Here is a 50,305-nt window from a genome sequence, read left to right as displayed (position 1 = left end):
ATTGAAGCTACTTCATATCCAGAAAACTCTAGTTTGAAGATATATGTAACTTGTAAACCGTTCAACAAATCCAGTAAAATCAAGGCTTTTGTTGAACATGCACTAAAAAGAATAGAGAGTTAATATTGACAGGTATTTTATTAACCAAAAGTAATGCATTCATTATCGGACCTGTATCTCAGTTACTTGGTTATTTAATGAATGGAATTTTTACCGTTTTAGAAAAGATCGGTATTCCAAGTATCGGTCTTGCCATCATAATTTTTACGCTTGTTATTTATTTATGTATGATGCCTCTTACGATCAAGCAGCAGAAGTTTTCAAAGCTTTCTGCCAAAATGAACCCGGAGCTTCAGGCAATCCAGAGCAAGTATAAAAATAAAAGAGATAATGATTCCATGATGAAAATGAATGAGGAAACAAAAGCCGTTTATAAGAAATACGGTGTTTCTCCATCCGGAAGTTGTCTGCAACTTGTAATCCAGCTTCCTATTTTATGGGCTCTTTATCGTGTTATTTATAATTTCCCGGCTTATGTACCGAATGTAAAGGCAGTTTTTTCTACATTGGTAGACAAGCTTGTTACAGCAGATGGTGCTTCTGCATTTTTACAGACTTTCAAAAATGCAAGTCAGTATGCAAAGCAGTTTTCAAGCAGTTCCTTCGTTGCAGGCAGCGATTATATGAAGAATACCTTTATTGATGTTCTGAATAAGGCTTCTTCTGCAGAATGGATGTCCCTGAAAACGGAGTTTCCGTCTCTGGCAACAGATGTACAAAACACATATGATACGCTGAGCAGATTTAATAATTTCCTTGGTCTGAATATTGCAAATTCACCTTCTTATATTATTAAAGATGCTTTCCAGGCAGGTTCTTATCTGCTTGTGGTTGGTGCTCTGATGATTCCTATTTTGGCAGCACTGACACAGTTTTTAAATGTAAAATTAATGCCGCAGCCTACTAATAACGGAAGTACAGGCAATGAGCAGGCAGATGCAATGGCAGCCAGCATGAAATCCATGAATATGATGATGCCTATCATGTCAGCTATTTTCTGTTTCACACTTCCAACCGGTTTAGGTATTTACTGGATCGCAGGTGCGGTGATCCGTAGTATTCAGCAGATCGTCATCAACAGACATATTGATAAGATTGACTTCGATGAAGTAATCCAGAAAAATATGGAAAAAGAAGAAGAAAAGCGCAGAAAGAGTAAAGACACTGTTGCTAAAACCACAGTGAATCAATCTGCACGTATGAATACAAAGTATTTAAGCTCTACTTCCGGTCTCAGCCAGAAGGAAAAAGATGCGATCATTGAAAAAGCAAAAGCTGCTCCGAAAAAAGAGGGTAGTATCGCTGCAAAAGCAAATATGGTGCATGATTATATGGAGCAGAACAGTAAATAGGAGGTTTGTCTGATGGAATATACAAAATTTTCTGGTAAAACAGTGAACGATGCAATCATTGATGCATGTCAGAAGTTAGAGGTTACCAGTGATAAGCTTGAGTATGAAGTTGTAGAAGAAGGCTCTTCCGGTTTTCTGGGATTTAATGCAAAACCTGCTATTATCAATGCCAGAGTAAAAGAAGAAGAAGTAAAGCCGGACCAGAAAGCAAAAGATTTCTTAAATGATGTATTTGCATCTATGAAATTAACTGTTGTGATCACAGCAGATTTCAATGAAGAAGATAACAGTCTTTCCATTGATCTTGCCGGCGATGATATGGGTATCCTGATTGGTAAGAGAGGACAGACACTTGATTCCCTGCAGTACCTGGTATCTCTTGTTGTAAACAAAGGACAGGAAGAATATATCAGAGTAAAGGTTGATACAGAAAACTACAGACAGAGAAGAAAAGAAACACTTGAAAACCTTGCAAAGAATATTGCATTTAAGGTAAAGAGAACAAAGAGACCTGTATCACTTGAGCCAATGAATCCTTACGAAAGAAGGATCATTCATTCAGCACTGCAGAATGACAAGTATGTTACAACACACAGCGAGGGAGAAGAACCTTTCAGACGAGTTGTTGTTACATTAAAGAAATAGTTTAAATAAGATGTTTTATAACAAGGACCACAAGTATTGTGGTCTTTGTTTGTTTTGGATATAATACTAGTGTTATATCTAAATTTATATATTCCATGGTAGACGCGCTCTCGCTCGGAAAAAAACGTAGCGGTACATAAGGGCATAAAATACATGCCCTAAGTACCGACGTTTTTCAACGGTCTACCATGAAACATATAAATCTAGATATGTAAGTCTTCCAATTATTATAGTTTGAGTTAAATAATAATTGTGAGAGTGCGAAGCACGGAGCAATCCGTATGACATCAAGTAAGATAATATATAAATATATATAAAAGGAAAAACAAACATGACAGATACAATAGCGGCGATCGCGACTGCAGTTTCAAATGCAGGAATCAGTATAATAAGAGTGAGCGGTAGTGATGCAGTTCAAATAGTGGATGAAATCTTTGTGACAAAAGGTGGAAAGCATATTTTGAATCATGTGGCATCCCATACGATCCATTATGGTTTCATTCAGGAACAGGATGAAATGATCGATGAAGTTATGGTTTCTGTCATGAAAGCACCAAAGAGTTATACTGCGGAAGATGTTGTGGAGATTAACTGTCATGGTGGTGTCCTTGTAACCAATAAGATTTTAAAAACTGTTCTTGCTCATGGAGCCAGAATTGCAGAGCCCGGTGAATTTACAAAGAGAGCATTTTTGAATGGAAGAATCGATCTGACAAAAGCAGAAGCTATTATGGATCTGATCGAGGCAAAAAGTGATTATGCATTGAAGGCTTCCGAAAATCAGTTGCAGGGAAAGATTTATGATGAAGTTGTAAAATTAAGAAAGAAGGTAATTTATGAAATAGCATTTATTGAATCTGCTATCGATGATCCGGAACATATCAGCCTGGATGGATATACAGAAAGACTGATGCAGGTTGTAGATGCTGTTTTACTTGAAATAGAAGAACTGATCAAAAATGCAGAAAACGGTAAACTCATAAAAGAAGGCATTGATACAGTTATCGTCGGCAAACCAAATGCCGGAAAATCTTCTCTGCTCAATCGCATGCTTGGAGAAGAAAAAGCTATTGTAACAGATATCGCCGGTACAACAAGAGATATCATACAGGAATCCATGAAGCTTGGTGGTATTTCATTAAATCTGATCGATACTGCGGGAATTCATGAAACAGATGATGTGGTAGAAAAGATTGGTGTCGGAAAAGCAAAGGAATGTATTGAAAAAGCAGATCTTGTTGTATATGTGGTTGATGCTTCCGTACCACTGGATGAATCGGATCAGTCTATTATAGAAATGCTTTCCGGTAAAAAAGTTATTGTGCTGTTAAATAAATCAGATATGGAAACAGTTGTCTATGAGCAACTTATGAGAGATAGGATAGCAGAATGTATTGGAAGCGATATGGATCAGTGCAGGATTGTATCTACTTCAACAAAAGAAAAAACAGGTTTGAAAGAATTTGAAGAACAGATCAGAGATATGTTCTTTACAGGAGAGATTTCTTTTAATGATGAAGTTCTTATTACAAATGCACGACAGGAGAGAGCACTGGTAGATGCGAAGGAAGCACTCTGTCTGGTAAAGCAAAGTCTGGAAGATGAAATGCCGGAAGATTTTTACAGCATTGATCTGATGAATGCATATGCTTCTCTTGGCAGTATTATCGGAGAAGAAGTAGAAGATGATCTGGTACAGGAAATCTTTTCAAAGTTCTGTATGGGCAAATAAAAATAGAACAAAAGAAAAACATTATTAAAATGATACTATTCGTAAAAAAAGTTAGCATAAGGTAACTTTATAAATATCACTATAAATATAAACTGTATTAAAATGTATATATATTTGCTACTATAGAAATTATAATTTTTTTTCAAATATATATGATGTAACAAAGAAGGAAATGAAAATGACAGAAGATATCAGAGACGAAGTAGATGTATGTGTGGTTGGTGCAGGTCATGCAGGTTGTGAAGCTGCCCTTGCCTGTGCAAGGCTTGGACTGGAAACGGTGATCTTTACAGTCAGTGTAGACAGTATTGCACTTATGCCCTGCAATCCGAATGTTGGTGGTTCCAGTAAAGGACATCTTGTCAGAGAGTTGGATGCACTTGGCGGAGAGATGGGCAAAAATATTGATAAGACATTTATTCAGTCAAAAATGTTGAATGTGTCAAAAGGTCCTGCAGTACATTCTTTACGTGCACAGGCAGATAAACAGAATTATTCCAGAGAGATGAGAAAGACACTGGAAAATACAGATCACCTTACGATCAAGCAGGCAGAGGTTTGTGAAATTTTAGCAGATTATGATGAAGCTTCCGGTCAGCAGATCATGAAAGGTGTGAAGATTTATAACGGTGGTATTTATAAATGTAAGGCAGTTGTACTTTGTACCGGTACTTACTTAAATGCCAGATGTCTTTGCGGTGAGTCGATTACTTATACAGGTCCAAATGGTTTGCAGGCAGCAACTCATTTAACGGACAGTTTAAAAGCACTCGGTATTGAGATGCAGAGATTTAAAACAGGAACACCTGCCAGAATGGATAAACGTTCCATTGATTTTTCCAAGATGGAAGAACAGTTTGGTGATGAGAGAGTAGTACCTTTTTCATTTTCAACAGATCCGGAATCTGTACAGATCGATCAGGTTTCCTGCTGGCTGACTTATACAAATGAAAAGACACATGAAATCATCAGAAATAATCTGGATCGTTCTCCTATCTATGCAGGAATTATAGAAGGAACAGGTCCACGTTATTGTCCGTCCATTGAGGATAAGGTTGTTAAGTTCGCGGATAAGAACAGACACCAGGTATTTATTGAACCGGAAGGTCTTTATACAAATGAAATGTATGTTGGAGGTATGTCTTCTTCTTTACCGGAAGATGTGCAGATCCAAATGTACCGGACGGTTCCGGGGCTGGAACATTGTAAGATTGTCAGAAATGCATATGCGATCGAATATGATTGTATCAAACCGGATCAGTTATATCCTTCTCTTGCTTTTAAAAAGTTTGCCGGTTTATATTCCGGTGGACAGTTTAACGGAAGCAGTGGATATGAAGAAGCAGCAGTGCAGGGATTTGTAGCCGGTGTGAATGCAGCAAGATATGTACAGAAGAAAGAGCCGGTTGTGATCGACAGAAGCCAGGGATATATTGGTGTTCTGATTGATGATCTTGTAACAAAAGAAAACAGAGAGCCATATCGTATGATGACATCGCGTTCTGAATATCGATTGTTGTTAAGACAGGATAATGCAGATCTTCGGCTGAGAAAGATTGGATATGAAATTGGACTGATCACACAAGAGCAGTATGACTATGTTGTGAAAAAGGAAGAACTTATCCAGAAGGAAGTCACCAGATTACAAAATTTAAAGATTGGTGCAAATAAGAAAACACAGGAGTTTTTGGAAAAACATAACAGTGCATCTTTGAAAACAGGTACTTATATGTCTGAACTTATGTGTAGACCGGAATTGTCTTATGAGATACTTGCTGAGCTGGATGAAGATAGACCGGTATTACCTGCAGATGTGATCGAACAGGTAAACATCAATATCAAATATGATGGCTATATCAAGAGACAGCAGAAGCAGGTAGAACAGTTTAAGAAAATTGAAAATAAGAAGATACCTTCTGATATCGATTATGATGATATTGGAAGCCTGCGTCTGGAAGCAAGGCAGAAACTTACAAAATACAAACCTATTTCTGTTGGACAGGCTTCCAGAATATCCGGTGTATCGCCGGCAGATATTTCAGTCTTGTTGATCTATCTGGAAACGTATTACAAGAACAAACAATAATATGAAATGGAACATAGAATATGGCACATGATTTTAGTACCTTAATAGATAACTGTAAAAAATGGAATATTACTTTAACCGAAGAACAGATCAAACAATTTGACCAATATTATGAACTTCTGGTAGAGTGGAACTCCTTTATGAATCTGACAGCAATTACAGAGTTTGATGAAGTATGTCAGAAACATTTTTTAGATAGCCTTTCCATTGTCAAGGCTTATCCAGATCATTATTTTGAAAAAAATACTTTTCAATTTATTGATATTGGGACAGGAGCAGGTTTTCCATCTATTCCAATTAAGATTGTATTTCCAAATTTGAAGTTTACTTTAGTGGATTCTTTAAACAAAAGAATTAAGTTTTTAAATGAAGTGATTGATCATTTACAATTATCAGAATGTATTGCTGTACATGGCAGAGCAGAAGATCTTGCAAAAAATAGTTCATACAGAGAACAATATGATTTTTGTGTTTCACGTGCAGTTGCAAATCTTTCTACTTTGTGTGAATATTGTATGCCATATGTAAAAGTCGGAGGCAAATTTGTTTCTTATAAGTCTGAAAAAATTACAGAAGAAGCAGTAAATGCAGAACATGCGATATCTGTTTTAGGTGGTAAATTTGAAAGACAGGTTGAGTTTACACTTCCTGATTCTGATATATATAGAAATATTTATATTATCAGCAAAGATAAAGTAACACCTAAAAAGTATCCAAGAAAAGCAGGACTTCCAAGTAAGGAACCATTATAAAATATATAAATACTAGATATAGGAAGAGTGTAAATTTGTTTCACGTGAAACATTTTTACATTCTTCTTTTTATATAATCAAGATAATGTTTCACGTGAAACATAGAAATACTAAATATAGTGATAAAGCCGTGAAACATTTCATCATATACTAAATGTGAAACATTTTATAGAAAAAAAGAAAATACAAGATATAGTTGATACCTTATTTTTATTGAAAACAGGCTGTATTTTTGGACAAACTTGTTATAGATAAAACAGCTATTTAGTGATATAATCATTTAATGTGTGAGAAGATTGATAAAGATGAAAATCCTATAGGAGGAAAATATGGGAAGAGTAATAGCAATAGCAAATCAAAAAGGGGGAGTTGGTAAGACAACGACTTCAATTAACTTATCTGCTTGTCTTGCAGAAAAAGGTAAGAAGGTTTTGGTTATTGATACAGATCCACAGGGCAATACAACAAGTGGACTTGGAATTGATAAGAATGATCTGGATAATACCGTATATGAACTGATATTAGGTGAATGTTCGATTTATGACTGTATTGTGAAAGATGCTATTCCAAATGTATCTGTTTTACCATCTAATGTAAATCTCGCCGCAGCAGAAATCGAACTGATCGGTGTAGATAAAAAGGAATTTATATTAAAGAATGAAGTAGACTTCGTGAAGGACGATTATGATTTTATTATCATTGACTGTCCACCTTCTTTGAATCTGCTGACAATCAATGCAATGACAACGGCTGATTCTGTATTAGTTCCTATCCAGTGTGAGTTCTATGCATTGGAAGGTTTGAGTCAGTTGATACATACAGTAAATCTGATCAAAGAAAGATTGAACCCGGATCTGGAAATGGAAGGTGTTGTATTTACCATGTATGATTCCAGAACAAATCTTTCCATGCAGGTTGTAGAAAATGTAAAAGCAAATCTGCAGGAAAATATTTGTGACACTGTGATTCCGAGAAATATCAGACTTGCTGAAGCACCAAGTTATGGTATGCCAATTACCATGTATGATCCAAAATCATCAGGTGCTGATAGTTATAGAAAATTAGCAGATGAATTAATCAACAGAAAGGGTGCATAAGATGGCGGTAAATAAAAGGGGACTCGGAAAAGGTTTGGACACAATGATTCCTCCGGTCAAAACAGAAAAGAAAAGTGATAAAGGTGATCCTGCGAAAGGACCTGAAACACTTGTTAATATTACAAAGGTAGAACCAAACAGAGAACAGCCTAGAAAAAATTTTGATGAAGATGCGCTGTTGGAATTGTCGGAATCCATTAAACAATATGGTTTATTACAGCCTATTTTAGTACAGGATCGAAAAGATTATTATGAGATCATAGCAGGTGAAAGAAGATGGAGAGCTGCAAAGCTCGCAGGTCTGAAACAGGTTCCTGTTATTATCAAAAATCTGACAGATCAGGAAATCGTAGAAATTTCCCTGATCGAGAATATCCAGCGTGAAAATTTAAATCCAATCGAAGAAGCGCAGGCATATAAGAGATTATTAAATGAATTCCATTTGAAACAGGATGAAGTTGCAGAGCGTGTATCAAAGAGCAGAACAGCAGTTACTAACTCAATGCGACTTTTGAAGTTGTCGGATGATGTACAGAGAATGGTCATTGATGAAATGATTACAACCGGACATGCCAGAGCACTTCTTGGTGTAGAAGATCCGGCAGAACAATATAATCTTGCACAGAGGATTTTTGATGAAAAGCTGAGTGTAAGAGAAGTTGAAAAGATTGTAAAGAATATGGGTAAGCCTGCAAAGCCGAAAAAAGAAAAAACGATTGATAAAAGTATGCAGGTTATCTATGATGATATCAGTGAAAAACTGAAAACGCAGCTTGGTACAAAAGTAAATATTGTTCCAAAGGAAGATGGAAGCGGTAAGATAGAAATTGAGTTTTACTCGCATGATGAACTTGACCGGATACTTGATCTGATGAAATAAGAATAGAAACCAAGGAGGAACATATGAAGAGCCAGTTATTAGAAAGCATAGGACTTGGAAATATAGACATTGCTTATATTCTGATTGGATTACTTGTACTGATCTTGATTTTATTTATCTTGCTGATCGTCAGCATGGTAAAACAATCAAAATTAAAAAAACGATATGAAGCATTTATGCAGGGCAGTGATGCACAGAGTATGGAAAGTCAGATAGCAGGTTTATTTCAGGACATCGATACTCTGAAAAAAGATACAAAAGACAATGGAAAAGAAATTCGTCATATTTACAAGAGATTGGAAACGGTTTTCCAGAAAATCGGTATTGTAAAATATGACGCATTTAAGCAGATGGGCGGACAGCTCAGTTATTCTCTGGCACTTTTGGATGAAGGTAATAATGGTTTTATTATCAATTCTGTACACAGTACAGATGGCTGTTATTCTTATACAAAGGAAATTAAAAAAGGAGAATGTGAAATTTCTCTTGGAGAAGAAGAACAGAAAGCACTCAGTATTGCAATGCATGAATAAAATTTATGAAAAAATAGAAAAGAGGAAAAGAGTATGTTAGACATTAAATTTTTAAGAGAGAATCCGGATGTTGTAAAGAAAAACATCGAGAACAAATTCCAGAACGAAAAGCTTCCGCTTGTAGATGAAGTAATTGAACTGGATCAGAAGAAGAGAGATGCACAGCAGGAAGCAGACAGCCTTCGTGCTAACAGAAATAAGATTTCAAAAGAAATCGGAGCACTCATGGGACAGGGCAAGAAAGAAGAAGCAGAAGAAGCAAAGAAGAAAGTTGCTGAATTTGCAAGCCGTCTTTCTGAGCTGGAAGTTCTTGAAAAGGAATATGATGAGAAAATCTTAAAAGATATGATGGTAATTCCGAATATCATTGATCCTTCTGTACCGATCGGTAAAGATGATTCTGAAAATGTAGAGATTACAAGATATGGTGAACCGGTTGTTCCTGATTTTGAAATTCCTTATCATACAGAGATCATGGAAAGCTTTGATGGTATTGATCTGGATGCAGCAGGCAGAGTAGCAGGAAATGGTTTCTACTATTTAATGGGCGATATTGCAAGATTACATTCTGCAGTACTTGCTTATGCAAGAGATTTCATGATCAACCGTGGATTTACTTATTGTGTACCACCTTTCATGATCCGTTCCAATGTTGTAACAGGTGTTATGAGCTTTGCTGAAATGGATGCCATGATGTATAAGATTGAAGGCGAAGATCTTTATCTGATCGGAACAAGTGAACATTCCATGATCGGTAAATTCATTGATACAATTGTACCGGAAGAACAGCTTCCAAAAACACTGACAAGCTATTCTCCATGCTTCCGTAAAGAAAAAGGTGCGCATGGTATTGAGGAGCGTGGCGTATATCGTATCCATCAGTTTGAGAAGCAGGAAATGATCGTTGTATGTAAGCCTGAAGAATCTAAGATGTGGTTTGATAAATTATGGCAGAATACAGTTGATCTGTTCCGTTCTATGGATATTCCGGTTCGTACAATTGAGTGCTGCTCCGGTGATCTGGCAGATCTGAAGGTAAAATCTTATGATGTAGAAGCATGGTCTCCAAGACAGAAGAAGTACTTTGAAGTAGGTAGCTGCTCTAACCTTGGTGATGCACAGGCAAGAAGATTAAAGATCAGAGTGAAAGGAAAAGACGGTAACAAATATTTTGCACATACATTAAATAATACTGTAGTTGCACCACCACGTATGCTGATCGCATTTCTGGAGAACAACTTAAGAGAAGATGGCTCTGTTGCAATCCCGGAAGTACTGCAGCCATATATGGGTGGTATGACAGAGATCAGAAAGAAATAAGATACTGATTTATTATTATGTAAACCAGTTAATATTAGATCAGAAAAAACAATGAAATGAGAAAGGAGGCGAGATCCATGCATCGATATTTACGTGCGATCGGATTCAGCAATTTAAAATCAAGATTACAGGTAAATAATCTGCTGGCATATGTCATTCAGAATGCAGATGAAAAGAAATATACATCCACAAATGATATGGATATCATGTTTGCGGAATACAGCATGGATTTCGCTGAAAATCTTGGTATTACGGTACGTGGGGAATTTAATGAAGAAAATCAGTTTGTATTTGATTATTATTTTCCTTACAGTCGGGGAACACAGATCAGTTCCTACGAAGATATTTCCATTGAGCGTCATGCGGAAAAAGAATCTTACGCCGGAATCTGTGATGATGTAAAAGTTGGTGTTTCTCTTATTTTTTATTTGCAAAATGTGATATCATACCTTAAAATAAAGAATGCGAACAGACTTCCCATCAAAGGAACTTCTTTGATCTTAAGTGCTTTGTCTGTAGATGGTACGATCCTTCTTCCTCTCGAAAAAAGAGAGTCTGATCTGAAAAAGACGAAAAAGGAAAGCATCAATAGAAGTAAATTGATCGCCGCAGCAAGAAACGGTGATGAAGATGCCATGGAAAGTCTGACACTGGAAGATATCGATACTTACACGAATATCTCCAGAAAAATCCTGAAACAGGATGTATTTACACTGGTAGATACTTATTTTATGCCATACGGTGTAGAATGTGACCAGTATTCTGTGTTAGGTGAAATTGTAGATTATCAGTTCGTGGAAAATAAAATGACCAAAGAAGAAATTTGTCAGATGACAATCTGCTGTAATGATCTTTATTTTGATGTCAGCATCAATAAAAAGGATCTTTTGGGCGAGCCAAAAACCGGCAGAAGATTCAAAGGGATCATCTGGATGCAGGGTCATATCAATTTCCCGGAATGATCAGTTTATCATTGTTCTCTTAGTTAAATGGATATAACAATAGCCTCCTAAGCTGTAGTTGTGGGTTCGATTCCCGCAGGGAACATTTTTGAGCGGTAATAAAGTATAAAAATCTAATTACTTGCAGAATTGGTATGTTTATGATAAAATTTACATAGAATAAAGGCTGTAGCTAGTTACAGTTTTGGTCTGGGCGAAAGCTCTTTGGACCACCGTAGGCGGGAAGAATTTCCCGCCATTTCTAATATATAGGGGAAATACGAATGAAGAAATTAAGTATTTTTATTGATGAATCGGGTGATTTTGGGGAAATTAAGGAGCGTCCAGCTTATTATTTGGTTACTTTTGTTTTTCATGACCAAAATAATAATATAGATCAACAAGTTTCAAAATTGGAAAAAAGTGTCCGTATATCAGGATTTGATGTGGAGTATATACATACTGGACCATTAATTCGACGAGAAGAAGTGTTTGCCAAATATTCAATTGATGAGAGAAGAAAGTTAATATATAAGATGTTAAATTTTGTTACTAGGTGTCCGATTTCTTATCTAACAGTTGTTGTAAATAGGAAAGAAGCTATAGATAAAATTACATTATCGGGAAAACTTAAATATTATAAAATTGAAAATTCAATTGATGGGTTGATAAAATAATTCTATTTATAGGGTGAAACAATGAAAATATACATAGATTTCGATGATGTCATATGTGAAACAGCAAAGTACTTCACGAAAATTGCAAAAGAACTGTTTGGAATTGATGTACCTTACAGGGAGGTTCAGTTTTTTAATCTTCAGAAATCATTTGATTTGAGTGATACACAGTATGAGGAATTGATGGAAGCAGGACATCTTCCGGAAAATCTGCTAAATTATGAGGAAACCTTCGGAGCTTCAGACACGATCAATAAGTGGGTTGATGAAGGACATGAGGTTTTTATTATTACCGGAAGACCTTTCAATTCCTATGAGCCATCCAGAAAATGGCTTGATGAGCACCATCTGGAAAGAGTTCCTCTGTTTTGTGTAGATAAATATGGTCGAGAATCATTTGATCAGGATTATCAATATAATATGACGCTAGAACAGCTTTACAGTATGACATTTGATTTTGCAGTAGAGGACTCACCTGCTGCTTTTGAACATGTTCTGCATTTTAATCATTGTAAGGTGGCTGTGTTTAACCGTCCTTGGAACAGACAGTCAGAACTTCCAAATGATAACTTTGTGAGATGTGAAAGCTGGCAGGAAATAGATAGTGTCATTACAGAAAACATTATTTTTTAGCGATAATGAAGATACCTTTGTTATCGCTTTTTTAATGCAAATATACAAAAAAACCTTTTTATAATCATATAATAACGTATATAGACTTGCCAAAATTTATAAAATCTTATAAAGTATAAAAATAAAAGGCGAGTAGACCTGTTTGTGTAAAAAAATTGGAAAGGAGAAAGTGGGAACGATTCATATGAAAAAGAAAAATACAAGAGTGGGGAGAACTCTGGGAAAGCAACTGTTTGTAATAGGGCTGATTGTTGCATTGATGGGGAATGCAATAGATTTTTCTGCACTATCAGTTTTGGCAAAAACAGAGACTGCTGAAACAGAAACTGACAGGACGGGTGTAGTAAGTTCTAATATGATCCAAAGTTCCGGAGTTTCCGGCAATGCATATGTGGCACTGTTAAATGACGATACGACAGAAACAAATGAGACGAATGTTGATGCAGAGGATGCAACTGTCAGAATTGAAGTAACAAAGGAGGATGGTATAGTTGCTTCTACTTATTATTCATCCTGGAAGTCAGCGACAGATTATCTGAGTGATAATAGCTCTGCAAAAGATGAATTTAAAGATTGGGCGTCTGTAAAGATTGTATTATTAAAAGATACAACTATAGACGAAGATGTAGCGGAATGGGGAGATGTTTTACTTCGAATTCCTATTACTATATGCTCGGAAAATGGTACGTATACCCTGACAGGCAGCGGCTATACCACTGTTATTGATTGCTTTTATAAAAACATTACCCTGCAGAATATTAAGATTGAGGGTGGATTCATTGAAATATCAGATGCAAATCTTACACTGAAAGACGGTGTAGAGGTAAGCGGTGCACCTTATGAAGGTTCGAGAAAGGGTCAGTCCACAATCATGTTAAGTAAGGGTGAACTTGAATTAGATAATGCGGCGGTAACCTCCACTACACAGGCAGAAGGATTTTATGCCGTGGATTTATTTGATGCCATACTTCGTATAAACGGAGCAAATACGCAGCTAGAATCAGCGTATATTGCAGAAAAAACAGTTACTGCGGTAATAGATGAATTTTCAGCAGATGATATCCCTGCATTTTATGGAAATGCTGACAGTCAACTGGAGATTTTTTACACCGGAACATCATCAGTAAAGTTTGGTGATGCTTTGGCAGGTTATACCGGAGAATCTGAGGTGTGGTATAAGGTACTTCCTGAGGATGGCATTACTCTGCCAGAGGACAAAAATACTGAAACTGTCACATCCTTTGAGGATGAGACCTACGGGCTTTACAGTAAGAATAAGCAAGAGGCGGAATCTGTAATTTATGTAGATGATAATGCCTGTAATTATATAGATTCTACAGGATCTCATCCACTTCTTACAAATAATAAGTATTTTATTATGCCTGAATCATATGTAACAATTACAGCACATAACTGGGGAGAGGATGGTCAATGTAAAGATACGTCCTGCAATAAAGTAAATATTGAAAAAGCCTATGCAAATAAGGCACTTACCATCGAAGGACTGGATGGACGTACTTATGACAGCTATCCACAGATATTGTCAAAAATCACATGGAAATCTGTAGGTGGAGACGAAAAAGAGCTTACTGCTCCAATATATAATGGTTATGGTATGCTTGGCTCCGGTGGCGATAAAACCGTAAACACCCCGGATTATACAGTAGTCTATAAAAATAATGCAGAGGCGTATTCTCTGAAAGAGGGCGAGGAAAACTTTGATGCCACAAAGGCACCGCAGGTAACGATTACCGGTAAAGGAGACTATGTTGGTTCTTTTACGATCTACTTTACAATTGGTAAGGGTGAAATGCGTCTGGGTGACTTTGATGTATGTGGTGCAAAAAATGCTGAAATTATCTATGACGGAAAGGAACATAAGGCATGGAATGCGTATGCAGTTGAGTTTAAACCTGATGAAGGTGATAAACTGCAGTTCCCACAGTTAGAAGATGGAGAGTATATTCAGACCTGCAATACATCAGAAGCAATATGGTGGTATGGACAGGACTGGTCTGATCCAAACCAGGTTGAGTACAGCACGGATGATCAGAAGACATGGATTGTCGAGAAGGAATTTGGTTCAGCAAAAGAAAAAATGTATATGATCACCGATGCTGGAGACTATCCTTTTTATATTAAGGTAACAAATAAAAGCTGTGGCGAATTGATCACAGATCAGCTTATAGCAAAGATTACGCCAAAAGATTTGACTGTAAACGGGATAACGTTTGATGATTCCGAAAATGTCATAGCATATTATACAGGTAAATCTATTATTCCGACAGCCTGGGATGATAAGCTTGTGGATACAGAAATTAAGGATGAAAAAGAAAATGCCGGAGCTGCTTATACACTTGTTAAAGATAAGGACTTTATTGTAACTGCTGAGGATAATACAGATATATCTGATCATGCAAAAGTTACGATTACCGGTACAGGCAACTATAAGGGCAAACTATCTGCAAATTTCCAGATCAAGCCTGCCTTTACACTGAAGCAGACTTCTATGTCTACAACCAGATGGTATACGAATGATCCTTATTATTGGAAAAATGACGGTGTTTCAGTAGGTTTTTCTGAACATAATGTTACAGATAATGGCGGTTTGGTATCAACACGAATGAAAAATATTATATACAGAGACAGCAAGGAAGATGCTGCAGGCTTAAGCGGACAGGTAGAGTTTTATACAAGTCTTGAGGATGCGATTAAAGGCATAAATCCGGGCTATACTTTTACGCAGGAAAGCATGCATACCCAGACACTTTATGGAAAAGACCCGGTAACAGGTTATATTTCAGAACCTGTGGACGTAACGCTTATGATTGATACAACTGCACCGATATGGGAAGATGAAAATGGAAATACAGAAGGTTATGGTATCCGGATTCAGGAAAACTGGTGGAGAAAGCTCTTAAATACTGTCAGTTTCGGACATCTTTATAATGATAATACGCTTGAGATTAAGATCAAGGCGAATGATAAAAAACAGGGTGTAAATGGGGTCAGTGATGTTACTGCATTGATTTGTGCAGAGTACTACTGTTATGTTCAGGAAATTGACGATGCTGCTGCAGATGGTGAAGCAGCAGTAAAGACAAAGGAAGAATTAGATGCATTGCAAAAAGGAGCATGGGATATAAAGAAAGGATTTATACGAGTAAGTAGTGGAGCCGGAAATGTAGGCACAGTAAGAGATGCATTAAAGAATGATGGCAATTATATTGTCTATGCCTATGCTATGGATAATGCCGGAAATCTGAGTGATTATATTTGCACTGAGGGTATCGTGGTGGATGCGAATGCTCCTGTCGTGACAGTATCTGAGCCGAAAAAAGAAGACGGTACACTGAAGGATACCAAGGCGATACTCAACGTTAATTTAAGCGAGGATGCAACGCTGATGTGGTTTTTTGTATCGGAAGGGGAGTTTAAAGAGGGAGCCAGTTATACATATGATAACTGCAAAACAGATGTAAAGAATTATATGAACAGTGATCCGAAGTATCAGCCGTTTGCTACGCAGAAGGATGGAAAATGGGATGCAGGCACTGATTGGGATTTGAATGCACCGACTAGGCTTTATTATACCGCAAGATGGATTCGGGAAAATAAGAATAGTGAGCTTCAATCCGGTCCTGATACATTTCCCGCAATCTTTAAAACAGAAGGAACAAAGGGTGATAATACAATTGAATTAAGTGACTTTGGGCAGCCTTTATTTTTCTATCCGCTGCATCCGAACAAAAAAACTGCAGTCTGGATAGCGGCTATTGATAAGGCGGGCAATATAACAGTACCAATAGAGCCGGTTGAATTTACTACGACAAATCCAATACCGAAGGTTACCAAAGATCCGGTATTGACTGGCACATATGGAGACACGGTGCAGGATCTGATCGTTATAGCCGGAGAAGCTGAGTATGACGGTAAAAAGATAACCGGTACATGGAAAATTACCGATACAAGTACAGATGTGTTTGAAGTTGGCGATACCAGACTGGTTCAGGTAACCTTTACGCCGGATGCAACAATCTATGGTGATACTTATGAAACTACAGTTGCATACGTTACGCCTACGATTGCACCACATCCGATCATCATAAAGGTTGCAGATATGCACAAAACCTATGGTGAACCCTGTCCGGGAATTGATGATCTTGATTTTGCGATAGATGAAAGTACACCATTGGTAATTGGCGATACGCAGGATACGATTAAAGAGAATTTAGTCATTGAAATACCGGAAGATGCAGCAAAACCGGATTCTAACTATGGAAATTACAGAATCAGTTTTAAACTGGAAAATAAAAATTATAATGTGACTGCGTGGAAATGTTATGCAGATCTGGCAGATGTAGACACTGTGGAGTATTGCCAGCTTGTGATCGCAAAGGCAGCAGGTAAGATCAACACATTACCGGAATTTAATGCCACACAGAATGTGCAGTACCAATATGAAGGAGAATTTGCGGCCTTTGATCTTGGTGTAGAGGCAGGTCATAAAGAAGCTGCGCTTCAATATACAATAACCGATGCAAAGAAAGCAAGTGGTGATGTAATAACCGATGCAGCGGAGATTGCCAATAAACTTCTTTCGGTTTCAGCGGACGGAAGAGTAACACTTAAGGGTGCAGGAAGTGCAAAAATTACTATTTCGCTTCCGGAATCTACAAATTACACAGCAGCAACACCGTTGACAGTAGACGTTAATATCAAAAAGGCTGATATTACCATACCGGTATTTACAAGTACTTCCATTTATGCAAACGTTGCTATGCCTGCGTATGACATGATTTCCAAAAATGGATTGCAGGCAGATCGTCTTGGTACAGTTATTTATGGAGATGGCAGTGAAGATAACAAAGCTGCTGTCGTTGGAATGACAATTGAGATAAATGGAACGGTAGTAGATAATGTTACGGCAAAAGAGGCATTTTTCGATCAACTTCCATATGTTGCAGAGAATGGAAAAATTCTTTGTGTCATAAATAAATCTGACACTTATGTGCCTAAGACGGCAATAGTTACCATTCCGGTAACGACGGAAAACTGTACGATCAATGGTGGTGCGGGAATAGTCTTTCAGTTTGAAAAAACAGATAAATTCACAGTGCAGCCAGATGCAGAAGTGAAAGCGGAACGCGCACTGACCTATGGAGAGTCACTTTCAGAGATTGGTTTTCAGGATGTTAGTTTTGTGGATACGGCTGATAGCAGCATAACTGTATCCGGAACACTCGAATGGGAAACACCGGATGCTGTACTGACAGTAGGTACGCATCAGGTAAACTATATTTTCAAGCCTTCGGATATGAACTACAAGCAGTATGAAGATACTGTTACTGTTACGGTAAATAAGGCAAAGGCAAAACTGACGAAAACACCTGTAATGGATTCATATATTTATAATCCTTTGGCGGTGCTCAGTGAAGACCTTTTAAATGAAAAGGCAAAGGAGCAGGGATATGTAGCAGGTATAGATGGTGGAAAAATTTCCGGAACATGGCATTTTGTAGATCCTGCGGTTATAAATAAGCCTTTGAAGGCAGGAAACAGTTCCTATGAGATTTATTTTACACCGGATGATGTAGCATATGAAGCATATTATGACTTTGATGCTGTAAAAACAACTGTTACCATATCAGTAAAGAAAGCGACACCGTATATCAGCACGCGGCCACAGCCTGCAAATGCTTATACACATGGCGAGTATCTGAACACGCAGGTACTGATCGGTACAGTGATTTATGGCAATGGTATGGGAAGTGCAGGTACTGGTATAGATGCAAATACATCCGTAGCCGGAACCTTTACATGGAAGACGCCTTCAACAAAACTTATCTACCTTGGAAATAAGACGTTTGACTATATCTTTACGCCGGAAGATACCGATTCCTATGAAGAAGTGACAGGAAGTGTCGCAATAACGGTTAATCAGGCACAGAATGCACCGTTTATGCCTGGTAGTACAATGAATGTGGCATATTCTTGCGAAACGGTTGGCAGTGTAGAGCTGCCACAGGACTGGAAATGGTCCGATACGGATATGGAGACAGTATTGACGGAGAATATAGCAGTTTCTGCAACAGCAATATATGAAGGAGCTGATAAGGGCAGCTATGTAAATGAATCCGTTATGATCCAAATTACCCGTGCAGCCTGTGAGCATGCAAAGACGGAAGTAAAGGGAGCAGTGAAAGCAACCTGTGCTGCAGAAGGAACTACAGGCGAGATCTGGTGTCTGATCTGTGGTAAAAAGATAAGCGATGGCGTTTCAATACCGAAGGATGCATCGAATCATACGTCGCTTGTAAGTAAAGAGCTCAGACCTGCAACAACCAAGCAGGAAGGCATCATGTCCTATTCGTGCAGCGGCTGCGGCTATTATGAGGAGAAACGAATTGCGAAGATCGAAACTGGCAATGATCCTTCCGATGCTCCATCACCGACACCGACGCCAGAGCCAACAGTGACACCGATGCCATCACAGCAGTCGACGAAAGAACCGGAAGCAGGTACGATTCTGCAGGATGATAAAAAAGCAGGCACTTATCAGGTGACATCTGCCGAGAAGAAAGAAGTTACCTATATGGGGGCAGTGAATAAAAAGGCGAAAAATGTCACAATTCCTGCCACGATAAAGATTGATGGTGTGACATACAAAGTCACAAAGATCGCGAAGAAGGCATTCAAAGGAAATAAGAAGGTCCAAAAGATTGTGATCGGAAAGAATGTGAAGCAGATCGGTGCAGATGCATTCAGAAATTGTAAGAATTTAAAGAAGATCGTGATCCAGACGACAAAGCTGAATGATAAGAATGTGCATAAGAAAGCATTTAGAGGGGTAAAAAAGAAAACGGTTATTACAGTACCGTCTAAAAAACTGAAGGCTTATAAAACTTTATTGAGAAAGAAAAGCCTGCCCAAAAGTGTTACCATTAAAAAAGCATAATCGACAAGAAAAGTAACGAATGATGGGCAATTTCACAGTGGATTTATTAAAATGAAAAAGGAACGTTGACATTCTGTGACACATATGATATACATATCATAACTCTTTGCACTGCATAAGACTACAGTACAAACTGAGCAGACCGTGATTTATCATGGAGTCGGGTCACAGAGGTGACAGTGGAATTTCTTCATCCACGGGACAGTAGTTGCTTTATACTGGTTCGTGGGTGTTTTTTTATACTTTTCTGGAAAACACATCATTGTAAAACCCCACATATCGTTAGTGCCATAGAGCTATCTTACTTATTTCAGGAGGTAACTGGTATGGAAAAAAATGAATTTCAAAAAGTTGCAAACAAAGTGTCTCTCGTGACGATCATTGGGAATGTTGTATTATCTGTCATGAAACTTTTAGCAGGTGTGATTGCGCATTCCAATGCCATGATCAGTGATGCGATCCATTCCGCATCCGATGTATTCAGTACATTTATTGTTATGATCGGGATCAAACTGTCATCCAAAAGTGCTGACAAGGAGCATCCGTATGGACATGAGCGTCTGGAATGTGTGGCGGCAATCGTCTTATCCATCGTTTTGTTTATCACAGGGCTTGGGATCGGTTCGAACGCATTAAAGGCCATTACGCAGGGAGATTATAATCATCTGCAGGTTCCTGGTATTCTGGCACTGATCGCAGCAATCGTGTCGATCGCCAGTAAAGAGGCAATGTACTGGTATACCAGACATTATGCAAAAAAGATTGATTCAAGCGCGCTTATGGCAGATGCGTGGCATCACCGTTCCGATGCATTTTCTTCAATAGGAGCATTGGTCGGAATCGCAGGTGCAAGAATGGGATTTCCGGTAATGGATTCTATAGCCAGTCTGGTGATATTTGTATTTATCATAAAAGCAGCTTATGATATTTTCAAAGACGCCATGGATAAAATGGTAGATCATTCCTGTGATGAAGAAACGGAAAACCAGATCCGTAATTGTGTCAGAAAAAATAAATGTGTAGAAGGAATTGATCTGCTTCAGACAAGAATCTTTGGAAATAAGATTTATGTTGATATGGAAATTGCACTGGATGGTTCCATGTCTCTTCAGGAAGCACATAAAATTGCGGAATCGGTTCATGACAGCATAGAACAGAATTTTCCTAAGGTAAAACATATTATGGTACATGTAAATCCAAGTAAATAACTCTTGACATATGTCCGAAACCGTACTATATTAGCAAATGTACGATTTCGGACATTTTTTTCAGGAGGAGTTTATGCATATAGAATTATCAGAACATTTCACATACAAAAAGCTGTTAAAATTCACGTTTCCATCGATCATCATGATGGTTTTTACTTCTATTTATGGCGTGGTGGATGGTTTTTTCATATCAAATTTTGCAGGTGCAGAGCCATTTGCGGCGATCAATATTGTAATGCCGTTTTTGATGATCTTCGGAGCGGTCGGTTTTATGTTTGGAACCGGAGGCAGCGCACTGGTAGCTTATCTGCTTGGTGTGGGCGATCAAAAAAAGGCAAATGAGACTTTTTCCCTGCTGGTTTATCTGCTGATCGGAATCGGTGTGGTCTTAATGGTGATAGGACTGCTCTTTTTGGAGCCGATCTGTAAATTGCTTGGTGCAAGTGCGGAAATGATGCCTTATTGCCTGCAGTATGGCAGGATCATTCTCTGGTCGCTGGTACCGTTTATGCTGCAATATATCTTCCAGAGCTTTCTGGTCACAGCAGAAAGACCGAATCTCGGTCTGTATGTGACGATCATAGCCGGTGTTGTCAATATGATCTTGGATGCGCTGCTTGTCGGCGTGTTAAAGCTCGGTGTTGCCGGTGCAGCGGAAGCGACTGCTGCCAGCCAGTGCGTGGGAGGACTTATTCCGCTGATTTATTTCTCTGTGCGTAATAAAAGCAAGCTGCGCCTCGGAAAAACGCATATGGATCTTTCTTCGGTAGTAAAAGCATGTACAAACGGAGCTTCCGAATTTATGACCAATATCTCCATGTCGGTCGTTAATATGCTGTATAACTGGCAGTTGATCCGGCTTTTGGGAACAAACGGTGTTGCAGCATATGGTGTTATCATGTATGTCAACTTTATTTTCCTGTCGATCTTTATCGGATATTCCATGGGAAGTGCACCTATTGTCGGATTTCACTATGGAGCGGGTAACAAGGATGAACTGAAAGGGCTTTTGCGGAAGAGTCTGCGGATCATAACAGTTATGGAGATCGTGCTTACACTGGCAGCCGTTTTACTGGCGAAACCGCTTTCTCTTGTTTTCGTCAGCTATGATAAGGAGCTGCTTGCCATGACGATCATGGCATTTACGGTCTATGCATTTTCGTTTCTGGGAGCAGGCTATAATATTTATATTTCCTCGTTCTTTACAGCACTGAACAACGGTGTCGTATCCGCAGGTGTTTCATTTGGCAGAACACTGATCTTCCAGGTGATCTCAGTTCTGCTCCTGCCGGCTGTTTTCGGGCCTTCCGGTATCTGGTATGCGGTCATCATGGCAGAAGCAATGGCACTGGTATTGTCCTTCGGATGTCTGTTCTACAATAAGAAAAAATACGGTTATATGTAAAAAGGGGAGAATGATCACATGAAAGAAGCATTTAAAGAATATTTTGAGATCGAGAGACGAATCAAAAATGCCTATCATGAAGCTGCAGTAAAAATGCAGATGTCAGACAGTGAGATGGATATTTTATATATCATGTATTCCTATCCGGAAGGGTGTAACCAGAGTATTCTGTATAAACAATCCTGTCTGACCAGATCAACGGTAAATACGGCTCTGAAAAAAATGGAACGAAACGGGGTTCTCTCCATTTTACCGGGAGAAGGGCGCAATACAAGAGTCGTTGCAACAGAAACCGGCAAAAAGCTGATCGAAAACACGGTATGCAGAGTGATCGCGATCGAAAATGAGATCTATGATTCCTGGTCGCGGGAAGAGCAGGAGATGTTTATGCGGATCAACCGCGATTATGCGGAAAAGATCAGTGAAAAGGTGAAGGGGCTGTAAAAGGGGCACTTTTTTGGCATAAAAGGAGCATGTTACAGGAAAAAGCGTTTTGATAAAATAGTAAAAATAGCTATCTGTTTTGATTTGTGTGCATAAGATAGAGTATGTGGGGGAAAATAGATGAAAAAACGCTTTGGAAAACAATTCCTGTGTTATCTGCTGAGTGTAACACTTTTTGCATCTGTATTACAGGTTCCGGCAGGAGCCTCACAGGTCAGTCCGCAGGGTGGGACAAAATCGTCTGTTATTTCACGGCAATCTGCAGAAAATAATACAGATTCTTCAAAAATCTCAAATGACACAGTATCTGCAAGGAAAGAAGAAAAAACGCTGGATTTCGCCCTGAACGGTGGTTCCTTTATAGAGGGCTATCAGGCACCTTCTTCTTATCCAGTAAATAAGCTGCCTGATGCATCGGTCATCAATAAGCCGGGATATGCATTTGCAGGCTGGTATGATAATAAAGAATGCAGCGGAGAGGCTGTTACAAAGATAGATGCATCTTACACAGGCTCTCTGGTTCTTTATGCAAAATGGACGGATCCTTATTATTATGTGGATATCCCGACGAATGTAAAGGCAGACGGTTCCGAGCTGAAATTCAGCGGCGCAGCAGACGGTCTGTATGAGCAGGAAGTCGTAAAGGTTTCGGTCAATTCGGAAAATAACTGGCATCTCAAAAATCACGACGCGCTGCTTTCTTATCAGCTCAAGGAAAAAGATACAAAGCTGATACCGGAAAATGATGTACCCATCATCAATCTGACATCCACGAAAAAGAGTGATGAAAAGGTCTATGTCTGTGAGGTAACAGGAGATCCGCAGGCAGCGGGAGAATATGAAGATACGCTGACCTTTGAGATCGGTCATGAAAGCCCCAGCTATACGATAAATTATGAAGCAAACGGTGGTTTTAAGGATGATCCGAATAATCCTGGCAGCCTCATTTCCTTTGAAGAAGAGACTCTTGCGCCGGGCACTTCTCTTAGCAATCTGCCGATCGCCATCAAGTCCGGTTATACATTTCTCGGCTGGTGCTATGATGAGGGCTGCACCAGATATGTCGCAACAACAGACCGCCTGCTGGGCGATACAACATTATATGCAGCTTATACCGAAGATCAGGCGTTCCAGTCACATGCGATCGCTGCTTTTGCGCGCGCGATCGATGTAGACGGTGCTTCTCTTGTCATTCAGGTAACGGATCAGAGCGGAGCCATGAGCGCGGATGAGATCTTAGCTGCCTGTACCTTAAAAAATATCAGTGATTTTGCGGAAGAGATCACACTGCATTTATCAGCCGCAGGAAACAATACCTATACGATCAGCAAGGAAAACGGCTGGAAAGAGGGTTCCAATTACAGGCTGCTATTAGATAGTAAAGATCTTTACTTTACCGGCTTTGATACTTCGATCCGTGAATACGAGATTTCCATCCATAAGGATGAAGTAAAAAATGTTTCCTTAAATCCAAACCTGAAATATATCCAAATAAAAGAATTATCCAACCTGACTGTGAACGGACAAAGTGTACAGTCTGTTTCTGTTGCAACGATGACGCTTGGGCCGGACGGATCGGTCAGAAGTGAAGGAAGTACGACGACCGGCAGCTTCACCTATACGGATAAAAAGCTGAAAATAGGCGATCAGATCGCAGTTTATGCGGGAGATGTCATTCCGACAATGGATGAGGTAGCATCGTCTGCGGATGGAAGCGATATTTCGTTCTTTGAGATCACGGGCGTGAACGGAAACCAGTATACTTACCGGGGTTCTAAGACAGAGGATGTGCTTTTTATGCCGGATGTCCTGCCACTGGATCTTACGAAGGATCAGGACGGCGATCCGGGAAACAACAGTGTAACGGTTGATCTGTCTGAACTGACATTTGCTGACAGTGTCAGCCAGAATTCCATGCTTTCTGCCGATACGACAGTGGATGAGGGAGATTTTCTGGCTCTGTATACAGACCCAAATGATCAGGGTACGCTTTCCTACGGAAAGATCACAAGTGTCCTTATGTCAAATGGACAGTATATCATTGCCTATCAGCCGCAGACATGGGAAGATGTCAAAGCTGCCATGGACGTTTACACGACCGAGTCCGTGAAAGGAAAAGATCTGCTGGACGGTACAGATGTGCAGGCACTGGAAAGCAATCTGGAAGCGCAGGCAGTGGAAAGCGGATTTGCCGGAGACGTAGCACAGCAGATCGGTGAAATGACGCTGCGCACAGATTCTTTTGCCGCGCTGGAAAAAGAGCTTGGAAAAGAACTGAAAGCAGATGTGAAAATTGCGGGAACAGATGAGATAGAGGGGCTGACAGCCCCGGGTTCTGCGAAAAAGCGTGTGGAAGTGGGAACACCGCAGGTCAAGGCGGATCTTGATACAAAGCTGCACCATTTTGACGGCAATGAAAGTGGCGTCCATCTGGGGCTGGAGATTACAGTTCCGATCACGTTCCATGTAGCGCGTTATGCGGATTTTACGATCACCGTCACAGCAACATTTGAACAGGAAGTGCGTGTCGCAGTTCATGTAGATGGGGAAGCGGTATGGAAGGTATGGGGCATTTTCCCTTATATTGCGGATTACCGCGTGACAGCTTCTCTGGATCTGTATGAATATACGGGGATCGGACTGGATATCAACTTTAAAACGGAGCAGGCGAACAATTACCTGCTTTATCCGACAGCGGGCGGCGTTCCGGTATCTCAATTTAAAAAGAAGCAGAAACTGGCAAATGATGTAGAAAATATCATTTCCGAGCTTGAAGATATGATGGAGAACGGAAATGAGTATATATCCGATAAAGCTCCTTTCCTGGCAAATCTGGGCGGATCGGATGACGATGTGGATGCCAATACCGGAGGCAGCAATCAGATCTCCGTGGCAAAATCTCTGGCAGAACGTTATGCAGATCTGTTAGAGGATGATGGTGACTGGGTCGAGATTTACACCAAACGGATCACAGAGCAGCATTTCCGTGTGCTTCTGGTGATCGATATTGCGATCGAGCTGGATTTCGTTGTCTGGACGAAAGTCAATGTTTCGATCGGTATGAGCTTCTGGTACAAAAATGCCAAACGATATGTGTTCTGTCTGCAGGTAAAAGGCAGGAAAGCAACGAGTGATACGATCAATATTACCGAAGAACAGTATGAATTTACCGCATATGCCATGGGAACGATCGGCGTCAAAGCTGGTGTCAGACTGACGGTACGTGTCGGGCTTTTGTCAACGGAGCTGGCAAGTGTGGGACTTTCCGCGGAAGTAGGCGGTTATGTACAGCTCTGGGGGTATTTATATTACATCCTGAAATATACCGCTTCGAGCGGAAGAAATACGAGAGCGATCGGTGCGCTATATCTGGAGATCGGCATATATCTGGATATCAAGTTCCGTGCGCAGGCACTTTCCAATGCATTTACCTATTCGCCGACGCTTTATGAAGCCATGTGGCCGTTATATACCGCCGGTACGCTGGAAAATGTGCTGGATTTTGCGGATACAACGGACATGGAATGTAATCTGAAGTATGAAATGAAGAAAATGCGTATTCCAGATGACTTCTTCACCATGAATTACATGGATATGAAGGAAGGTCTGGACGACGGAGAATATTTCACAAAGATCTATGAAGATGACAGTGACCAGTATTTTGTGATCACGATGACAAATGATGCCTTTTCTTATGACCCGGAAACCAATCTTGTTACGGTAGATCCGGGCGCGGAAAAATCGGTAGACGGCGAGATGATCGTCACATGGAAGAATCAGCCGGGCACATTCAACACAAAACCGTTCCAGAAAAAAGTGAAGCTGCACTGGGATATGCTGCGTGATGGCTATATTCTCGCCTTTATGAGCAACGGTGGTTCTTATGTCACGCCGCTCGACCAGAAATACGGAACGGAAATCATAAAGCCGGCGGATCCGGTAAAACAGGGCTATACATTTGCAGGCTGGTATACAGATGAGGCGTTGACAAAGCCTTATACCATTCCTGCCACAATGCCCGATCAGGATGCGCTTGTCTATGCAAAATGGACGCCTGCCGGTGTTTCTTACACGGTAAAGACATATCTGCAGGGCGCAAACGGTGTTTACGAAGTGCCTGCGGATGGTGTGGAAAAGAAAACCGCATTGACAGGAGCTACGATCAGTCCACAGCCAAAGGTGCGCGAAGGCTACGAAACACCGGCGGTCAGATCAGCGGTTGTAGAAGCAGATGGCAGTACGCTCATTGAATATTATTATCCGAGAGCAAAATATACCGCAACCTATCGGTCAGATAACGAGGTGGTTTCTACGGGTTCTTACCGCTATGGCACCATGATGCCTGTACCTGCGGTTTATAAGCCGGGCTATGATCTGGACGGCTGGATCATGGAAGGAAATACGACTGTGGAAGAAATCCCACAGGATGTACCGGCAAAGGATGTGACTTATTTTGCAAAATGGAGTCCGCAGTCAGGCATTGGTTATACGGTACGATATTATGTGGAGGAAGAAAACGGAGACGGTTATATTTTAAATGAGATACGGTATCTGACCGGAGAAACCGGGCAGACTGTCACAGCACCTGCAGGCGCGTATGATCCGGCAATTTATCACTTAAAAGATAACAGACTACCAGATGGCGAGATCAAAGCGGACGGAAGTCTGGAGCTGCGGGTTTTCTATGACCGGAATGTATATACAGTGACGTATGATCTGCAGGCATCCGATGCAGCCTTGCCAGCAGGAAGCGAACTGACATTTACCGCAAGACCGGAGCAGAAGCTTGTGACCGAAACGCCGGAAAGAGAAGCCTACAGATTCCTTGGCTGGTATCTGGATGCAGATCATAAGCAGAAATTTGATGATACAATGCCTGCACATGACATCACATTATATGCAAAATGGGAAAGCATGCAGGTCAATTATACGGTCAGACATTATCAGGAAAATCCTGAGATCCTGAATGAATATGGTTTCCCGGAAGGGGAAGCATCCACATATACACTTGTGGAGGAAGAAGTATTTACCGCGCTTGCAGGCGATCTGGTTTCACCGGCGGTAAAATCCTATGAAGGCTTTACGTCACCGACTGTGCGTACGGAAGAAGTAACGGTGGATGCGGATGGTGTCGGAACGCTTGTCATCGAGTATCAATATGAACGCAACGATTACATCATGGCATGGTATCGGAGCGAAACGGAGCTCATTCCATATACAGTACAATATGGTGCAGCGATTCCGGTTCCAAATGAGAAAGAGATGACAAACGGTAAACCGGGCTATCGTGTAGAAGGCTGGTATGAGGATCAGGCTCTTACGAGTCCTTTCACCTATGAAACAATGCCTGCAAAAAATCTGACCGCCTATCCAAAGTGGGTTGCGGATGAAATTTCCTATTATGTATCATACAATTTCCTGGATGGAGCCACGCAGGTAAATTCCTATATGGAAACTTATACCGGTCTGACGGACAGTGTTGTACAGCCGCCGGAGGTAAAGAGCTTTGAAGGCTATACGTTTGATGAAAGCTCAAGACTGACGGATTTTAAGATCGATCCATATGATCCGAATATCCAATATAATTATCAGATCAACACGCATACGCTGACTTATCAGTACGAAACGAATGATGCGGCCGGAACAAATACAATAACCGCACAGAAAAAATATGGTGAAGATATTACGATACCGGATCCGGTAAGAGATGGCTATGCATTTGCAGGCTGGTATACAGAAGCAGGCTTTGAAAACCGATATACGGGAACAACAATGCCCGATCAGGATCTGGTTTTATATGGAAAATGGATAGATGGAAAACAGTCTTATCAGGTGTTACATTATCTGACACAGCTTGATGGCAGCAGGCGGCTGTATCTGGCGGAAAGTCTGTACGGAGAACCGGGAGATGTGATAACACCGGAAACGAAAGCACCGGAGGGCTACGAGGATGTAACTCCAATAACCCATACACTGGAACAGGGATCTGTAGAAAACAATCGTATCATTTATGTGTATCCGAGAAAGCAGTATCAGATCAGATATGTATTAAACGGTGGAATCTGCGAGCAGAGCACAGAGCAGATGATAGCATACGGAACGCCTTTAAAAGACATTCTGGATGCGCTTCCGATCTACAGAAACGGATATGAATTTGCAGACTGGTATACAGATGAAGCACTGCAGACTGTTTACAGACCGGATAAAATGCCCGCCTTGGATCTGACTTTATATGCAAAGTGGGATGTCCTGCAGACCAGGTATGTGGTAGAGCATTATAAGGAAAATGTAGAAACGGGCGCGTATGAGCTGGCAGAGAGAAGCTACCGCTATGCAGATACAGATACGATCGTAGAGCCTGCGGTAAATGCGTACAGCGGCTATACAAAGCCGGATGTACAGCAGGGCACAGTAGCGGGAGATCCGCAAAATATGCTTGTGATCAAGTATTACTACGATTGCAGTAAGCATACACTGACGGCGCATGATATAGTCTGTGCGGATGGCATTTCTGTGGAAGATGTGACAGATGAGAAGAAAAGTGGCAGTAAGCTGCCAACGCAGGCAAGAAAAGCCTACCTGTTTGGTGGCTGGTATGAAGATGCAGATTACACACAGCCGTTCAGTGGTGTCATGCCCGACAGAGATCTGACCTTATATGCAAAATGGATCCCTGATATGCGGTCCTACAAATTTATTTACAGAGTACAAAATCTGAATGGCAGATATGTAAATTACAAAATTGTAAGCGGAGAAGCACAAATCGACAGTTTTGTAACACCGGAAGGAATTGGTGATGCTGCGGTCACAAATGGATTTACAATGCCGGTACTGGATCCGGTACAGATCCGTTCAGAAGCTTACCAGAACACATATACCTTTGATTATGCAAGAAACAGATATACCGTCAGATTCCAACTGGATAACGGGGAAAGTGATGTTGTACAAAACGGCTATTATGGCAGTGAAATAAGAGTGCCTGTTCCAAAGAAAACAGGATATACCTTCACAGGCTGGGACAGCAGGGTAGAGAATACGATCCCGGATCATGATGTGACCTATACTGCACAGTGGCAGATCAATTCCTACCATATTGCTTTTATGGTTGGTAATGACGATAAGGGTGCAACATATCAATACGGACAGACGATCAGCCGCCCGGCAGATCCGAAAAAAGAGCATTATATATTCAAAAACTGGAGCGGCGAAGTACCGCAGACAATGCCGGCAAAGGATGTCAATCTGACAGCGGTGTTTGAGCCGGCAGCATATCAGATCACCTATGATCTGGATGGCGGAAAAGAGTATTACAATCCGACATCCTATACGTATGAAAGCAATACGATCGTATTAAACCGCCCGACAAAGAGCCATTATGAATTTTTGGGCTGGAGTGAAAAAGGCAAAGAAGGTCTTGTGAAGGATGTGACCATACCAGTAGGTTCCTATGGAGATCGTCATTTTAAGGCAAACTGGAAAGTGATCACTTATACGATCAGTTTTGCATCGGATAAGGTTGTGCTTGGCATGGATGATATGCAGATCACCTATTTTGAAACGAAAAAACTGGAAGCATGCAAGAAAGCACCAAAGGGATACAAATTCTACTGCTGGACGACAAGTCTGGAAAATCCGAGTTATGACTACAGCAACAGGCATCAGATGAAGCATGTGGAAAGGAATATGACCTTATATCCGGTTTATACGCCGAAGCAGTACCGCGTTTACTTTGATTACAACCTGGATAAATTATACAAAGAATATGCGAGCCATGACTTTGAATCCAAGGTGGATATCACGCAGGTCGGCACAAATGACAGTAAACGCCATAAATGGGGATATGTGCTGGACGGATGGGATAAAACGAATGATAAAAATGAAAATCTGGGTTATTTTGATGTATCAGAAAAGAGCTTTATCCTGCGCGACACAGAAGATATCACGCTGAAGGCAAACTGGAAGCCAAACGGAAAATATCTGTATACACCATCGAAGTACACAAACAGTTACAATATCACCGATGGCAAAAACAGAGAGATTTCCTTTAAGTTCTATGTGGACGGAAAACAGGAGAAGGAAAAGGTAACAGGAGATTACGGGCTTGGAAAAGGCGCAGAGTATGTAATGAACATGGATAACATGTCTTTGGACGTAGTCAGCAAAAATTTCAAGAAGGTTAAAGTGGAAGTCCAGTACAATGTGCATATGGTCAAAGACGGTTATGCGGTCATGCGTCTGCGGTACAAACCAAAAAATGGCAAAGAAGTTTCCTGGAAGACAGAATCATCCGACCTTCTGGACAGAAAGATCACAAAATACTTCTCCTACGAGCTTGACCGGACAGATGTGGAGTATTTCTGGATCGAGTTTGATGCAAACGGTGGCGGCGATGATGAATATAATCTCGACAATATACTGTTTAAAGTAACCTATTTAGAGAAATAAAAGCAAATGAAGGGCAGAATATGAGAAATAAAAAAAGAATTTTGATGATAGCGGGTGGTATATTCGTGGTCGTAATAGTAGCTGTTGTAGTTTATTTTCTGGTCAGACAGGATAGCAAAGATCCGGCATTTTCGCCGGATCTGGATGAAAATGCAATAGTACAGACAGACAGGATCGAAGAAAAACCGGAGGGAATCCGTATTCCGGGTTATCCGAGGATCACCATTTCGGCAGATACAAAGGATGTCACAATGAATCTGCAAAACCCGGAAGGAAACCCCTGCTATTTTACATTTGAGATCGTCCTGACAGAAGGGGAAGAAACCATTTATACTTCAAAACTGGTAGAACCGGGAAAAGCGATCACAGATGTTACTTTGTCCCGTGGACTGGAAAAAGGCGAGTATCCGGCTCAGATCAGGATTACAACGACATCTCTGACAGATGGAAGTGAAATGAACGGGGCAAATGTGGAAACTGTTCTTGTTGCACAATAAAAAGGGGGAAAAAGATGAAAAAGAAACTTCTGATCCTGACAGCATTACTGACATTTGCCGTATCTGCCATGACGGTTTCTGCCAAAGCACCGGATAAAACAAATGTGACCTATCAGGTAGATCCATCTTATGAGGTTGTGATTCCATCCGATACAACGGTTCCGTTTCTGACAGAGAACGCAACCTATGGAACCATTGAGATAAAAGAGGCTGTTCTGGAAGAAAATAAATGTATTCTGGTGAAAATGGATACCAGTGGAGCGTTTGTTCATGAAGAACATCCTAAATCTGTTATTCCTTATCAGATCCTGAAAGGGGAAAAAGAATTTAAGAGCCAGAAATACACAAAGGCAGGGGAAACGACAGATCTGACTATTTCCATCAAAAAAGCAGACTGGGAAAAAGCACGAGGCGGAAGCTATAAAACAGCGATCACATTTACCATATCCTATGTGGATCAAAATAGTCTGCTTACACCAATACAGATCCGGGCATCCCAGAGTGAGATCGGTACAACGGTTCCGGAAACGCATACAGTATCGATCGAAGGCAAGCATGCATCAGCACTGTATGTAAAGGGCGATAAGGGATTGAGTGATGCTTACCCCGTACCACGTTTTTCCAAACCGAAATTTAAGATCACAGCAGAAGACGGTTATGAAATAAAGCGCGTCTTATTAAACGGAAAAGATGTGACAAAAAAGGTGAAAAAGGGGACATTAAAGCTCTCCAAGGTCTGTGAAAATCAGGTGATCACGATTAAAACGAAAGCTGTTTCGCAGGAAGATCCGCAGACAACGCAGAAGCCGCAGACGACACAAACACCGCAGACAGAAAAGACGCAGCAGACATCGCAGGCGGCAAAGACGCCACAAGCACCGGAAAAGCAAAATACCGTTAAAAATGCGGAACAAAAACAGGAAATGATCAATCAGGAGCAAGATACCGGGCAGGAACAAGATATCACAGAAACGACCGGACAGGAATCAGAGGAGCAAATGTCTGAATCCGTATCGCAGGGAGAGATCGATACAGCGGATGGAGCCATCGAAAAGGAATCAGAAGTATCCGTCCGGCATTTCAGCTTCTGGTGGCTCCTTTTACTGCTTTTGACTGCCGGTATCATATTATGGCTGATTATTATTTTAAAAAAGAGAAAAAATAATAAAAGTGAGGAAAAACAACTTGACCAATAAATAGAATCTGTCCGTGTAAGGTTGCAACCTCTCCTCCCCATGCTATAATGAATGTTATGAGAATGTGTGTGGAGGAGAGTGTAAAATGGAAAAGCTGCACTTTGCAAAAGGAAGAACCCTTTTGCCTTTAGTCGGGACTTCTTTTGCGCTTGGTAATATGAAAGAGGCGATCGATCTGATAGAAGACGCGCAATCGGCTGAGATCGCGCGTGCGGAAGCCTGCTATTTTACAGCAGATGCAAAGGGCTGTGTGGATCTTGTGAAAAAATATCTGGCAAGTGACGATGTGATGCTGCGCCTGTCAGCGGACATGCTGTATGTATTTGCAAATCTGACACTCGGAAATGCCGGGGAAGCACAGGCAGCGCGTATAGATGTAAAGCAGTGTCTGGAAAGAGCTTTAAAGGAAGCTGCAGATGCCCAGATCAAGGCTTCCTGTGTTTTTGCCTATTATCTGATCAACATTTTTCTGCATATCGAAACAGAAAAAGAAATGCCGGCTTTAGAGGACTGTATTTCTGATCTGCCGGTAGGACAAAGACTGTTTGCGATCAGCATTTTATCGCATGGCATGTATTTAAAAAAAGAATATCTGAAAGCACAAGGGGTCGTACAGACCGCAATGCTGATGGCAGATGCGGTCTATCCGATCCCATTTATCTACTTAAATTGTATTGCTGCCATGTGTCAGATCAATCAAAAAGAACAGGAAGAAGCGATCAGTTCTGTGAAGAAGGCGATTTCCTTTGCGGAAAAAGACGGACTTTTTGAGCCGTTTATAGAATATCATGGGCTGTTGCAGGGTGTTCTGGAGGTCTGCCTGCGAAAAAGTGAACCGGAAATCTACAAAAGACTGGTTGATGGGATCATCGCCTTCAGCCGTGGCTGGATGAAGATTCACAATTCCCAGATGAACAGGGACGTGACGGATCTTCTCACGCCTTTGGAATTTTCCATTGCGATGCTTGCCTGTCGGGACTGGACGAATCAGGAGATCGCACAGCATATGGGATTGTCGGTTAATACGGTGAAGCATTATGTTTCGGATATTTTGGAAAAGCTGCAGATCGATAAGAGAGAAAAAATAAAGGATTTTGTGAACCAGTAAAAGAGCAGTAAGGGCTTTTCTAACAAAAGACGTGATGTTATAATAAAAAAACAAAATACAGAAAGGGGAAAGAAGATTTTAATCTTTCGATTTGTGTATGAAAAAGGGAAAAAATGTAACAGGAAAACGATTGAATTTTTTGTGGGTGATCATTCTGATCGGTAGTGTTCCGCTGCTTACGGCGATCCTGATCCTGACGACCTTCGCTGCAAACAAAATGGAGCAGGAGCTGGAAGACAGTACATATTCCCGTTTGAGGGCGTGTGCGATCTCAGTGGAAAAGTATTTTGAATGGGACATCCGGGAAAATATTCTGGAGAAAGATGATGTAAGTTACGAGTTCATCGATTCTCTGCAAAAGGATGAAATAGAGCTGACTTTCTTTGAAGGAGATACGCGCTATATTACATCCATTAAGGATAAGAGCGGGAAAAGAGTCGAAGGAACAAAAGCAGCAGAAAAGGTATGGAATACAGTCAAAGAGGGAAAAGACTATCAGGCTGATAATGTAGATATTTCAGGAACAAAATACTATGTATATTATACGCCGGTCTGTACGGATGACGGTAAAGTGATCGGTATGGCATTTGCGGGAGAAAAAGAAGAAGTTGTAAACAGTGCAAAAAGTAGCCTGATCCTCAGTTTTGTGGTGATCGCATGGATTCTTGCAGTGATTTATCTGATCATTCTGATCATATTGGCAAGGGTGATCCGTAAGCCACTGGCAAAAACAGCATCTAATATTGAAAATATTGCAAATGGTAATATTTCCGATGAGATCACCGGTTCTTCCATGATTGCGGAAACAGAGAAGCTGATCGGTGCTTCCAAGATCTTGAAAGAAAAGCTGAATGATATCGTTTCCGGTGTAAATGACCATGTGGTCAATCTGCAGCAGGATACATCTGCGCTGAACGAACGGGCAGATTTCTGTAATGACGGTACAAAGCAGATCAGTCAGGCAATGGAGGAATTATCGACTACAGCGGTAACGCTGGCTGAAAATGTACAGGATGTCAATACAAAATCCATGGATATGGGCAATGCGATCACGGATATCGATCAGGATGTACAGGTGCTGAGCGAAAATTCCAAACATATGGAGCAGGCAAACAGTGATGCGACAAGATCGATCGAAACAGTGCTGGACAGCTCTCATCAGTCTGCGGATATTGTCACAAAGATCACAAACCAGATCGAAGAGACCAATCAGGCAATTTCTTCTATCAATGAAGCAGTTGATCTGATCATGGATATTACAGGGCAGACAAGTCTGTTATCCTTAAATGCTTCCATCGAAGCAGCAAGAGCCGGACAGGCAGGACGCGGCTTTGCCGTTGTTGCGGATGAGATCAAGAAGCTTTCCGAGCAGAGTGCGCAGGGCGCAGATGCGATCAAGCAGGTAGCGGATAACATTTTTGAAAAGTCAAATGAAAGTGTTGCGCTTGTCAATGAAGTGAAGAAGCTGATCGGAAAAGAGCAGGAAGATATCACGGTAACGAAAAACAGCTTTGAGATACTCAGCAAAACGATCAGTGATAACCTGGTAGCGGTTTCCCGGATCAGTGAAAAAGCAGAGCAGCTTGATGCGATCAAACAGGCGATCATCGGAAATATCAATGACCTGAGTGCCATTTCCGAAGAAAATGCCGCAAGTAATGAGGAAGTTTCTGCAAATATCACGAATATAGCAGAATCAATAGATCAGATGAATACAGCAACGAGTCATGTAAGTGATGTGTCAGAAGAGCTGGCAAAACTCATGGAATATTTCAAATAAGGACCAGTATGGATTATATTGTATTTGACCTCGAATGGAATCAGGGAATTGCCGGAAAAAGAGAAAGCAGCCACGAGGAGATTCCGTTTGAAATCATAGAAATCGGAGCGATCAAGCTTGATGAACACAAAAATATCATAGGGCAGTTTCAAAAGATCATCAAACCTTCTATATATAAGAAAATGCCTGATATCATAGAAGATATGCTGCATGTGAATATGAAAGAGCTCCGCAGCGGTGATCCGTTTCAGGAAGTTGTGGAAGAATTTTTTGCATGGTGCGGAGAAGACTTTATCTTCTGCAGCTGGGGATCTTTGGATCTTCTGGAGCTGCAGCGGAACATGAAATATTATCAGATGCCGGCTCTGGCGACAGGGCCGATCTGCTTTCTGGATATCCAGAAGCTGTTTGGGATCGCCTTTGAAAACAAAAAGGTTGGCAGAACGCTGGAATATGCGGTAGACAGTCTGCAGATTGAAAAGGATATTCCGTTCCATCGGGCATTCAGTGATGCTTATTATACCGCGCTTGTATTGCAGAAGATCCCGCCGGATATCGAGGAATACTGTTCCTACGATACTTACCAGCTTCCAAAGAGCAAAAAAGAGGAGATCCACAAGGTATTTCCCAGCTATAGTAAATATATTTCCAGAAGTTTCCCGGATAAGGGAAAAGCAATGGAAGACCGGGAGGTTTTATCTACCAGATGCTATATCTGCGATAAAGCGGCGAGAAAAAAGATCCGGTGGTTTACACCAAACGGAAAGCATTATTACAGCGTTTCCTACTGCGAAAAACATGGCTATTTAAAGGGAAAGATCCGTATCCGGAAAAACGTCTGTGATCCGGAAAGTGTATTTGTCATCAAGACAATGAAGCTGATCTCTAAAGAAGATGTAGATAAGATCATTGAAAAAAAGGAACATGCCAGAATCCAGAGACAGATCAGGAGAAGGCATGACAGGGAAAAGAAATAGATTTCTGCAGGAGATGCCATGGCGAAATTTACAAAGCAGGCAATTATGAACTGCCTGCTCGAATTACTAAGTACAAAGCAGCTTGATAAGATCACGGTAAAGGATATCTGTGAAATATGTGAGATCAACAGAAATACCTTCTATTATTATTTTCAGGATATTTACGATGTACTCGATGCGGTATTTCAGAATGAGGCGGAGAAGTCTGTCCGGGATGTCAATGAAGGAGCTTCCTTTTATGAAGAGATCGTCAGATGCTCTCAGATCGTATTTGCCAATAAAAAGGCGATCTTTCATGTTTACCAGTCCAAAAAGGGCGATATTCTGAAAGGATATCTGAGTAAGATCGCCGAGGACTGTGTTGGCAGATATGTGGAAAAAGAGGCAGCAGGCTATGATCTGACAGAAAGCGATAAGCATTATATTACGCTTTTTTACAGCCATGCGATCATCGGCAATACTCTGGAATGGATCGAAAAAGGACTTCCGCCGAGCAGGGATGATCTGATGCACCGCCTGTCTGTATCGTTTCAGGCGACGATCCGTGATATGATCGAAAGCTGCATCAAAGATCAAAAATCAGACAAATAAAGGACAGTGTCTAAAAATCAGACACTGTCTTTTTTTTGTCCATAGAAATTCCGAAAAACGGGCAGTATAGTATAGAAAAACAAAAAGGGAGTGGAACTTATGAAAAGCCTGAAAGCAATTAAAAATTCCTATAGTATTTTGACGATCTGCCTGATCCTTGTAGGAGCAGTCCTTCTGATCTGGCCGCACATGGCACTTGGCGCGATCTGTAAAATGTGTGGTATTTTCCTGATTATATTCGGACTTGTCAAGCTGACCGGCTATTTTTCCAAAGACATATTTCAACTGGCATTTCAATATGACCTGGGACTTGGAATCGCCTCCATTATATTCGGACTTATCATGGTGATTCGTTCCTGGGCAACGATCCAGCTCTTTTCCATCTGCATCGGAATCTTTCTTCTGATCGATGCAGCACTCAAAATGCAGACCGCGTTTGAGTCCAAAAAGTTTGGATTCCGGAACTGGTGGGTAACTTTATTGATCGCCATTATCGTGTGTATTCTCGGTATTTTACTGTTTGCGATGCCATTTCAGACAAGTGGTGTGATCACAAGACTGATCGGAATCAATCTGATCTTAGACGGCGCATTAAATTTATTTGTTGTACAAAGTACAGTCAGAACGATAAAACGGGAGGAGGATGAGATGATCATAGATGAAGACGATTTCCTGAACTAATAAACTTAAGAAAAGAGAACAAGAAAACCAATTTCAAAACAGAAAGGTGGAACTTATTATGAATAAGAATGCAAAATTAGGAGCAGCAGTCGCTTTGGCAGGAGTAGCAGGTGTATTTGCCGTCAGCAGAAAGAAAAAAGCACAGACAGTAAAGCAGACAAGAAAACAGCAGCAGGAGCTTGCAGACTACCGCAATACAGAACGTGGCATGCATGAGAAAAACAGTAAGGGCATTTATTATACGAACGGTAATTATGAAGCATTTGCCCGTCCGGAAAAGCCGGAAGGCATTGAAAATAAATCCGCTTATATCGTAGGCAGCGGACTTGGCGCACTGGCAGCAGCCTGCTTCCTTGTCAGAGATGCGCAGATGCCAGGCAAAAATATCCATATCTTAGAGGCAATGGATATTGCAGGTGGTGCCTGTGATGGTATCAACGATCCGACAAGAGGCTATGTCATGAGAGGCGGACGTGAAATGGAAAACCATTTTGAATGTCTGTGGGATCTGTTCAGAAGCATCCCATCTCTGGAAACAGAAGGTGCCTCCGTTCTGGACGAATATTACTGGCTGAATAAGCATGATCCGAACTATTCTTTATGTCGTGCGACGGAGCATCGCGGACAGGATGCACATACAGACGGTAAATTCGGTCTGAGCCAGAAGGGCTGCATGGAGATCATGAAGCTGTTCTTCACAAAGGATGAAGATCTGTACGATAAAACGATTGAAGATTTCTTCGATGAAGAAGTATTTGATTCTAATTTCTGGCTTTACTGGCGTACCATGTTCGCATTTGAAAACTGGCACAGTGCACTCGAAATGAAGCTTTATATCCAGAGATTTATCCATCATATTGGCGGACTTCCTGATTTCTCCGCATTGAAGTTCACGAAGTATAACCAGTATGAATCCCTGATCCTTCCGATGCAGAAATATCTGGAAAAAGCAGGCGTGCAGATCCAGTTTAACACACAGGTAACCAATGTATTATTTGATATCGACGACGGAAAGAAACGTGCTGCCAGTATTGAATGTCTCGTAAACGGCGAGAAGCAGAGCATTCCGCTGACAGAAAACGATCTTGTATTTGTGACAAACGGAAGCTGTACAGAAGGTACGATCTACGGAAGCCAGAACGAAGCACCGGTAGGTGATGCGGAAGTTCGTACAAGTGGATGCTGGGATCTTTGGAAGAACATTGCAGCGCAGGATCCGTCTTTCGGACATCCTGAGAAATTCTGTGGCGATATTTCCCGTTCCAACTGGGAATCCGCTACCGTAACAACAAGTGATGAGAAGATCATTTCCTATATCAAGAATATCTGCAAGAGAGATCCCAGAACCGGAAATGTTGTAACCGGCGGTATTGTTTCCTGCAAAGATTCAAGCTGGCTTTTAAGCTGGACGATCAACAGACAGGGGCAGTTCAAAGAGCAGAAGAAAGATGAAGTCTGCATCTGGGTTTACAGCCTGTTTACCGACAAACCGGGCGATTATATCAAAAAACCGATGAAGGAATGTACCGGTAAGGAGATCACAGCAGAATGGCTGTATCACTTAGGCGTTCCGGTAGATGAGATCGACGAGCTGGCAGAAAATCATGCAAACTGTACACCGACCATGATGCCATATATCACCGCATTCTTCATGCCAAGAAGAAAAGGTGACAGACCGGACGTTATCCCGGATGGCTGCGATAACTTCGCATTTCTCGGACAGTTCGCTGAAACTCCAAGAGACACGATCTTCACAACAGAGTATTCCGTTCGTACCGCTATGGAAGCTGTATACGGTCTCTGCCATGTCGACAGAGGTGTTCCTGAAGTCTGGGGCAGTGTCTACGATGTGAGAGATCTGCTTGACAGCTCCGTAAAACTCATGGATGGCAAATCTCCTTTAGAGATCCAGCTTCCAGGTCCGCTTAACGCAGCCAAGAAAGCCCTGATCAAGAAAGTAAAAGGAACCGTGATCGAAGATCTTTTGAGAGAGCATAATATCTTAAAAGAGGGAATGTAAGAAATTCCTCTGCCAACTCAAAAATCCCTCTGACATCTGTCAGGGGGATTTTTCTAATATTAAAATCTATTTCATTCTCCTCTTTCTGTCCCGTCTCCGTTTTCTCTGTCCAAATGACTTATTTTTTCGGTTCATCTTAAACTGTATCTTATTTCTGCGCCGTCTGGAGAAATGATAGTTCCGGAAAAAGGCAATCGCTGTAATAAGGAGCAGAAGCAGAACGATCACGCCGATCACAATAGCGATCACCTTGATCACGTTGATAAAGATGATTTTATCGCCCGGTGCGTTATTCTGGGAAACAGAGTCAGATTCCACGACCGGAGAAGTAAAATCATAGGTGTCCTTCTGCGCATTCAGCTCTACCTTTGCCTGTCCGACAGAAACATCATGATAACTGTAGTTGATGGAAGCAACTGCCAGCGGATCAGAGGCATCATCTTCATAGGAAAGTGTGGATGTCAGATCGGAAAAAGTGATGGTATTCGGAACAATCACATAATCATTCGGATTGATGGACATGATCGTTTCGGTTGCACCGAAAATATTGCTGTTGCTTTCAAAAAAGTCGGAGTTGTTTACTGTATAATTCGTTTCATTTTGTGCCACATTGACCCGGCTGAAGTTATTGAAACCGTAGTCAAATAAAGCGATCGTATCTGTAAACTGCGCCGGTGCATCTTCCTTCATGACAACACAGATCAGCTGCATGCCATTTCGCTCCGCACAACTGACAAGCGTCTGATGTGCCTGCGAGGTATAACCGGTCTTACCACCGATATAGCCCTCATACGGATAAGTATTGTTTGTCAGCTTATTGTGTGTATAAAGGTCGATCAGATCAGGCTGTGTTGCAGTCGGTTCTATCGTATAATGGCTTGTGCCTGCTATACGGGTAAGCGTTTCATTGGAAAAGAAGGCTCTTGCGATCGTAGCCAGATCATAAGGGCTTGTATAATGATTTTCATCATGAAGACCGTTTGTAGTCACAAAATGACTGTCCTTGCAGCCAAGCTCTGCAGCCTTTGCATTCATCATATCTACAAAACTGGAAATAGAACCGGCAATATGTTCACCGACTGCATTGCAGACTTCATTTGCGGAATACACAAGGATACCATACAGGCATTGCTCCATCGTAATGGATTGCCCGACGTCCATTCCCATGTTGGAGGATTTCCGTTCAATGCTGAATACCGCTTCATTGGAGAATTCCACCATGTCATTCAGGTCGGAATTTTCAATAGCAACAAGAGTTGTTAAGATTTTTGTCGTACTTGCCGGATAAAGATGCTCGTGAATGTTCTTGGCATACAGGATCGTTCCGGTATTGGCTTCCAGCAGGATCGCACCTTCCGCGCCTACAACAGGACCGGTCGGCCAGCCATCGATCGCGTTGGAATCGATCGGCTCCTCAAGACGCATGGCAGCGTCCATATCATAATCGACCGCTGCAGCGGTATCGCTTGCCTCTGCGTCTGTCGGCTGCGCAAAGGCAGTAATCGTCTGTGTGCAGAGCAGAGAAGCAACGCAAAGCGATAAGATCAGTTTTTTACAATGAAAAGTATGAAATAGCATATATGCTCCTAAAAATGAAATTCAAAATAAATTATACTTTTAATAATAATATACCAATCTATCATACACTATTTCAGGATAAATGAAAATCTTTTGCTATCTTTTTACATAGAAATCATGTAATATACTACTGATATTAGAAAGATATTTTTTGCATGTATCGCGTAAGAATATAAAATTCCCAGTGTTCCAGCATCGGGGATCTATACAGGCAATTATAAAAAGAAAGAGGAAAAAATGAGACTTAGAAATATACCGGGCGCAGATGAAGCCCTCGCAAACAGCAAATATGTGATCAAACAGCCGGAAACTTATCGTGGAAAATTCAGAGAACAGATCTTTCAGAATGAGAATCCGATCCACATTGAGATCGGAATGGGAAAAGGCAAATTTCTGCTGACTATGGCACAGCAAAACCCGGATATCAATTACATTGGAATTGAACTGTATTCCAGTGTGCTTCTGCGAGCAGTGCAGAAAATGGAAGAGCTGGAGAAAGAAAATAACGTACCGGGTAATATCCGATTCCTTTGTGTTGATGCAAGAAAGCTCGGCGAGATCTTTGCAGCAGAAGAGATCGACCGGATCTATCTGAATTTTTCCGATCCATGGCCGAAGGATCGTCATGCCAAGAGACGCCTGCCAAGCAAGGAATTTCTGGCATTATATGATAAATTCCTGAAAAAAGACGGTCAGCTTGAATTCAAAACAGATAATAAAGGTCTGTTTGATTTTGCGATCAGTGAGCTTCCGCTTGCAGGCTGGAAAGAAAAAGCCGTTACTTATGACTTACATCACGATCCGGTTTTAAATGCGGGAAATGTCATGACAGAATATGAGGAAAAATTCTCTGCCAAGGGCAATCCGATCTGTAAGTATATTATTTACAGATAGAAGATTTTTCTATTCTGTGTCAGAAGCGGTCCATTTTACATAAGCCCATTGACGCTTTGTATTGTCAACGGTATTTGTGTCAATAGGTGTTCCACATTCTTGATAAAGGTAGATTGTATACATATTTTCATCCTGCGGATCGACATAAATGGCACTACCCGCCAGCTCAGTATTATTTGCTTCCTCTGCTGTTAAATTTCGCAGATAGTGATATGTTGCAGGCAGCTTATCAACAGGCATGTCATGTGCAAAATAATTTTTGCCCATGACTGTGATCATGGGAGCAGCTACCGTATCATTTGTTCTTGTATCGGAATGCATCCATACGGGCATAACTGTTTTAATGGTAATCATCATAATACACAGACAGGCAGCTATAATGCTCCATTTAATTCCTATGGGCTTCTTCTCCTTATTATTTGTTTTTGCGTCTAGGATGTATTTTTTATTGATATTTCCGAATATCTCTGCGAATTCTTCTTTTTTCATAGTTCAAATCCCCTTTCTAAAAGGTAATTACGCAGTTTCAGGCGAAGGCGGTTCAGTGTGACGGATACATTATTTTCTGTCATGTCAAAATGGGCTGCGATATCGGATATACTGTCAAAATACCAATATCGACATACAAAAATATTTCTTTTATCGGATGGAAGTTTCTTCAAAAAATGATTTATAGCCAGTATAAGTTCTTTGCGGTTGATTTCCTGTTCTACATTGTCTGTACCGGACACAAACTCTGCAATTTCATCAAGAACCAATGGGGCTTGACCGTTGCTCCGTTTGTCTGCAGTATTGTGCTTATATTTGTTTAATGCCAGATTTCTTGTAATTTTTCCAAGGAATGTTGCCAGTATATTTGGTCTGTGTGGTGGCATGGAATTCCATGCATTCATGTATGTATCATTGACGCACTCCTCTGCATCCTGACAGTTACCAAGTATATTTTGGGCGATAGCAGCACAGTAATTACCGTATTTGTCAGCGGTAGCAGAGATTGCCTGTTCATTTCTGTCCCAATATAACTGAACTATCTTTGCATCATCCATCATCCTTCACCGCGCCTTTCTTTTTCCTCGTTCACCTATATACACAACTTTTGCATGTAAATCTTACATATCTTATAAGCTAATTCATCATATCATATTGCGAAATGATCGCATATGGCAGCAAAAAACCTGCAATATAAAATTTTGTAAGTATATTATTTACAGATAGAATGTTTACATGGTATTTGACATATGCTATAATGTCTGCAGACAGAAATGAAAATGTATTCAAGCAATACACAAAGCAAAAGCCTCGGAGGCGGCTTCCTCCGAGGCTTTCTTTTGGCTAATTGTCACTGTCTTTTCTGTCTAGCCATTTGCAGATGCAATGACAAACCACACCTGCCATAACAGAAAATAGAAATGAAAATACTATTTCCAAGCAATACACCTCCCTTCTGTTGCCAGAATGGGATGCGACAACACGATAAGTATAGCATTTTTATATATGTTAGACAATCTCATTTTGTCACATAAGATATGAAATTTTAGAAAAAACCTGCAATATAAAATTTGTAGTAGACAACAAAAATAAAATGTGATAACATATCTCAGTGGTGAGCGGAAATTCTCACTCTCGGGGTGTGGCTCAGCTTGGTAGAGCGCTACGTTCGGGACGTAGAGGTCGCGTGTTCGAATCACGTCACCCCGATTGATTGCAAGTCGAAAGACTTGCTGTATTTTTAATATAAGGCTATGATAAGAACAAGTAATGATCAGGGAAACTGACAGAGAGTTACCGGCTGGTGAGAGGTGCAAGGGAAGCTGATCATGAATACCTCTTTGAGCTGCGCACCAAACGAAACATCCAGTAGGCTGCGACGGAACCTGACCGTTATAACAGGAGAGTATGTATGTACTTGATGAGGCAGAAGCCGTGAGGCTTTTGTGAATAAAGGTGGTAACACGAGTATAAACCTCGTCCTTTGATTAGGACGGGGTTTCTTTTTATAGCGAGGAAGAAAATCAAGCGCGAACGAAGTGAGTATTTGATTTTAACCGAGCGTATAACGAGAAATTTAAGAGCACGATAGTGCGGCTGACGCGAAAGCGGCAGAAATTTCGAGTATAAAAGCAGAAAAAATTAAACCAAAACGAAAAAGGAGACGAAAATGACAGTATTTGACGAATTAAAAGCCAGAGGACTTCTGGCACAGCTCACAGACGAAGAAGAGATCAAGGAACTCATCAACAACGGAAAGGCTGTATTCTATATTGGTTTTGACCCAACAGCAGACAGCCTTCATGTAGGCCATTTCATGGCACTTTGCCTGATGAAGAGATTACAGATGGCAGGCAATAAGCCGATCGCGCTGATCGGTGGCGGAACAGGTATGATCGGTGATCCGTCCGGCAGAACAGATATGCGTTCCATGATGACAAAAGAGCAGATCGACCACAACTGCGAATGCTTCAAAAAGCAGATGAGCCGTTTCATCGAATTTGGTGAAGATAAAGCTCTTATGGTCAACAATGCAGATTGGCTCAGAGATCTGAACTACATCGAATTTATCAGAGATATCGGTGCACATTTCTCCGTAAACAACATGCTGCGTGCAGAGTGCTACAAACAGAGAATGGAAAAAGGTCTGAGCTTCTTGGAGTTTAACTACATGATCATGCAGAGCTACGATTTCTTGGCACTGTATGAGAAATACGGCTGTAATATGCAGTTTGGCGGCGATGACCAGTGGAGCAATATGCTCGGTGGTAGAGAACTGATCCGTCGTAAACTCGGAAAAGATGCATATGCCATGACGATCACACTTCTGATGAACTCAGAAGGTAAGAAGATGGGTAAGACACAGAAAGGTGCTGTATGGCTTGATCCAAACAAAACCTCTCCGTTTGAATTCTACCAGTACTGGAGAAATGTCGGCGATCAGGACGTACTGAAATGTATCCGTATGCTGACCTTCCTTCCAATGGAAGAGATCGAGAAAATGGATAGCTGGGAAGGAAGCCAGCTTAACGAGGCAAAAGAAATCCTTGCATTTGAGCTGACAAAGCTTGTACATGGTGAAGAAGAGGCTACAAAAGCACAGGAAAGTGCCAGAGCTTTATTCTCAGCAGGAAATGCTGCTGATATGCCAACTGCAGAGCTTACAGATGAAGATTTTACAGATGGCAGCGTTGATGTGATCACAATGCTTGTAAAATCCGGCCTTGTGGCAAGTCGTTCCGAAGGAAGACGTGCGATCGAGCAGGGCGGTGTATCCATCGATGGCGAAAAAGTAACCGATATCAAGCAGACAGTTGTGAAAGATGCGATTGGAGACGGTATCGTATTAAAACGTGGTAAAAAGAACTTCCGTAAGATCGTAACCGTATAATAAAATAAAAAGATCCAATTGGATACAAATGGGACTATTATGTATATAGTAGTCCCTTTTTATATAATGTCATGCATCGAAGATGCATGATGCAGCCGCGGCCCTTTGCAAAGCAAATTTTATATGGGCCGCGGTTCTAAGAAATGTCATGCATCGAAGATGCATGATGCAGCCGCAGCCCTTTGCAAAACAAATTTTATATGGGCTGCGGTTCTAAGAAATGTTATGGATCGAAGATGTATGATACAATGAATTTGCGCAATATGGAAATTCACTATAATATAGTAGATAGCAATTTATTTCAGAGCAATGAGGCGGATGGATTTTATATGAATAGCAGAGATTTGGAACTGACAAAAGAATTATGGCAGAAACTGCATGATACGCCGGAGCTGTCCGGGCAGGAAACAAAAACAAAGGCAATCCTGAAGGAATATCTGACAAACTATACAACTTTGTCCGTCGTAGAAACGTTGGACTATTTGTACGCTGTATATGAGGAAAAGGATCAGCCAACGATCTGTCTGCGGGCGGATATGGATGCCCTTCCGGACGGAGCAGGCGGCGTATTTCATGGCTGCGGGCATGATGGGCACAGTGCAGCGTTGTTTTTGGGAGCCCTTTGTCTGGAACGGTGCAGACAGGAAGGTAGAAAGATCGGCAAAAGAGTGATTCTGTTGTGGCAGCAGGCAGAGGAAACGGGAGAAGGTGCAAAGCGGGCATGTCCTGTACTGGAAAGGGAATCTGTTTCGGAAATCTATGGCTGTCATAATATTCCGGGCTATCCGCTTGGAGAAGTACTGCTGCGCAAACAAGTATTTGCCTGTGCGTCCAAGGGGCTGATTCTGGATCTGCATGGAAAACAAAGCCATGCGGCTTATCCCGAGCAGGGCATCAATCCGGGATATCTGATCGCCGGGATTGTAAATAAGCTTCCCCTGTGGTGCAAGGATCACAAAAAGGGACTTACGATGGCAAGCATTATTGAAATAAAAGTAGGATCCGAAAATTTTGGCATTTCTGCAGGGGACGGCAGGTTATGTCTGACGCTGCGGGCGCATTACCAGAAGGACTTGGAAGCATTGACAGAAACTATTTCAGCCTATGCAGGGCAGCAGGCTGAGGCAAGCGGAATCACGGTAGAGGTATCGGAAACAGATGCTTTCCCGGATACGGTAAACGATACAGAACTGACAGAGAAGCTGGAGCAGTCATGCATCGAGCATGCACTGCCATACACATATCTGCCAAAGCCAATGCGCTGGTCAGAGGATTTCGGATGGTATCAGAAAAAGTGCAGAGGCGTATTTTTCGGGATCGGCGCAGGAGAGGAAACACCCGGGCTCCACACAGAGTCCTATTGTTATCCCGAAGCATTACTTGAAAAAGCAGGCACGATATGGGACACTATAATCATGCATTGATAAAGCAAAGGAGAAGGTTATGAAAACGATACAGGTTGAAGATATTACCAAAAATATCCGGGAAATGTGCATAGAAGCCAATCATTTCCTGACAGAGGATATGAAAGCTGCCATGGAGCAGGCGTGTAAGGAAGAAAAATCCCCGGTCGGACAGCAGGTGCTTTCGCAGCTTGCAGACAATCTGCAGATCGCAGGCCAGGATATGATCCCCATCTGTCAGGATACAGGAATGGCTGTGATCTTTATGGAGATCGGGCAGGATGTGCATTTTGAAGGCGGTAGTCTGGAAGATGCGGTCAACGAAGGCGTCAGACAGGGCTATGTAGACGGTTATCTGCGCAAATCGGTTGTGAAAGATCCGCTTGAACGTGAAAATACAAAGGACAATACCCCGGCGGTCATCCATTATCAGATCGTTCCGGGCGATCAGGTAAAGATCACTGTTGCACCGAAGGGCTTTGGCAGTGAAAATATGAGCCGCGTATTTATGCTGAAACCGGCAGATGGCATAGAAGGCGTAAAAGCAGCCATTTTAACGGCTGTAAAAGATGCAGGCCCGAATGCGTGCCCGCCTATGGTAGTAGGTGTCGGAATCGGTGGAACCTTTGAAAAGTGTGCGATCATGGCGAAGCAGGCACTTACAAGACCGGTAAACGAGCATTCTGCGATCCCATATGTGGCAGAAATGGAAAAAGAGCTTTTGGAGAATATCAACAAAACAGGAATCGGCCCGGGCGGACTTGGCGGAACCACGACCGCGTTGGCTGTCAATATCAATACCTATCCGACGCATATTGCAGGACTTCCTGTTGCAGTCAACATCTGCTGTCACGTATGCAGACATAGCACATGGGTATTGTAATACAGGCATGAGATGCTATGGCGAAATATCATAGAATAGAGCAGGAATGAAAAACGTTAGATGAATATTCATATCATATAGTTGAAAACAGAAAGGATAATCATGAAGCAATCAATACAGGCACCACTCATAAAAGAAGAAATCCAGAATTTACACGCAGGTGATTCCGTCCTTATTACAGGTACGATTTATACAGCAAGAGATGCGGCGCATAAAAGAATGCAGGAAGCGTTAAAGAACGGAGAGCAGCTTCCGCTTGCAATGGAAGGCAATGTGATCTATTATATGGGGCCTTCGCCGGCAAGGGAAGGCAGACCGATCGGTTCTGCAGGACCGACAACGGCAAGCCGTATGGATAAATATGCCCCGGAGCTTCTTGATCTCGGTCTGAAGGGCATGATCGGAAAAGGAAAACGCTCCAAAGAAGTCATAGATGCGATCGTCAGAAACGGAGCGGTCTATTTTGCCGCAGTCGGCGGAGCAGGCGCACTTCTTTCCAAATCCATTCTTTCTTCGGAAGTGATCGCATATGATGATCTGGGCACAGAAGCGATCCGCAAGCTGGAAGTCAAAGACTTTCCGGCGATCGTTGTAATCGACAAAGACGGCAATAACCTGTATGAAACGGCTGTGAAGGAATATAATACGTTATCCTAGATAAAAGATGCGATGCGGAAAAGTGTACATGGAATCTGTGTAATGATCTGCAGATTTATATGAAAGCATGAAGAATGAAAGAGTTTCTTCCTATATATATGTGGGGTTGAAACAAAATAATACAAGATATAGATTTATAATAGCAAAGCAGGCAGTACTTTATTGTTTGTATACTGACAGGAGAATAAAATGCGAATTGCAATGATGGTTTTGAGAAAGCTCTATCTGGTACCGTTCTTATTTTATCAGATATGGCTGGCAGGGAAAAAATATATCGGAGATTATATGCCCGGTTTTCTGATCGGGAAGAAAATCTCCACACATGCCATACAGGCGGGCAATATCACTCCCGAGATCCATGGGATAGAAAATATACCAAAAGAAGACGGTTTTATCTTTTATCCCAATCATCAGGGGCTATTTGACGTACTGATGTTTTTTTATTCCTCCCCAAAGCCGTTTGCATTTGTGATCAAAAAAGAAGCCAGAAATGTGATCCTGTTAAAGCAGGCGATCCAGGCGACAGGCTCCCTTCCGATGGACAGAGAAGATCTAAGGCAGTCCATGCAGGTCATCAATCAGGTTGCCAAAGAAGTACAGCAGGGAAGAAACTATATCATATTCCCGGAAGGAACACGCAGCAAAATGGGGAATAAGCTGCTGGAGTTCAAGGGCGGAAGCTTTAAAGCTGCCCAGAAAGCAAAATGCCCGATCGTTCCCTGTGCGCTTATCAATTCCTTTGTTCCGTTTGATGAAAACTCCGTAAGACAGGTGACGGTAAAGCTCATCTATTTAAAGCCGCTGTATTATGAAGAATACCAGCATATGCGCTCCAATGAGATCGCAGAAGAGGTAAAACGCCGTATTGAAGAGGCGATCGAAAAGAATTTATAGTTTATGGTTGACAAACAAAATAGGCTTATGTATAATAACATTTGCGTCAGATGACGTGTAACTTTATATTGGTAGAGGATAAAGTTCAGTAGTAAGGAGAAATACTCAAGAGGCTGAAGAGGCGCCCCTGCTAAGGGTGTAGGTCGTTCACGCGGCGCGAGGGTTCAAATCCCTCTTTCTCCGTTTCATATCAAGATGAAAATGAATCTTGACACGTTCAGGATTCCTTTTTTTCGCCCGGGACTTTGGTCGAATAAATTTCGACAGAGTAACACAAAAAAGTGTTGACAAAGAACGAACGGGATGATATGATAAGATTCCACCGCGAAAAAGTGGTGGAGATGAGATTGAAAAATCTCAAAAAAATAAATAAAAAGGTGTTGACAAACGGCAAGACACATGATATTATATCAGAGTTGCGTCGAGAGATACAACACAGAACCTTGACAAATAAACAGCAATGCAACCCTGAAAATTCTAAAAAAGAATTGTTCAGAGAACAAAACCTAAACAAAGTAAATTAACGGTTAAACTTAGCTAGAGTTAATTTTGACCAAAGATCAAAACTTAAACATGAGAGTTTGATCCTGGCTCAGGAT

At 41.3% G+C, this 50,305-nt stretch carries 34 protein-coding genes, 3 tRNA genes, 1 riboswitch and 1 other annotated feature; of the genes, 34 read left to right on the top strand and 3 right to left on the bottom strand.

Annotated elements, in window-relative coordinates; genetic code table 11:
* The first annotated feature begins 125 nt into the window (after positions 1 to 125).
* From KQI22_RS12375 to KQI22_RS12250, 26 genes are all read left to right on the top strand, one after another.
* Positions 126 to 1,412, top strand: coding sequence for a YidC/Oxa1 family membrane protein insertase (locus tag KQI22_RS12375; RefSeq protein ID WP_216552806.1), 1,287 nt, complete (start codon positions 126 to 128; stop codon positions 1,410 to 1,412).
* 12 nt (positions 1,413 to 1,424) lie between these two features.
* On the top strand, positions 1,425 to 2,057 hold the full coding sequence (gene jag, locus KQI22_RS12370; protein ID WP_216552804.1) for an RNA-binding cell elongation regulator Jag/EloR: 633 nt from the start codon (positions 1,425 to 1,427) through the stop codon (positions 2,055 to 2,057).
* 331 nt (positions 2,058 to 2,388) lie between these two features.
* A complete protein-coding gene (mnmE, locus tag KQI22_RS12365) occupies positions 2,389 to 3,789 on the top strand; it encodes a tRNA uridine-5-carboxymethylaminomethyl(34) synthesis GTPase MnmE (RefSeq protein WP_216552802.1) in 1,401 nt (466 codons plus the stop codon).
* A 178-nt stretch (positions 3,790 to 3,967) separates the two neighbouring features.
* Entirely contained in the window at positions 3,968 to 5,875 is a 1,908-nt protein-coding gene (gene mnmG, locus KQI22_RS12360; RefSeq protein WP_216552801.1) for a tRNA uridine-5-carboxymethylaminomethyl(34) synthesis enzyme MnmG, read from the top strand.
* A gap of 20 nt (positions 5,876 to 5,895) precedes the next feature.
* Entirely contained in the window at positions 5,896 to 6,627 is a 732-nt protein-coding gene (gene rsmG, locus KQI22_RS12355; RefSeq protein WP_216552799.1) for a 16S rRNA (guanine(527)-N(7))-methyltransferase RsmG, read from the top strand.
* 329 nt (positions 6,628 to 6,956) lie between these two features.
* Positions 6,957 to 7,724 carry a ParA family protein gene (locus KQI22_RS12350; RefSeq protein ID WP_216552797.1) on the top strand — a complete coding sequence of 256 codons (768 nt, stop codon included), beginning with the start codon at positions 6,957 to 6,959 and terminating at the stop codon, positions 7,722 to 7,724.
* A gap of 1 nt (position 7,725) precedes the next feature.
* Complete coding sequence (locus KQI22_RS12345) at positions 7,726 to 8,604, top strand: ParB/RepB/Spo0J family partition protein (protein WP_216552795.1); 879 nt, start codon at positions 7,726 to 7,728, stop codon at positions 8,602 to 8,604.
* 23 nt (positions 8,605 to 8,627) lie between these two features.
* Positions 8,628 to 9,137, top strand: coding sequence for a DUF4446 family protein (locus tag KQI22_RS12340; RefSeq protein ID WP_216552793.1), 510 nt, complete (start codon positions 8,628 to 8,630; stop codon positions 9,135 to 9,137).
* 33 nt (positions 9,138 to 9,170) lie between these two features.
* A complete protein-coding gene (gene serS / locus KQI22_RS12335; RefSeq protein ID WP_216552791.1) occupies positions 9,171 to 10,457 on the top strand; it encodes a serine--tRNA ligase in 1,287 nt (428 codons plus the stop codon).
* 77 nt (positions 10,458 to 10,534) lie between these two features.
* Entirely contained in the window at positions 10,535 to 11,419 is an 885-nt protein-coding gene (locus KQI22_RS12330; protein WP_216552789.1) for a DUF3881 family protein, read from the top strand.
* Between the two features lie 13 nt (positions 11,420 to 11,432).
* Positions 11,433 to 11,504 (top strand) — tRNA-Arg (locus tag KQI22_RS12325).
* Positions 11,505 to 11,682: 178 nt separating this feature from the next.
* Positions 11,683 to 12,075: a hypothetical protein gene (locus tag KQI22_RS12320; RefSeq protein ID WP_216552787.1), complete on the top strand. Its 393-nt coding sequence runs from the start codon at positions 11,683 to 11,685 to the stop codon at positions 12,073 to 12,075.
* 21 nt (positions 12,076 to 12,096) lie between these two features.
* Positions 12,097 to 12,708 carry a 5' nucleotidase, NT5C type gene (locus KQI22_RS12315; protein WP_216552785.1) on the top strand — a complete coding sequence of 204 codons (612 nt, stop codon included), beginning with the start codon at positions 12,097 to 12,099 and terminating at the stop codon, positions 12,706 to 12,708.
* A 184-nt stretch (positions 12,709 to 12,892) separates the two neighbouring features.
* Positions 12,893 to 19,666 carry a leucine-rich repeat protein gene (locus KQI22_RS12310; protein ID WP_216552783.1) on the top strand — a complete coding sequence of 2,258 codons (6,774 nt, stop codon included), beginning with the start codon at positions 12,893 to 12,895 and terminating at the stop codon, positions 19,664 to 19,666.
* Between the two features lie 123 nt (positions 19,667 to 19,789).
* Positions 19,790 to 19,873, top strand: a riboswitch (NiCo riboswitch).
* A 119-nt stretch (positions 19,874 to 19,992) separates the two neighbouring features.
* Positions 19,993 to 20,874: a cation diffusion facilitator family transporter gene (locus tag KQI22_RS12305; RefSeq protein WP_216552781.1), complete on the top strand. Its 882-nt coding sequence runs from the start codon at positions 19,993 to 19,995 to the stop codon at positions 20,872 to 20,874.
* Positions 20,875 to 20,947: 73 nt separating this feature from the next.
* Entirely contained in the window at positions 20,948 to 22,279 is a 1,332-nt protein-coding gene (locus KQI22_RS12300) for an MATE family efflux transporter (RefSeq protein ID WP_216552779.1), read from the top strand.
* Between the two features lie 18 nt (positions 22,280 to 22,297).
* On the top strand, positions 22,298 to 22,723 hold the full coding sequence (locus KQI22_RS12295; protein ID WP_216552777.1) for a MarR family winged helix-turn-helix transcriptional regulator: 426 nt from the start codon (positions 22,298 to 22,300) through the stop codon (positions 22,721 to 22,723).
* Positions 22,724 to 22,843: 120 nt separating this feature from the next.
* Positions 22,844 to 31,168, top strand: a complete 8,325-nt coding sequence (locus KQI22_RS12290) for an InlB B-repeat-containing protein (protein WP_216552775.1) — start codon at positions 22,844 to 22,846, stop codon at positions 31,166 to 31,168.
* A 20-nt stretch (positions 31,169 to 31,188) separates the two neighbouring features.
* Positions 31,189 to 31,665, top strand: coding sequence for a hypothetical protein (locus tag KQI22_RS12285; RefSeq protein ID WP_216552773.1), 477 nt, complete (start codon positions 31,189 to 31,191; stop codon positions 31,663 to 31,665).
* Positions 31,666 to 31,679: 14 nt separating this feature from the next.
* Positions 31,680 to 32,861 carry a hypothetical protein gene (locus KQI22_RS12280; RefSeq protein ID WP_216552771.1) on the top strand — a complete coding sequence of 394 codons (1,182 nt, stop codon included), beginning with the start codon at positions 31,680 to 31,682 and terminating at the stop codon, positions 32,859 to 32,861.
* An 85-nt stretch (positions 32,862 to 32,946) separates the two neighbouring features.
* Positions 32,947 to 33,969: a response regulator transcription factor gene (locus KQI22_RS12275; protein WP_216552769.1), complete on the top strand. Its 1,023-nt coding sequence runs from the start codon at positions 32,947 to 32,949 to the stop codon at positions 33,967 to 33,969.
* A gap of 97 nt (positions 33,970 to 34,066) precedes the next feature.
* Positions 34,067 to 35,749, top strand: coding sequence for a methyl-accepting chemotaxis protein (locus KQI22_RS12270; RefSeq protein WP_216552767.1), 1,683 nt, complete (start codon positions 34,067 to 34,069; stop codon positions 35,747 to 35,749).
* An 8-nt stretch (positions 35,750 to 35,757) separates the two neighbouring features.
* Complete coding sequence (locus KQI22_RS12265; protein WP_216552765.1) at positions 35,758 to 36,726, top strand: 3'-5' exonuclease; 969 nt, start codon at positions 35,758 to 35,760, stop codon at positions 36,724 to 36,726.
* A gap of 18 nt (positions 36,727 to 36,744) precedes the next feature.
* The gene (locus KQI22_RS12260) at positions 36,745 to 37,317 is read left to right on the top strand and encodes a TetR/AcrR family transcriptional regulator (RefSeq protein ID WP_216552763.1); all 573 of its coding nucleotides are present in this window, start codon (positions 36,745 to 36,747) and stop codon (positions 37,315 to 37,317) included.
* A 99-nt stretch (positions 37,318 to 37,416) separates the two neighbouring features.
* On the top strand, positions 37,417 to 37,998 hold the full coding sequence (locus KQI22_RS12255) for an HdeD family acid-resistance protein (protein ID WP_022003564.1): 582 nt from the start codon (positions 37,417 to 37,419) through the stop codon (positions 37,996 to 37,998).
* A 58-nt stretch (positions 37,999 to 38,056) separates the two neighbouring features.
* Positions 38,057 to 40,018 (top strand): oleate hydratase, encoded by a 1,962-nt coding sequence (locus KQI22_RS12250; protein ID WP_216552760.1) that lies wholly within the window; start codon positions 38,057 to 38,059, stop codon positions 40,016 to 40,018.
* Between the two features lie 66 nt (positions 40,019 to 40,084).
* Here KQI22_RS12250 and KQI22_RS12245 read toward each other — a convergent pair whose 3' ends face one another.
* Positions 40,085 to 41,596, bottom strand: a complete 1,512-nt coding sequence (locus KQI22_RS12245; RefSeq protein WP_216552757.1) for a D-alanyl-D-alanine carboxypeptidase family protein — start codon at positions 41,594 to 41,596, stop codon at positions 40,085 to 40,087.
* Positions 41,597 to 41,833: 237 nt separating this feature from the next.
* Between KQI22_RS12245 and trmB the strand changes: the two genes are divergently transcribed.
* The gene (gene trmB / locus KQI22_RS12240; RefSeq protein WP_216552755.1) at positions 41,834 to 42,490 is read left to right on the top strand and encodes a tRNA (guanosine(46)-N7)-methyltransferase TrmB; all 657 of its coding nucleotides are present in this window, start codon (positions 41,834 to 41,836) and stop codon (positions 42,488 to 42,490) included.
* Between the two features lie 9 nt (positions 42,491 to 42,499).
* Here the strand turns inward: trmB and KQI22_RS12235 are convergent, their stop codons facing one another.
* Both KQI22_RS12235 and KQI22_RS12230 read right to left on the bottom strand, forming a co-directional pair.
* Positions 42,500 to 42,979 carry a hypothetical protein gene (locus KQI22_RS12235; RefSeq protein ID WP_216552753.1) on the bottom strand — a complete coding sequence of 160 codons (480 nt, stop codon included), beginning with the start codon at positions 42,977 to 42,979 and terminating at the stop codon, positions 42,500 to 42,502.
* Complete coding sequence (locus tag KQI22_RS12230; RefSeq protein ID WP_330623376.1) at positions 42,976 to 43,539, bottom strand: RNA polymerase sigma factor; 564 nt, start codon at positions 43,537 to 43,539, stop codon at positions 42,976 to 42,978. The genes KQI22_RS12235 and KQI22_RS12230 overlap by 4 nt, the downstream gene beginning before the upstream one ends.
* Before the next feature lie 575 nt (positions 43,540 to 44,114).
* Between KQI22_RS12230 and KQI22_RS12225 the strand changes: the two genes are divergently transcribed.
* The 7 genes from KQI22_RS12225 (at position 44,115) to KQI22_RS12195 (ending at position 49,889) form a co-directional block, all read left to right on the top strand.
* A tRNA-Pro gene (locus KQI22_RS12225) sits at positions 44,115 to 44,188 on the top strand.
* A gap of 35 nt (positions 44,189 to 44,223) precedes the next feature.
* Positions 44,224 to 44,466 (top strand) — a binding site (T-box leader).
* Positions 44,467 to 44,648: 182 nt separating this feature from the next.
* On the top strand, positions 44,649 to 45,869 hold the full coding sequence (gene tyrS / locus KQI22_RS12220) for a tyrosine--tRNA ligase (protein ID WP_216552751.1): 1,221 nt from the start codon (positions 44,649 to 44,651) through the stop codon (positions 45,867 to 45,869).
* A 329-nt stretch (positions 45,870 to 46,198) separates the two neighbouring features.
* Positions 46,199 to 47,293, top strand: a complete 1,095-nt coding sequence (locus KQI22_RS12215) for a M20 metallopeptidase family protein (RefSeq protein ID WP_216552749.1) — start codon at positions 46,199 to 46,201, stop codon at positions 47,291 to 47,293.
* Positions 47,294 to 47,312: 19 nt separating this feature from the next.
* On the top strand, positions 47,313 to 48,155 hold the full coding sequence (locus tag KQI22_RS12210; RefSeq protein WP_216552747.1) for a fumarate hydratase: 843 nt from the start codon (positions 47,313 to 47,315) through the stop codon (positions 48,153 to 48,155).
* 102 nt (positions 48,156 to 48,257) lie between these two features.
* Complete coding sequence (locus KQI22_RS12205) at positions 48,258 to 48,812, top strand: Fe-S-containing hydro-lyase (RefSeq protein WP_216552745.1); 555 nt, start codon at positions 48,258 to 48,260, stop codon at positions 48,810 to 48,812.
* Positions 48,813 to 49,001: 189 nt separating this feature from the next.
* Positions 49,002 to 49,706 (top strand): lysophospholipid acyltransferase family protein, encoded by a 705-nt coding sequence (locus KQI22_RS12200; protein WP_216552743.1) that lies wholly within the window; start codon positions 49,002 to 49,004, stop codon positions 49,704 to 49,706.
* Between the two features lie 95 nt (positions 49,707 to 49,801).
* Positions 49,802 to 49,889: transfer RNA gene (locus KQI22_RS12195), tRNA-Ser, on the top strand.
* The last annotated feature ends 416 nt before the right edge of the window (positions 49,890 to 50,305 follow it).

The organism is Kineothrix sp. MSJ-39 (assembly GCF_018917935.1).
Classification (GTDB): Bacteria; Bacillota; Clostridia; order Lachnospirales; family Lachnospiraceae; genus CAG-194.
This window is presented reverse-complemented; position numbering and strand designations above follow the sequence as displayed.

What these genes read in the sequence shown, in the direction of transcription:
- jag (WP_216552804.1), top strand. Translation starts at nt 1,425, where the DNA reads ATGGAATATACAAAATTTTCTGGTAAAACAGTGAACGATGCAATCATT.
- mnmE (WP_216552802.1), top strand. Translation starts at nt 2,389, where the DNA reads ATGACAGATACAATAGCGGCGATCGCGACTGCAGTTTCAAATGCAGGA.
- mnmG (WP_216552801.1), top strand. Translation starts at nt 3,968, where the DNA reads ATGACAGAAGATATCAGAGACGAAGTAGATGTATGTGTGGTTGGTGCA.
- rsmG (WP_216552799.1), top strand. Translation starts at nt 5,896, where the DNA reads ATGGCACATGATTTTAGTACCTTAATAGATAACTGTAAAAAATGGAAT.
- KQI22_RS12350 (WP_216552797.1), top strand. Translation starts at nt 6,957, where the DNA reads ATGGGAAGAGTAATAGCAATAGCAAATCAAAAAGGGGGAGTTGGTAAG.
- KQI22_RS12345 (WP_216552795.1), top strand. Translation starts at nt 7,726, where the DNA reads ATGGCGGTAAATAAAAGGGGACTCGGAAAAGGTTTGGACACAATGATT.
- KQI22_RS12340 (WP_216552793.1), top strand. Translation starts at nt 8,628, where the DNA reads ATGAAGAGCCAGTTATTAGAAAGCATAGGACTTGGAAATATAGACATT.
- serS (WP_216552791.1), top strand. Translation starts at nt 9,171, where the DNA reads ATGTTAGACATTAAATTTTTAAGAGAGAATCCGGATGTTGTAAAGAAA.
- KQI22_RS12330 (WP_216552789.1), top strand. Translation starts at nt 10,535, where the DNA reads ATGCATCGATATTTACGTGCGATCGGATTCAGCAATTTAAAATCAAGA.
- KQI22_RS12320 (WP_216552787.1), top strand. Translation starts at nt 11,683, where the DNA reads ATGAAGAAATTAAGTATTTTTATTGATGAATCGGGTGATTTTGGGGAA.
- KQI22_RS12315 (WP_216552785.1), top strand. Translation starts at nt 12,097, where the DNA reads ATGAAAATATACATAGATTTCGATGATGTCATATGTGAAACAGCAAAG.
- KQI22_RS12310 (WP_216552783.1), top strand. Translation starts at nt 12,893, where the DNA reads ATGAAAAAGAAAAATACAAGAGTGGGGAGAACTCTGGGAAAGCAACTG.
- KQI22_RS12305 (WP_216552781.1), top strand. Translation starts at nt 19,993, where the DNA reads ATGGAAAAAAATGAATTTCAAAAAGTTGCAAACAAAGTGTCTCTCGTG.
- KQI22_RS12300 (WP_216552779.1), top strand. Translation starts at nt 20,948, where the DNA reads ATGCATATAGAATTATCAGAACATTTCACATACAAAAAGCTGTTAAAA.
- KQI22_RS12295 (WP_216552777.1), top strand. Translation starts at nt 22,298, where the DNA reads ATGAAAGAAGCATTTAAAGAATATTTTGAGATCGAGAGACGAATCAAA.
- KQI22_RS12290 (WP_216552775.1), top strand. Translation starts at nt 22,844, where the DNA reads ATGAAAAAACGCTTTGGAAAACAATTCCTGTGTTATCTGCTGAGTGTA.
- KQI22_RS12285 (WP_216552773.1), top strand. Translation starts at nt 31,189, where the DNA reads ATGAGAAATAAAAAAAGAATTTTGATGATAGCGGGTGGTATATTCGTG.
- KQI22_RS12280 (WP_216552771.1), top strand. Translation starts at nt 31,680, where the DNA reads ATGAAAAAGAAACTTCTGATCCTGACAGCATTACTGACATTTGCCGTA.
- KQI22_RS12275 (WP_216552769.1), top strand. Translation starts at nt 32,947, where the DNA reads ATGGAAAAGCTGCACTTTGCAAAAGGAAGAACCCTTTTGCCTTTAGTC.
- KQI22_RS12270 (WP_216552767.1), top strand. Translation starts at nt 34,067, where the DNA reads ATGAAAAAGGGAAAAAATGTAACAGGAAAACGATTGAATTTTTTGTGG.
- KQI22_RS12265 (WP_216552765.1), top strand. Translation starts at nt 35,758, where the DNA reads ATGGATTATATTGTATTTGACCTCGAATGGAATCAGGGAATTGCCGGA.
- KQI22_RS12260 (WP_216552763.1), top strand. Translation starts at nt 36,745, where the DNA reads ATGGCGAAATTTACAAAGCAGGCAATTATGAACTGCCTGCTCGAATTA.
- KQI22_RS12255 (WP_022003564.1), top strand. Translation starts at nt 37,417, where the DNA reads ATGAAAAGCCTGAAAGCAATTAAAAATTCCTATAGTATTTTGACGATC.
- KQI22_RS12250 (WP_216552760.1), top strand. Translation starts at nt 38,057, where the DNA reads ATGAATAAGAATGCAAAATTAGGAGCAGCAGTCGCTTTGGCAGGAGTA.
- KQI22_RS12245 (WP_216552757.1), bottom strand. Translation starts at nt 41,596, where the DNA reads ATGCTATTTCATACTTTTCATTGTAAAAAACTGATCTTATCGCTTTGC.
- trmB (WP_216552755.1), top strand. Translation starts at nt 41,834, where the DNA reads ATGAGACTTAGAAATATACCGGGCGCAGATGAAGCCCTCGCAAACAGC.
- KQI22_RS12235 (WP_216552753.1), bottom strand. Translation starts at nt 42,979, where the DNA reads ATGAAAAAAGAAGAATTCGCAGAGATATTCGGAAATATCAATAAAAAA.
- KQI22_RS12230 (WP_330623376.1), bottom strand. Translation starts at nt 43,539, where the DNA reads ATGATGGATGATGCAAAGATAGTTCAGTTATATTGGGACAGAAATGAA.
- tyrS (WP_216552751.1), top strand. Translation starts at nt 44,649, where the DNA reads ATGACAGTATTTGACGAATTAAAAGCCAGAGGACTTCTGGCACAGCTC.
- KQI22_RS12215 (WP_216552749.1), top strand. Translation starts at nt 46,199, where the DNA reads ATGAATAGCAGAGATTTGGAACTGACAAAAGAATTATGGCAGAAACTG.
- KQI22_RS12210 (WP_216552747.1), top strand. Translation starts at nt 47,313, where the DNA reads ATGAAAACGATACAGGTTGAAGATATTACCAAAAATATCCGGGAAATG.
- KQI22_RS12205 (WP_216552745.1), top strand. Translation starts at nt 48,258, where the DNA reads ATGAAGCAATCAATACAGGCACCACTCATAAAAGAAGAAATCCAGAAT.
- KQI22_RS12200 (WP_216552743.1), top strand. Translation starts at nt 49,002, where the DNA reads ATGCGAATTGCAATGATGGTTTTGAGAAAGCTCTATCTGGTACCGTTC.